The sequence below is a fragment of the Lactococcus cremoris subsp. cremoris KW2 genome (assembly GCF_000468955.1).
In the GTDB taxonomy this organism is placed as follows: Bacteria; Bacillota; Bacilli; order Lactobacillales; family Streptococcaceae; genus Lactococcus; species Lactococcus cremoris.
Map to the genome: position 1 here is coordinate 1,960,825 of NC_022369.1, position 57,671 is coordinate 2,018,495.

Annotated in this window: 59 protein-coding genes and 1 other annotated feature (2 of these 60 only partly in view); of the genes, 11 read left to right on the forward strand and 48 right to left on the reverse strand. The window is 36.3% G+C overall.

What is annotated here, in order from left to right; all coding sequences use genetic code 11:
* The 3 genes from KW2_RS09330 to KW2_RS09340 all read right to left on the reverse strand — a co-directional run.
* Positions 1-166, reverse strand: the start of a protein-coding gene (locus KW2_RS09330; RefSeq protein ID WP_021037786.1) for a uracil-DNA glycosylase family protein. The gene continues 416 nt to the left of window position 1, outside the view; only the first 166 of its 582 coding nucleotides appear in the window; it begins with the start codon at positions 164-166; its stop codon lies off the left edge, out of view.
* A gap of 81 nt (positions 167-247) precedes the next feature.
* Positions 248-3,079 (reverse strand): excinuclease ABC subunit UvrA, encoded by a 2,832-nt coding sequence (gene uvrA / locus KW2_RS09335; RefSeq protein WP_021037787.1) that lies wholly within the window; start codon positions 3,077-3,079, stop codon positions 248-250.
* A gap of 146 nt (positions 3,080-3,225) precedes the next feature.
* Positions 3,226-3,864 (reverse strand): hypothetical protein, encoded by a 639-nt coding sequence (locus tag KW2_RS09340; protein ID WP_021037788.1) that lies wholly within the window; start codon positions 3,862-3,864, stop codon positions 3,226-3,228.
* 68 nt (positions 3,865-3,932) lie between these two features.
* On the opposite strand from KW2_RS09340, the gene KW2_RS09345 reads away from it, so the two are divergent.
* Both KW2_RS09345 and KW2_RS09350 read left to right on the forward strand, forming a co-directional pair.
* A complete protein-coding gene (locus tag KW2_RS09345; RefSeq protein ID WP_021037789.1) occupies positions 3,933-4,457 on the forward strand; it encodes a histidine phosphatase family protein in 525 nt (174 codons plus the stop codon).
* Positions 4,454-4,750, forward strand: coding sequence for a GIY-YIG nuclease family protein (locus KW2_RS09350; RefSeq protein ID WP_021037790.1), 297 nt, complete (start codon positions 4,454-4,456; stop codon positions 4,748-4,750). The genes KW2_RS09345 and KW2_RS09350 overlap by 4 nt, the downstream gene beginning before the upstream one ends.
* Positions 4,751-4,782: 32 nt before the next feature.
* Here KW2_RS09350 and KW2_RS09355 read toward each other — a convergent pair whose 3' ends face one another.
* The 5 genes from KW2_RS09355 to KW2_RS09375 all read right to left on the reverse strand — a co-directional run bounded on the left by KW2_RS09355 (position 4,783) and on the right by KW2_RS09375 (position 8,939).
* Positions 4,783-6,132: an amino acid permease gene (locus KW2_RS09355; RefSeq protein WP_021037791.1), complete on the reverse strand. Its 1,350-nt coding sequence runs from the start codon at positions 6,130-6,132 to the stop codon at positions 4,783-4,785.
* A 399-nt stretch (positions 6,133-6,531) separates the two neighbouring features.
* Positions 6,532-7,449 (reverse strand): Gfo/Idh/MocA family protein, encoded by a 918-nt coding sequence (locus tag KW2_RS09360; RefSeq protein WP_021037792.1) that lies wholly within the window; start codon positions 7,447-7,449, stop codon positions 6,532-6,534.
* A 29-nt stretch (positions 7,450-7,478) separates the two neighbouring features.
* Positions 7,479-8,114 (reverse strand): thiamine diphosphokinase, encoded by a 636-nt coding sequence (locus KW2_RS09365; protein WP_011835740.1) that lies wholly within the window; start codon positions 8,112-8,114, stop codon positions 7,479-7,481.
* The gene (locus tag KW2_RS09370) at positions 8,111-8,458 is read right to left on the reverse strand and encodes a nucleoside triphosphate pyrophosphohydrolase family protein (protein WP_021037793.1); all 348 of its coding nucleotides are present in this window, start codon (positions 8,456-8,458) and stop codon (positions 8,111-8,113) included. Before KW2_RS09370 ends, KW2_RS09365 begins: the two co-directional genes overlap by 4 nt.
* A gap of 31 nt (positions 8,459-8,489) precedes the next feature.
* Positions 8,490-8,939: a hypothetical protein gene (locus tag KW2_RS09375; protein WP_041168656.1), complete on the reverse strand. Its 450-nt coding sequence runs from the start codon at positions 8,937-8,939 to the stop codon at positions 8,490-8,492.
* 193 nt (positions 8,940-9,132) lie between these two features.
* Here KW2_RS09375 and KW2_RS09380 point away from each other — a divergent pair, with 193 nt between their 5' ends.
* Positions 9,133-9,651, forward strand: a complete 519-nt coding sequence (locus tag KW2_RS09380) for a hypothetical protein (protein WP_021037795.1) — start codon at positions 9,133-9,135, stop codon at positions 9,649-9,651.
* Between the two features lie 47 nt (positions 9,652-9,698).
* Here the strand turns inward: KW2_RS09380 and asnS are convergent, their stop codons facing one another.
* The 5 genes from asnS to KW2_RS09405 all read right to left on the reverse strand — a co-directional run bounded on the left by asnS (position 9,699) and on the right by KW2_RS09405 (position 15,526).
* Positions 9,699-11,042: an asparagine--tRNA ligase gene (gene asnS / locus KW2_RS09385; RefSeq protein ID WP_014572126.1), complete on the reverse strand. Its 1,344-nt coding sequence runs from the start codon at positions 11,040-11,042 to the stop codon at positions 9,699-9,701.
* Positions 11,043-11,089: 47 nt separating this feature from the next.
* Positions 11,090-11,401, reverse strand: a complete 312-nt coding sequence (locus KW2_RS09390) for a GIY-YIG nuclease family protein (protein WP_021037796.1) — start codon at positions 11,399-11,401, stop codon at positions 11,090-11,092.
* Positions 11,394-12,575 carry a pyridoxal phosphate-dependent aminotransferase gene (locus tag KW2_RS09395; RefSeq protein ID WP_021037797.1) on the reverse strand — a complete coding sequence of 394 codons (1,182 nt, stop codon included), beginning with the start codon at positions 12,573-12,575 and terminating at the stop codon, positions 11,394-11,396. The genes KW2_RS09390 and KW2_RS09395 overlap by 8 nt, the downstream gene beginning before the upstream one ends.
* A complete protein-coding gene (locus KW2_RS09400) occupies positions 12,572-13,015 on the reverse strand; it encodes a cell wall elongation regulator TseB-like domain-containing protein (RefSeq protein WP_011676846.1) in 444 nt (147 codons plus the stop codon). Before KW2_RS09400 ends, KW2_RS09395 begins: the two co-directional genes overlap by 4 nt.
* A gap of 135 nt (positions 13,016-13,150) precedes the next feature.
* Entirely contained in the window at positions 13,151-15,526 is a 2,376-nt protein-coding gene (locus KW2_RS09405; protein ID WP_021037798.1) for a helicase C-terminal domain-containing protein, read from the reverse strand.
* Positions 15,527-15,772: 246 nt separating this feature from the next.
* Here KW2_RS09405 and KW2_RS09410 point away from each other — a divergent pair, with 246 nt between their 5' ends.
* A complete protein-coding gene (locus tag KW2_RS09410) occupies positions 15,773-16,210 on the forward strand; it encodes a universal stress protein (RefSeq protein WP_010906159.1) in 438 nt (145 codons plus the stop codon).
* Positions 16,211-16,381: 171 nt separating this feature from the next.
* On the opposite strand, the gene KW2_RS09415 is transcribed toward KW2_RS09410, so the two are convergent.
* The 8 genes from KW2_RS09415 to infC form a co-directional block, all read right to left on the reverse strand.
* Positions 16,382-18,184, reverse strand: coding sequence for an oligopeptide ABC transporter substrate-binding protein (locus KW2_RS09415; RefSeq protein WP_021037799.1), 1,803 nt, complete (start codon positions 18,182-18,184; stop codon positions 16,382-16,384).
* 112 nt (positions 18,185-18,296) lie between these two features.
* Positions 18,297-19,181: an ABC transporter permease gene (locus KW2_RS09420; protein WP_021037800.1), complete on the reverse strand. Its 885-nt coding sequence runs from the start codon at positions 19,179-19,181 to the stop codon at positions 18,297-18,299.
* Between the two features lie 9 nt (positions 19,182-19,190).
* A complete protein-coding gene (oppB, locus tag KW2_RS09425) occupies positions 19,191-20,150 on the reverse strand; it encodes a murein tripeptide/oligopeptide ABC transporter permease OppB (protein WP_011835749.1) in 960 nt (319 codons plus the stop codon).
* Positions 20,131-21,090: an ATP-binding cassette domain-containing protein gene (locus KW2_RS09430; protein ID WP_011676851.1), complete on the reverse strand. Its 960-nt coding sequence runs from the start codon at positions 21,088-21,090 to the stop codon at positions 20,131-20,133. Before KW2_RS09430 ends, oppB begins: the two co-directional genes overlap by 20 nt.
* Positions 21,087-22,103, reverse strand: coding sequence for an ABC transporter ATP-binding protein (locus KW2_RS09435; protein ID WP_021037801.1), 1,017 nt, complete (start codon positions 22,101-22,103; stop codon positions 21,087-21,089). The genes KW2_RS09430 and KW2_RS09435 overlap by 4 nt, the downstream gene beginning before the upstream one ends.
* A gap of 214 nt (positions 22,104-22,317) precedes the next feature.
* Complete coding sequence (gene rplT, locus KW2_RS09440) at positions 22,318-22,677, reverse strand: 50S ribosomal protein L20 (RefSeq protein ID WP_011835750.1); 360 nt, start codon at positions 22,675-22,677, stop codon at positions 22,318-22,320.
* 254 nt (positions 22,678-22,931) lie between these two features.
* Entirely contained in the window at positions 22,932-23,132 is a 201-nt protein-coding gene (gene rpmI, locus KW2_RS09445; RefSeq protein ID WP_011676854.1) for a 50S ribosomal protein L35, read from the reverse strand.
* Between the two features lie 127 nt (positions 23,133-23,259).
* Positions 23,260-23,754: a translation initiation factor IF-3 gene (gene infC, locus KW2_RS09450; RefSeq protein WP_021165690.1), complete on the reverse strand. Its 495-nt coding sequence runs from the start codon at positions 23,752-23,754 to the stop codon at positions 23,260-23,262.
* 87 nt (positions 23,755-23,841) lie between these two features.
* Positions 23,842-23,967: a sequence feature (ribosomal protein L20 leader region), on the reverse strand.
* Positions 23,968-24,216: 249 nt separating this feature from the next.
* Here infC and KW2_RS12340 point away from each other — a divergent pair.
* Positions 24,217-24,345: a hypothetical protein gene (locus tag KW2_RS12340; protein WP_011835752.1), complete on the forward strand. Its 129-nt coding sequence runs from the start codon at positions 24,217-24,219 to the stop codon at positions 24,343-24,345.
* A 30-nt stretch (positions 24,346-24,375) separates the two neighbouring features.
* Positions 24,376-24,924 carry a hypothetical protein gene (locus tag KW2_RS09455; RefSeq protein ID WP_021037802.1) on the forward strand — a complete coding sequence of 183 codons (549 nt, stop codon included), beginning with the start codon at positions 24,376-24,378 and terminating at the stop codon, positions 24,922-24,924.
* Between the two features lie 27 nt (positions 24,925-24,951).
* Here KW2_RS09455 and KW2_RS09460 read toward each other — a convergent pair whose 3' ends face one another.
* The 11 genes from KW2_RS09460 to KW2_RS09510 all read right to left on the reverse strand — a co-directional run bounded on the left by KW2_RS09460 (position 24,952) and on the right by KW2_RS09510 (position 37,076).
* Positions 24,952-25,638 carry an HAD family hydrolase gene (locus tag KW2_RS09460; RefSeq protein WP_021037803.1) on the reverse strand — a complete coding sequence of 229 codons (687 nt, stop codon included), beginning with the start codon at positions 25,636-25,638 and terminating at the stop codon, positions 24,952-24,954.
* 168 nt (positions 25,639-25,806) lie between these two features.
* Positions 25,807-27,684 carry a tRNA uridine-5-carboxymethylaminomethyl(34) synthesis enzyme MnmG gene (mnmG, locus tag KW2_RS09465; RefSeq protein ID WP_021037804.1) on the reverse strand — a complete coding sequence of 626 codons (1,878 nt, stop codon included), beginning with the start codon at positions 27,682-27,684 and terminating at the stop codon, positions 25,807-25,809.
* Between the two features lie 384 nt (positions 27,685-28,068).
* Positions 28,069-28,632, reverse strand: a complete 564-nt coding sequence (locus tag KW2_RS09470; protein ID WP_011676860.1) for a hypothetical protein — start codon at positions 28,630-28,632, stop codon at positions 28,069-28,071.
* A gap of 132 nt (positions 28,633-28,764) precedes the next feature.
* On the reverse strand, positions 28,765-29,133 hold the full coding sequence (locus KW2_RS09475; protein ID WP_041168657.1) for a DUF1033 family protein: 369 nt from the start codon (positions 29,131-29,133) through the stop codon (positions 28,765-28,767).
* Positions 29,134-29,246: 113 nt separating this feature from the next.
* The gene (locus KW2_RS09480; RefSeq protein WP_014735129.1) at positions 29,247-29,648 is read right to left on the reverse strand and encodes a Mini-ribonuclease 3; all 402 of its coding nucleotides are present in this window, start codon (positions 29,646-29,648) and stop codon (positions 29,247-29,249) included.
* Complete coding sequence (gene cysS / locus KW2_RS09485; RefSeq protein WP_021037806.1) at positions 29,641-30,987, reverse strand: cysteine--tRNA ligase; 1,347 nt, start codon at positions 30,985-30,987, stop codon at positions 29,641-29,643. Before cysS ends, KW2_RS09480 begins: the two co-directional genes overlap by 8 nt.
* A gap of 12 nt (positions 30,988-30,999) precedes the next feature.
* A complete protein-coding gene (locus KW2_RS09490; protein WP_021037807.1) occupies positions 31,000-31,593 on the reverse strand; it encodes a TMEM175 family protein in 594 nt (197 codons plus the stop codon).
* Between the two features lie 13 nt (positions 31,594-31,606).
* On the reverse strand, positions 31,607-32,206 hold the full coding sequence (cysE, locus tag KW2_RS09495) for a serine O-acetyltransferase (RefSeq protein WP_011835759.1): 600 nt from the start codon (positions 32,204-32,206) through the stop codon (positions 31,607-31,609).
* 105 nt (positions 32,207-32,311) lie between these two features.
* Entirely contained in the window at positions 32,312-33,082 is a 771-nt protein-coding gene (locus tag KW2_RS09500) for a hypothetical protein (protein ID WP_021037808.1), read from the reverse strand.
* 267 nt (positions 33,083-33,349) lie between these two features.
* Positions 33,350-35,650 (reverse strand): polyribonucleotide nucleotidyltransferase, encoded by a 2,301-nt coding sequence (gene pnp, locus KW2_RS09505; protein ID WP_021037809.1) that lies wholly within the window; start codon positions 35,648-35,650, stop codon positions 33,350-33,352.
* 280 nt (positions 35,651-35,930) lie between these two features.
* A complete protein-coding gene (locus KW2_RS09510; protein ID WP_021037810.1) occupies positions 35,931-37,076 on the reverse strand; it encodes a hypothetical protein in 1,146 nt (381 codons plus the stop codon).
* 364 nt (positions 37,077-37,440) lie between these two features.
* Here KW2_RS09510 and KW2_RS09515 point away from each other — a divergent pair, with 364 nt between their 5' ends.
* A complete protein-coding gene (locus KW2_RS09515) occupies positions 37,441-38,406 on the forward strand; it encodes a ribose-phosphate diphosphokinase (protein WP_021037811.1) in 966 nt (321 codons plus the stop codon).
* A 104-nt stretch (positions 38,407-38,510) separates the two neighbouring features.
* Here KW2_RS09515 and KW2_RS09520 read toward each other — a convergent pair whose 3' ends face one another.
* Positions 38,511-38,942, reverse strand: coding sequence for a universal stress protein (locus KW2_RS09520; RefSeq protein WP_021037812.1), 432 nt, complete (start codon positions 38,940-38,942; stop codon positions 38,511-38,513).
* A 300-nt stretch (positions 38,943-39,242) separates the two neighbouring features.
* On the opposite strand from KW2_RS09520, the gene KW2_RS09525 reads away from it, so the two are divergent.
* Both KW2_RS09525 and KW2_RS09530 read left to right on the forward strand, forming a co-directional pair.
* Positions 39,243-40,367, forward strand: a complete 1,125-nt coding sequence (locus tag KW2_RS09525; protein WP_041168658.1) for a cysteine desulfurase family protein — start codon at positions 39,243-39,245, stop codon at positions 40,365-40,367.
* 25 nt (positions 40,368-40,392) lie between these two features.
* A complete protein-coding gene (locus tag KW2_RS09530; protein ID WP_011835765.1) occupies positions 40,393-40,737 on the forward strand; it encodes a DUF1831 domain-containing protein in 345 nt (114 codons plus the stop codon).
* Positions 40,738-40,826: 89 nt separating this feature from the next.
* Here the strand turns inward: KW2_RS09530 and tuf are convergent, their stop codons facing one another.
* Positions 40,827-42,014, reverse strand: coding sequence for an elongation factor Tu (tuf, locus tag KW2_RS09535; RefSeq protein WP_003132374.1), 1,188 nt, complete (start codon positions 42,012-42,014; stop codon positions 40,827-40,829).
* Between the two features lie 243 nt (positions 42,015-42,257).
* Between tuf and KW2_RS09540 the strand changes: the two genes are divergently transcribed.
* Positions 42,258-42,440, forward strand: a complete 183-nt coding sequence (locus KW2_RS09540; RefSeq protein ID WP_011676873.1) for an SPJ_0845 family protein — start codon at positions 42,258-42,260, stop codon at positions 42,438-42,440.
* Between the two features lie 58 nt (positions 42,441-42,498).
* Positions 42,499-42,615, forward strand: coding sequence for a DUF4044 domain-containing protein (locus KW2_RS11975; protein WP_014570713.1), 117 nt, complete (start codon positions 42,499-42,501; stop codon positions 42,613-42,615).
* 59 nt (positions 42,616-42,674) lie between these two features.
* Here the strand turns inward: KW2_RS11975 and ileS are convergent, their stop codons facing one another.
* From ileS to KW2_RS09610, 14 genes are all read right to left on the reverse strand, one after another.
* Positions 42,675-45,473: an isoleucine--tRNA ligase gene (gene ileS, locus KW2_RS09545; RefSeq protein ID WP_021037814.1), complete on the reverse strand. Its 2,799-nt coding sequence runs from the start codon at positions 45,471-45,473 to the stop codon at positions 42,675-42,677.
* A gap of 449 nt (positions 45,474-45,922) precedes the next feature.
* A complete protein-coding gene (locus tag KW2_RS09550; protein ID WP_021037815.1) occupies positions 45,923-46,858 on the reverse strand; it encodes a DivIVA domain-containing protein in 936 nt (311 codons plus the stop codon).
* Positions 46,859-46,914: 56 nt separating this feature from the next.
* Positions 46,915-47,706 carry a YlmH family RNA-binding protein gene (locus tag KW2_RS09555; RefSeq protein WP_021037816.1) on the reverse strand — a complete coding sequence of 264 codons (792 nt, stop codon included), beginning with the start codon at positions 47,704-47,706 and terminating at the stop codon, positions 46,915-46,917.
* Positions 47,703-47,978 (reverse strand): YggT family protein, encoded by a 276-nt coding sequence (locus KW2_RS09560; protein WP_021037817.1) that lies wholly within the window; start codon positions 47,976-47,978, stop codon positions 47,703-47,705. The genes KW2_RS09555 and KW2_RS09560 overlap by 4 nt, the downstream gene beginning before the upstream one ends.
* A complete protein-coding gene (sepF, locus tag KW2_RS09565; RefSeq protein ID WP_014572100.1) occupies positions 47,978-48,568 on the reverse strand; it encodes a cell division protein SepF in 591 nt (196 codons plus the stop codon). Before sepF ends, KW2_RS09560 begins: the two co-directional genes overlap by 1 nt.
* Positions 48,569-48,601: 33 nt before the next feature.
* Entirely contained in the window at positions 48,602-49,279 is a 678-nt protein-coding gene (locus KW2_RS09570) for a YggS family pyridoxal phosphate-dependent enzyme (RefSeq protein WP_011676879.1), read from the reverse strand.
* A gap of 3 nt (positions 49,280-49,282) precedes the next feature.
* Positions 49,283-50,536, reverse strand: coding sequence for a cell division protein FtsZ (gene ftsZ / locus KW2_RS09575; protein ID WP_011676880.1), 1,254 nt, complete (start codon positions 50,534-50,536; stop codon positions 49,283-49,285).
* Between the two features lie 29 nt (positions 50,537-50,565).
* Positions 50,566-51,936, reverse strand: coding sequence for a cell division protein FtsA (gene ftsA / locus KW2_RS09580; protein ID WP_011835775.1), 1,371 nt, complete (start codon positions 51,934-51,936; stop codon positions 50,566-50,568).
* 162 nt (positions 51,937-52,098) lie between these two features.
* Positions 52,099-52,968: a DegV family protein gene (locus KW2_RS09585; RefSeq protein ID WP_021037818.1), complete on the reverse strand. Its 870-nt coding sequence runs from the start codon at positions 52,966-52,968 to the stop codon at positions 52,099-52,101.
* Between the two features lie 116 nt (positions 52,969-53,084).
* Positions 53,085-53,813: a 23S rRNA (guanosine(2251)-2'-O)-methyltransferase RlmB gene (gene rlmB / locus KW2_RS09590; protein ID WP_021037819.1), complete on the reverse strand. Its 729-nt coding sequence runs from the start codon at positions 53,811-53,813 to the stop codon at positions 53,085-53,087.
* 163 nt (positions 53,814-53,976) lie between these two features.
* A complete protein-coding gene (locus KW2_RS09595; RefSeq protein ID WP_021037820.1) occupies positions 53,977-55,077 on the reverse strand; it encodes an NAD(P)/FAD-dependent oxidoreductase in 1,101 nt (366 codons plus the stop codon).
* 137 nt (positions 55,078-55,214) lie between these two features.
* On the reverse strand, positions 55,215-56,060 hold the full coding sequence (locus tag KW2_RS09600) for an aldo/keto reductase (protein ID WP_021037821.1): 846 nt from the start codon (positions 56,058-56,060) through the stop codon (positions 55,215-55,217).
* An 11-nt stretch (positions 56,061-56,071) separates the two neighbouring features.
* A complete protein-coding gene (locus tag KW2_RS09605) occupies positions 56,072-57,397 on the reverse strand; it encodes an MFS transporter (protein ID WP_021037822.1) in 1,326 nt (441 codons plus the stop codon).
* A gap of 114 nt (positions 57,398-57,511) precedes the next feature.
* On the reverse strand, positions 57,512-57,671 hold the 3' end of the coding sequence (locus KW2_RS09610; protein ID WP_011835781.1) for a LysR family transcriptional regulator. It continues 719 nt past the right edge of the window; only the last 160 of its 879 coding nucleotides appear in the window; its start codon lies beyond the right edge, outside the window; its stop codon occupies positions 57,512-57,514.

The following is a 57,671-nucleotide window of genomic DNA, read 5'->3' on the forward strand; positions in this document are numbered from 1 at the left end:
TCCAAAAGAGGCGTGATTCCTGCGCTCTAATGCCCGGTGCTTGTCCTATGATACAAATTTTGGCTTCTTTATGAACAGAATAAAGTGGTTCAATTCCTTCCTTTGTGTAATTTATATTTTGCGGATCTGCTTTGATGGCTTCAAAAATTTCTTTTAATTTATCCATTTTCTTTCCTTAAAAGCGTAATCTAAATTTATAGATTACGCTTGTTTGATTATATTTACTGACAAAAATTTCTTAGTATTCTCATCCTTTTGCTTTTTCTAATTTTGCTTTAAGATACTGACCAGTATAGCTGTCAGTAACTTTGGCTACTTCCTCAGGCGTACCCTTGGCAAGAATTGTTCCGCCGCCAGCTCCACCTTCTGGTCCTAAATCAATGATATAATCTGCCGTTTTAATGACGTCCAAATTGTGCTCAATGACCACAATCGTATTTCCCTGTTCAACCAGACGGTCTAAAACCTGAATCAATGTCGCAATATCTTCGCTGTGCAAACCAGTTGTTGGCTCATCCAAAATATAAAAAGCTTTACCATTAGAGCGTTTTTGCAATTCAGAAGCCAATTTCATCCGTTGTGCTTCTCCACCTGACAAGGTCGTTGCTGGTTGACCAAGCGTCACATAGCCCAAACCAACGTCGACAATGGTTTGCAATTTCCGCTCGATTTTTGGAATATGACGGAAGAATTCGAGTCCGTCAGACACGCGCATATCAAGCACTTCCGAAATATTTTTCCCTTTATAATGAACTTCCAAAGTTTCCGAATTATAACGTCTACCATGGCAAACTTCACAAGGCACATAAACATCTGGTAAAAAGTGCATTTCAATCTTGATAATTCCATCGCCAGAACAGGCTTCACAACGTCCACCTTTGACATTGAATGAAAAACGTCCTTTTTTATATCCACGAATTTTTGCCTCATTGGTATTGGCAAATAAATCACGAATATCATCAAAAACACTGGTATATGTTGCTGGATTTGAGCGCGGTGTACGACCAATTGGACTTTGGTCAATATCAATCAAACGCTCAATTCCTTCATAACCTGTAATTTTTTTATGTTTACCCGGTTTTTCTGAATTATGATTCAATTTTTGAGCCAATGATTTTTTCAAAATACTGTTGACCAAAGTTGATTTACCCGAACCAGAAACACCAGTCACAGCAGTCATGACGCCCATTGGGAACTCAGCATCAAGATTTTGCAAATTATTTTCACTTGCACCTGTAATCTTGACCATCTTTTTCTTATCAATGGTCCGACGTTTTTCAGGAACTGGAATGGCTCTTGTTCCTGATAAATATTGTCCTGTCAGTGATTTTTTATTTTTCATGACTTGTTTTGGTGTGCCAGAAGCAATAATCTCACCACCCAAATCGCCTGCACCAGGCCCAACATCAATCAACCAATCCGCTGCCATCATCGTATCTTCATCATGTTCAACAACAATCAAAGTATTCCCTAAATCTCGCATTTTTTGCAAAGATTCAATCAAACGATCATTATCTCTTTGGTGCAAACCGATTGATGGCTCATCCAAAATATACAAAACACCTGACAAATTAGAACCAATCTGTGTTGCTAAGCGAATTCGTTGGGATTCTCCACCTGACAAAGTCCCACTCGAACGAGACAAAGTCAAATAGTCCAAGCCAACATTTTTCAAGAAAGCCAAGCGGTCTTTAATTTCTTTCAAAATAGGTTTGGCAATCATCTCGTTGTTTGAGCTTAAAGCAAGACTTTCCACATAGTCAAGCGTATCGCCAATTGACAGAATTGAAAATTCGGCAATATTTTTTTCGCCGACTTTTACAGATAAAGCCTGGTCATTCAAACGATAACCATGACAAGTCGTACAAGTCAATTCCGTCATGTACGAACGTGCCATTTCTCTGGCAGATTCACTCATTCCCGAGCGATAACGGCGCCAAAGATTAGGAATGACCCCAACAAAAGTCATATCTTGGTCACGTAATCCAAAATCCCCTTCGTGGAGAAAATGAAAAAGTTTATCGCCATTTCCATAAAGGACGATTTGCTGCTCTTTTTCTGATAATTTTTCCCAAGGCGTATCTAAATCAATGCCAAATTGCTCCATAGCTTGTTCTAAAAGTGCTGGGTAGTAAGTTGAGGCTTTTCCATACCAGTAGATAATCGCCCCTTCACGCAGTGTTTTACTGGTGTCAGGAATTAGTAAATCGACGTCTGGTTCCAATTTGACTCCTAGTCCATCACAATCTGGACATGAACCAAAAGGTGCATTAAATGAAAAAAGTCGTGGTTCTAATTCTGGAACGGTAAATCCACAAACAGGACAAGCGTAAAATTCACTAAAAAGCAGCTCAGAGCCATCCATTTTATCAACAATAACATAACCTTCGGCCTGATGAAGCGCGGCTTCTACCGAGTCAAAAAGACGTGAGCGAATACCTTCTTTCACGACAATCCGGTCAATGACAATTTCAATGGTATGTTTTTTATTTTTATCAAGCTCTGGAACTTCTGAAATATCGTAAACTTCACCATCAACGCGGACGCGCACATAACCATCTTTTTGGATACGTTCAAACATCTTAACGTGCGTTCCCTTTTTAGTCCGCACGACAGGAGCAAGGATTTGCAAACGTGTTTTTTCTGGGAGTTCAAGAATTTGTTCAACAATCTCTTCGACAGATTGTGCCGAAATTTTACCATGACCATTCACACAGTAAGGCGTTCCAACACGCGCATAGAGCAAACGCAAATAATCATTAATTTCTGTGACTGTTCCGACCGTTGAACGCGGATTTTTTGAGGTTGTTTTTTGGTCAATGGAAATCGCTGGTGACAAACCATCTATTGAGTCAACATCTGGTTTATCCATATTTCCTAAAAACTGTCTGGCATAAGCTGACAGGGATTCAACATAACGGCGTTGCCCTTCCGCATATAAAGTTTCAAAGGCCAGTGAGGATTTACCAGAACCTGAAACACCTGTGACTACAACTAATTTATCTCTTGGAATCTCAACATCAATATTTTTTAAATTGTGCTCACGCGCACCATGTATTACTATTTTATCTTGTGGCATATTACTTCCTTTTTATTTTGTTTTTACTCTACAGGTTAGCACGTTTCTTTTATTGCAGATGTCCATTCTCACTAAGAGAGAGAGTTCACTAGTCCTGTCTAGCACGCACCATGTATTACTATTTGTCTTGTACATTCCTGTTTTCTTTATTTTTTAAAATAATGTTCTACTTCATCTTCTAGTGACTGAATATCATGTTTGACTTGTTCACCCATTTCATGATTAGATTTTTCGATAATTTCCATCGTATTTCTAGCCAAATTGCGAGCTTCATTCATAATAGAACGACAGCCTGCATCATCAGTTTCTTTCATTTTTTCATCATATTCTACATGAATTTTTCTTGTAAACTCATTGATGTCATGCATCAATGTTTCAAAATTCGAACGAATTTTTATTTGAGTATTCTCAAAATAAGGCTTACGGTCATCAATCACCAGATTTAAAAGCATCATCTGATAATTTAAATCCGCAGCATTTCGATCTCTTGACATTGTATTCTCATTAATACGAATAATGCGGCGTTGATTACTTGAATCATTTGTATTCTCAAAATGACGTTGTTCCAAGCGGTCCATGTTAAGTTGAATTGTTACTCGCATCAATACTTGCGAAATATGGAGATAATCATAAAACCATTTAATAAAATCATCTTTTTGCTTATGAAGCATTTCGATAGACAGAGTGGTTGAATGACGTCTTCTTCCAGCTTGATATTCTGCAAAAGCAATAACTGCGGTTACAATTATTGCAAGACTTGAAAGAATCGTAAGTGAAGTAATCATACTATTATTATACCACGAATGGCAAGCTAGCTCTTAACTTTGACTACGTTAAATGGTATAATCTGACTATGAAATTATATTTAGTCAGACATGGTGAAACGCGAAATATTCAGCAAAATTTGCTGATGGGTTGGTCAAACAGTCCTCTTACTGACACGGGAGTTCAACAGTCCAAAATTTTAGCTGACAAACTTTCGCCAGTAAAATTTGACTTGATTTTATCATCAGATTTACAAAGAACTAAGGAAACTGCAATGATAATTTCTAATAAAATAGGAGCCTTACTACTCTTTGAGCCTTTATTACGTGAACGAGGCCTTGGAAAATTAGAAAATCAAACAAAAGAAAATCGAGATTGGGCACAACTTAATATAGAAAATAAAGAAAATCTTGCTTTAGGTATTGAACCTCTTGCTTCTGTTCATGAACGTGCTAAAATGTTTTTAGAAAAACTTCCTCAACTTTTTCCTTCTGCTCAGAATGTTCTCATTGTTTCTCACAATGGAATGATTAATCAATTTCAAAAGATTTGGGACCCTACTCACGAATTCACTCCTTTTGAATTTCTCACTATTTTAGAAAAAAACTTATGAACCAATATTTTACTTACGTTTTACAATGCTCAGATAAGACCCTCTACTGTGGCTACACCACTGATTTAGAAAAAAGACTCGCCACTCACAACTCCGGAAAAGGAGCTAAATACACAAAAACGAGGCTTCCAGTTAAGTTGCTTGCTTCTGTCAATTTTGATAATAAAAATGATGCCATGTCTTGTGAATGGTGGTTTAAACATAAACTTGTTCGCAAGCAAAAATTGTCTCTTATCAAAAATAATTTGATTAAAGAAAAATTTTTAGAGTATCTTTTAGCCAAGCAAAAATAAAAACATTCATTATAAAATGAATGTTTTTTCTATTATGCTTTTTTCTTGCGGTAACTAAAGTAAGACAAAAGGCAAATAACCAAGGCAAAGACGGACAATGTCCAAGGATTTGTGATAATTTGCATGATAAACACGAGGCTTAAAGCGATAAGTACTACAAGTGTTGCCAATTTAACAAACCAATTTGTGACTTCTTTATGTTTAAAATACAAAACTAAAGCAGCAACTAATAAGAGAATCCACACGATTGAAATGGTAAATGAGATTGAACCAGCGACAAATTGCCAGAAACCATCACCCAAAACAGCTGATAAAAGAACTCCGATAAATAGAACAAATGAAGAAACTAAAATCGCATTCGTTGGCACCTGATTTTTTGATAATTTACCTAATTTTTTACCCACATAAGTGCTAGAACCTTGAATTCGAGAATAAAGTGAACGTGAAGTAGCATAAATTGCCGAATTCACGGCTGAGAAAATAGCAATAACAATAATTACAAGTACAATTTTATCTGCGTGAGGAATTCCAACTCGAGCAAAAATTGTCGCAAATGGACTAGCGGCGTCTGGATTTGACACTTCGCTCCATGGCAATAAATGCAAGAATAAAAAGATTGGAATAACATAAAAACTAATAATCCGAATTAAAACGCCTCGAATAGCTCTCGGAATAGCCACTTTTGGATTTTCTGTTTCAGCAACTGTAATGGCCGCCAATTCAGAACCACCAAATGAGAAAATAACGACTAATAGTGAAGTTAAAAATCCTGAAAAACCATTTGGAGCAAAACTTGGTGCTGTACTTTTCGTAGTTACTTTTTGAGCACTATCGGCAACAAAACCAAGATGAGCATCATTGATAACCAATAAATAAATACCCAAAGCAATCAAAAGTAGGATAACAGCGACCTTGATAAAGGCCAACCAATATTCCGTTTCGGCAAAAGCTTTGACTGACCAGAGATTAATTGCCGTTCCAAGAACCGCAACAACCAAAGCAAAAACCCAAAGTGGGACGCCAGGAATCAGCATAGCAAGGAAAGTTGAAACTCCTGCTTCTTCTGCGATGAGGACCGCCATCCAAGTTGCCCAGTAAACCCAGTCTGCAAAATGCGCCCAATGATCTCCAATAAAAGGAGCAACAACTCCAGCCATCCCAGCTTTATGGTCATCTTGATGAATGACCATTTTTCCAACACCATACATGACGACATAAAGGGTCAGCCCAGCTAAGACGTAGGAGAGCAGCACACTTGGCCCTGCTTGTGCGATGACTTTACCAGAACCTAAAAATAGTCCTGATCCAATCGCTCCCCCAAGTGAGAGCATAACAATGTGGCGAGTCTTTAAAGAAGACTTCAAGCCTGTAGAATTTTCCATAAAATTCCTCTTTTCTAATGTGTGAAAGCAAAGCTTTCTTTTATAAGTTACCTTCCAGTCACCTAGCAAAACCCTGCTTGGAGTCGGTCTTTACGATTAATTTTACTTTAGAGTTGAAAGAAAGGTTAAAAAAATTAAAAAAGAAAGACCAGATAGTTTTTACTATCCGGTCTTCTTTGAATCCCGGCGCAGAAACTTGAGTATACTCAAAAGTTGTATCTACGCCAATTGCATAAACACAAACTATCTGCGCCAAAAATAAAAGACTGTTGATTGTTGTGTTTTCATGCGGACTCCTTTTCTTAATTTTTTTATAATTATACTTTTTTATTGACAATAATGCAAGGGGCAATCAAAAAACATACTGACAAAAATTTTTGAAATTCTGTCAGTATTTTCTCAGCTCAACATTTGGGCAATGATTTCATGCGATTTTAAAATATTTTTTTGTTTAAGTTCTGTCAGTAACTCTTCTCGATTTTGACCATCAAATTTTTCAACTGCCTGAGTCATTGCTGAAATTATTTCATCAAATCCTCGATTATAAGTGGCACTTTGCCATCCACTAATTCCGAATTTTTGGCGGTCAATTCCTGTCATTTTTTCAAGTTCTGTCAGCTCTGATAAACGGAGAGTTGCATTGGGACTTTCCACTATAAATTCTTCTGTAAAAGCCCCTGCTTCTAAATTCATCGTTGCAATCCCGCTAGTCGTCGCGGTTTCTAACATAACAATCGCTCGTGTTAAGAGCCCCTGTTTATTCTTTTTAAGTGAATAATTCACTTCTAAAATTTCATCATCTAGCAAATAAATCAAGGTGTCAAGCGGATGAATAAAAATATCATACATCGAAAAAGTGATTTTGTCACTCGCAGAATTCGCTAAATTTTTGCTTACTCTCACCATATTTTTTTCTGGTAAGTCTTTTAATTTAGCAGTTTGTGGTGCAAATCTACGATTAAAGGCGACAACAAATAAAATATTTTTTTGCCTTGCTAACTTTTGTAATTCTTTTACCTCAGCAAAATTTTCGGAAATCGGTTTATCCATTAATACCGGAACCCCTGCTGTCAGATATCTTTTGGCCAATTCAAAATGTTGGCTTGTTGCAGCATGGATAATAACTAAATCAACCGTTTCAAGCGCTGATAAATCTTCTGTTGCGTATTCAAATTTATACTGCTTACGAACTTTTTCGGCTTTATCCCACTGACGAGAATATAAAATAAAACGGTGTTCTTCCTGCATTTTTGCATAAACAGGTAAATAAGCTTTGCTTGCGATATTTGATGTTGCCCCAATGACTCCAATAATCATACTTTTTTTCTCCTTAAATCTGATGATACTTATTTTTTCCGCAAATCTCCTGAATAAATCACAATGACCACGCCACTATCAAATGAAACTTGCATCTGCTCACTTATAAACTCATTACTTGCATAGATTAAACTAAAATTATCTTCGGCTTTCAAAGGATACTTGGCTCCCACAATAGCCAGACTATCTTTTGTATCGACCTGTACAAAACCAATATATTTGTAAGTTGGTATTCTTTTGAGTAAATGCTGACCTGGTAGTAAATAGGTCACCAAATTTTGTTGGTCAACTAAATGCATTTTGGGAGCAAGACTTTGATATTTTGGCCGTGTTGCTAGGTAGGCATTGGTCAGTAAGTGATCCAAACGTCCGCCTAAAGCACCAGCTATTGTCAGCTCAGCATCTGGAAAATCTTTTAATATAAAATCTAAAGCTGCTTCTAAATCTGTCAAATCTTTTTCAGCCGGTAATTTAATCAACTTGTCAGTACTGACAGAAATTTTATCAAGTTCAGTTTTACTGACAGAATCAAAATCACCAATCGCAAGCGTTAACTGAATCCCTTTTTCCACTAAAAAAAGCGAGCCACGATCCACTCCAATATATTTATCAAAAGTTTCGTCGGGAATAAAATCAGGCAAGCCTGCTACAATTAATATTTTCATCTTTCATCACCTGATCCTGAAATTTTTCCACGATTTAAACGACTTTCTAATTTTTCAATATTTTCGCTTGCAACTTGTTCTAAGGATATTCCTAAATAACGTGCACTTGTCGCCAGATACCACAATAAGTCGCCTAGCTCGTAAGAAATTGCCTTTTTATCATTTACTGACAGCTTTCCCTCTTGGTCCCGAATCACTTTTTTTACTTTGTCAGCAACTTCTCCTGCCTCGCCAGACAGCCCTAAAATTTTGTCCAAAAAAGCAAAATCAATTTTATCCTGAAACTCAATATTTTTATTTAAATCAAATTTGACAATTGCTTTTTGATAAGCATCTAAGTCCATTTTCTCCCCCTTAAATTTTACAAACCCTATTTCAAAGCTTTTTTCGCAATTTTACTTCCATAAAAATATCCGCTAAAATTGCTAAAACCATTTCTTGATAGTCTACTTCATCGACTAAAGCATTTCGCAAGCAACCTTGTTCATAATAAAGGTCACAAAGTTGGCGAAAAAGCCGATGGTATTGTCCCACTTCATCTGGCAATCCTCGCATATTTTCATAAGCCATATTCACAAATAAAAGCAAAATGGCCTCTTCATCAAGATTTTCAGGTTTAATCAAATAGGAAGCATAGCCGCTGATAACAAATTCAGCAATAAAATCCGCCACAAACTGCGAATCAAGATAATTATAATCATACAGTTCATGAGTAATCAATGCCCGCTTGGCCATCCGTTCAGCCAATTGTCTTGTTGCTAAGTCAACCATCGCTTCATATTCATCTTCTGACCAACTCATTCGCTGCTCTTCTTTACTTTTCATAAGTCTAATTATATCACAGTCTTGCAAAGGCTATCATTATCAAAATTTAATGAAAAAATTTTCATTTGCTTCCGATATACTGACTTAAAAGTAAAAGATATCGTAAATTATAAAACAAAAATGTATTTTTTGAAATCAAAATTACATTTTTCGCTTGCTTAAATGAAACTAAACATGTTATACTCCTAGTATTATGAAAAAAATTTTAATTACTACGACTCTTGCACTTGCTCTTCTCTCGTTAGGAGCTTGCTCTAAAAAATCAGACAGTAAAGCCAAAGCCAGTTCATCTGTTTCATCAACGGCTATCTCCTCTTCAAGTTCAACATCTTCTTCAAAAAAAGTTGAAAATACTCAAGAAAATATTAGCTCTAGCTTTCAAATGACTGTAGAAGCTACACAAAAAAATATGGAAACAACGAAAGCTTCTTTCAAAGATACCTACTCAGATATCAAAGTTACTGCAGAAGCCCCTGAAACAATTGTTTATACCTATATTTATAAAAATAAAGTAACCCCTACAGTTTCTAAAGAGGAAATGATTAATCAATTGGCTTTGGGAACAGCGGCTGAGTTCAACAGATTCACCTCCATTTATCCCAATTTCAAAGAACGTTACATCTACTTGAATCCAGATAATTCAGAGATCTTTAATCTCTTAATCACACAAAATGATATTGATGCTGCAAGCTCATCCTCAGCTTCTGAATAATGAATAATAAGTAATAAAAAAGCCTCTAATTTAGAGGCTTTTATTTTTTAAGGTTGGATACGGTTAATCATACGTGGGAATGGAATGGCTTCACGAATGTGTTCTGTTCCAGCCACAAAAGTGACCATACGTTCAAGACCAAGTCCGAAACCAGCATGAGGAACTGAACCAAATTTGCGAAGTTCTAAATACCAATCATAATCTTTAGGATCTAAACCGAAATCAGCAATTTTCTTAAGTAACAAATCATAATCTGTTTCACGTTCTGAACCACCAATAATTTCACCATAACCTTCTGGTGCCAACAAATCAGCACACAAGACACGTTCTGGATTACCAGGAACTGGTTTCATGTAGAAAGCTTTGAAACTTGCAGGATAGTTGACGATAAAGGTTGGAACACCATAGTAATTTGAAATCCATGTTTCATGTGGTGAGCCAAAGTCATCACCATGTTCTACGTGTTCATAGTCTGTGTCATCATCATTTTCATGGGCTTGCAACAAGTCAATCGCATCATCATAAGACACACGTTTGAAAGGCGTATCAATGTATTTTTGCAACATGCTTGTATCACGTTCAAGTGTTTCAAGCGCATAAGCCGCATTATCCAAAACGCCTTGAATCAAAGCTTTTACATAAGCTTCTTGAATATCCAAAGATTCATCATGAGTAACAAATGGATATTCTGCATCCATCATCCAAAATTCTGTCAAATGACGACGAGTTTTTGATTTTTCAGCACGGAATACTGGTCCAAAGTCGAAAACACGTCCAAGAGCCATTGCTCCAGCTTCAAGATAAAGTTGTCCTGATTGTGACAAGAAAGCAGAGTTGCCAAAATAATCTGTTTCAAAAAGTTCTGTTGTGTTTTCTGCAGCATTTCCTGAAAGAATTGGGCTATCAAACTTAATAAAGCCATTTTTCGCAAAGAAATCATAGCTTGCATAGATAATTGCATTACGCACTTGCATCATTGCCATTTGACGTTTTGAGCGCAACCATAAATGACGGTTATCAAGGAGGAATTCAACTCCATGTTCTTTTGGTGTAATTGGATAATCGTGTGAGTGACCAATCACTTCCAACTCTGTCACATCAAGTTCATAACCAAATTTTGAACGTGAATCTTCTTTGACCACACCAGTCACATAAACTGAAGTTTCTTGTGATAAATGTTTGATTTCATCGAATTTAGCTGTTCCTTCTTCTTCACCAAATTTTTCAATCATATTTGGTTTGAAAACAACAGCTTGGAAAAATGCTGTTCCATCGCGAAGTTGAAGAAATTGAAGTTTCCCTTTACCTGATTTGTCAGCGACCCAAGCGCCGATTTTTACTGTTTCACCAACGTGGTCTTTGACATCGATGATTGATATTAAGTCTTTCATAAATAAATCCTTCTAAATTTTTATTTTATATTTTTTAAATCATACTTTTATGACTTTTCAAGCCAGAGTTCTTTTAAGGTTTTTAAATCTTCTTTGAATTCTTTCGTCGTTTGAAGTTCATCTTTTTCTAGCTCTTCAAGAACTTCCAATTCAAAATCAGCCGTTTTTGCTGCTTTTTCAATGGCATAAGGCAAACCAATCCCAGTCTTTTTAGCAAATTCAAAACGATTTTTTACACCTGCTAAGTCTGGTGCTATATCAATATAGCGTTCATTTGTTTCTAAATTTTTATAAGCAACAACTGCCCCTATTTTTTTAGAGAGTTTATAAGCTGATTTTACTTCTTTTTTATCAATCATTCATCCAATCCTTTAATCTTGTTACTGCAGCTTCCAGAGTTTCAAGACTTGTTGCATAACTCAAACGAACATTTTCTGGAGAACCAAAACCTGCTCCTGTAACTAGAGCTACCCCAGCTTCTTCAAGAATGGCTGTCGTAAAATCAGTCACATCTGTATAGCCTTTCATCGCCATAGCCTTGGTCACTTTCGGGAACAAATAGAAAGCACCATTTGGTTTCACAAGTTCAAAACCAGGAACTTCTGAAAGTTGAAGATAAATTTTATTTAAGCGTTCTTCAAATGCAGCATGCATTTTCTCAAAACTTTTATCATTTTCTTCAAATGCCTCTATGGCAGCATATTGAGCAACAGCGGTCGGATTTGAAGTGGTTTGACTGGCAATTTTAGTCATTGCAGCAATAATTTCTGGATCACCTACGGCTAAACCAATTCGCCAACCAGTCATTGCAAATGTTTTAGAAACACCATTAATCACTGTTGTTCTGTTTCTGATTTCATCAGACAGGCTTGAAATTGCTGTAAATTCTGCTCCATTATAAACCAAACGATGATAGATATCATCGGCCAAAATCAATAAATCATGAGCAACTGCCCACTCGCCAATGGCAGTTAATTCTTCTTTAGAATAAATCATTCCTGTTGGATTTGAAGGCGAATTTAGTAATAAAATCTTAGTTTTGCTTGTTCTTGCTTTTTCTAATTGCTCAACCGTAACTTTAAAGTTATTTTCTTGCTTGGCTTCTACAATTACTGGATTTCCACCAGCCATTTTTACTTGGTCGACATAAGAAACCCAATAAGGTGCTGGTATGATTACCTCATCTAAAGGATCAACAGTTGCCATAAAGTAAGCGTAGAGGGCAAACTTTGCCCCAGCCGTAATTAATATTTCGTTTGTTTGAATTTCATAAGCATAAAAACGTGTCCAATACTGTTGAACGGCTTTTTTAAGTTCTGGAAGTCCACCAGCTTGTGTATAAAAACTAGCTTGTCCATTATTTATCGCTTCGATGGCCGCTTGACCAATTTTTTTAGGAGTTGGAAAGTCTGGTTGACCAAGGGTCAAGTCGATAATATCTCGTCCTTGTGCTTTTAATGCTTTGGCACGATTGGCCGCCGCAAGGGTCACAGACTCATCCATTTTTAATACAAAATCAGAACATTTTTTCATATCAACTCTTTTCCTGACTCAAAGTCATAAACTTTAAATCCATTGCTATTATTTACTTCCCAGGCTGGTTTCCCTTTGTAAAGCGCTAAAACAACTGATTTGGTATCTTTAGTCGTTAAGCTTGCAGGTGAAACACCCTCAGATAATTGTACCTCTTTGATTTTACCAGATTTTTTTGGAATTAAAATTCCAACTTCTTGGTTCGCTTTATTGAGCCCGACAATTGAATAAGTCACAGTATCTGTAGACGCAATATCAAATCCCGTCGCTTTGACTAAATCTGTTTTGTCTTTAGCAATATTTATCGCTTGCGCTCGCACAGAATGATAGGGATTCAGACTTTTCCAAAAGAAAAGGCCGATAGACAAATAAATGGCTAAAATTATCACTAAAATTCCGATTATAATTTGCGAATGTCGAGTCATTTTCCGCTTTTTCATTTTTTTCTTCTTTCAAAATTTGAGCAAATCTTTTTCAAAGATATTTCAAGCTATTTATTAGTAAAACTCTCTTATGATTGGTCAAAAATAATTTGTCCAATCTCCCATTTTAAGTTTTTGCTTAAACATGTTTTATTATATCAAAAAATTCTTGATTTCGCTGATTGTGTCAAGTAAATTCAGCATTTTTACAGGTAAAGCTTCTGAGAGATTTTTCCGCATTCTTTTGGCATAGGATTTTCCACCAAGACGTTTATCTAATACAACAATACTTGAGTACTGATTTTTTCGCCGATTCACTCGACCAATTGCTTGACGCATTTTTAAAGTCGCCATGGGAACGTTGAAGTCATAAAAAGGATTTTCAAATTTTTTAGCATATTTTTTAGTTAAAATATCATCAGGTGTCGCAAATGGCAATCTTGGTATAACCAGAATCACTTGGTTTTGCTTATCAAAATCAACACCCTCCCAAAAAGAGCCGAGTCCTAATAAAATTTTTCCTTCACCCTTATCAAATTTTTTCTTGATTTGAGCTGGACTTCCATTAATATCTTGTGCTAAAATATCAAATCCTTCAGCGGATAATTTTTCAGCAACAAAAGTTAATGACATTTTTGAAGTAAATAAAACAACAATTGGGAGATTCAACTTGGCAAGTTCTGCAATGGTATCAGCTGTATAGTCTGCGTAATCAATCAAACTTACATTTTTGATATTAGGAGCATCTGCCACTGTCAATAATTCTTGATTAGTGGCTTGACTACCTTCAATTTTGAAAAATCGATAATCTTTAAAACCAAGTAATTCTGGAAAAGAGGGTTTATCTTTAGATAGAGAAAGTGTCGCTCCCAACATGAACAATTTAGTTTCTTTGGGAATCAGACGCTCAAAATTATAAAAATCTTGGTTGCTACTATAAAGTATGCCATTTTCACGCCAAACTATCTGATTATCAGCTTCCAAAAGTGCCGAAAGTTCTGTCAGCCCGAGTTCATCAGCGTCTATTTTTATTTTACTTAAGTCAAGTTCTTTTTTATTGAGCTGAAAAACAAGACTTTCTTGAAGACGTTTAGTCAGTTGCGGATTTTCACTTGATTCAGAGTCAATTTTTAAGAGTTCATCCGTAATTTTTATACTTTTCTGACCAGCATTTTCCATGATTGGAAATAGTTGTTGAGCCTCATCGACGACAAGCACCCGATTTCCCAAAAAAGTTTCTGGATAATCTGCTAAACGTTCAATCAGATAAGCATGATTCACTACTTTAATTTCAGCTTGTTCAGCTTCTTTTTGAGCTTTCAACCAAAAATCTTGTTCATAATGAAAATGTTTAGTGTTGACATAGCCATCGTGGCGAATGCCATCAAAATAATCATCATTTGTCATGACTTTTGAAACTTCATCCAATTCGCCCGTTTTTGTTTCTGTCAGCCAAATTAAAATCTTCATCTTGAAAATTTCAAAATTTTTGCCATCCGTATTATTTAATAAGAGTTCAGAAAATTTTCTCAAGGAAATGTAGTTTTTGGTTCCTACAATTTTGGCCATTTTAAGACCAAATGTTTCTGCAAGTTTTGGAGCAACATCATTCACCAATTGCTTTTGGAGAACTTTTGTTGCTGTTGAAACAACAATTCGTTGACCTGCTGCTACTAAGGGTAGTAAGTAACCATAAGTTTTCCCAAGTCCTGTCGGAGCCTCAATAAAACTTGCTTGTAAATGTGTAAGCTCTGTTTCCATTAAATGAGCTAATTTTTCTTGCTTTGAGCGAGAAGCTAAGCCCAATCTACTGATGTTTTCTGAAAAATTTGCTGACAAGTCTGTCAGTGGACTTTTTTTACTGACAGAAGATTTAAACTTACGAGTCGCAATATTATGAACCACTTTAAAAGCAGCTGGTCGAATTTTTGTTTTATCTAACTGTTCTTGTAAGAAGCTTTTGCTTTCAAAAAGCAAATTATCTGAATGTCTGAGCAATTCTTCTAAAACACTTCTTGGTAGTTTTTGGATTTTTTCTTCTATTCTTATTAATAATTCTGCCGTTGCATAAGCATCAGAAACCGCAGCATGCGGATGGTCATGAGCTAAGTCTAATTTTTCGCTTAGCGCTTCTAACCCATATTTTTCAAAAGTTGGATAGAAAACACGCGCCAAATCAACCGTGTCAACGCGTAACATTTCATTAAATTCTAAACCAGCATTAAGAAAACTTTTTTCTAAAAGTCCATAATCAAACCGAGCATTATGAGCAACAAAAACACTATCCGTCAGCAGTTTTCTCACCTCTGAGGCAACTTCTGAAAAATCGGGGGCACTTTTTAATTGCTTATCTGACAAACCAGTTAACTCACTAATCCTTGGAAGCAAAGGTTCATGCGGATTTACTTCTGTGGAATAAGTTTCAACGATTTTTCCACCTTCAACAAGCGCAATCCCAATCTGTATAATTTTATTTTCACTACTATGAGCATCGGTCGCTTCCAGATCCACCACAGCATATCGAGTCATATTTTTCACCTATTTCTTACAGTTTTCTTCAATAACCACTCACAAATTTTACTGACAGAAACTCCAGATTGACTTAAGTCCATTTAGAGATAATTTTGAATCTTTGTCAGTAATTTTTGAACATTGTTTTGAAGAAATTCACTTTATCAATTATACCATAAACCTTTTTTAACAGTTTTCTTTTTACAAATTGACAAAATAAGAGTAAAATTAAAATATAGATAAAAACTTATGAAGGAGTCGCCTATGTTAGATAACTATAAGAAAATCCTTGTTGGTATTGATGGTTCGGTAGAAGCTACTAAAGCCTTTGACAAAGCAGTCGCAACAGCACTTCGTAACGATGCTGAACTCGTTATCGCTAACGTCATTGACCTTCGTGCCTTCCAATCTATCTCAGCTTATGATTCAGTTGTTGCTGATGATACACACAAAGGTGCTGAAAATCTCATTAATGACTTTGCTGATGAAGCAAAAAAAGCTGGTGTCAAAAAGGTTAAAACTCGTGTTGAGTTTGGTTCTCCAAAAGTAATGCTCGGACAAACCCTTCCTAAAGAAGAAGAAATTAGTCTAATCGTTCTTGGAGCTACTGGTCTTTCTTACATTGAGCGTATCTTTATCGGCTCCGTGGCGGACTATATTATCAAGAATGCGCCTTGTGACGTACTCGTTGTCCGCCAATAAAAAATTTACACCTTCAACAAATAAAATCACTGACAAAATTTTGTCAGTGATTTTTTTATTTTTATAAAACAAAAGAAATTCAAATCATAGACTTGAATTTCTTTGACTTTAGATTGCGAACTAAAGTGAGGGTATTTTTACAAAAAAACTTGTAAACATAGTTAATTAAAATTATTTGGTAGCCATCTTATTAGAAGAGACTCCAATTTCTGACCAAAGGTTCATATCCCCATAGTCAAGTGTCATTCCGACCACACGTTTGTTAACTGGTGTGTAATTTAATGAAAAGTTGGTTGGAACAACATAAGCTTTTTTATTCATATCATTTTGATATTTAACAAAAGCGGCTTTACGATAAGTTGCACTTTCTGACTTAGTTGAATCAATATCATTCAAATCATTCGTAATTTGTGGGTCGTTAAAGTGACCAATATTATAAGGGGCTGCTGCTGAGAATAAATCTTGTTGAGATGGTTCTGACGAAAGTGACCAAGCCCCATCGGTAATATCCCAATCATTTGCTCCTGGAGGAGTCGTCATATGATCAACCCAAGAATTAAATTCCATCAATTTACCATTGTAAAGACTCACTTTTACACCAATCTTCTTCCATTGTTGGATATAGTTTTGAGCGATGGTTTCTTGATTAGCATCTCCTTGACGCGCTGCATAGACAAGCGATAATTCTTTTCCATCTTTTTCACGGTAGCCTGTAGACTTATTGAGTTTCCAACCATCTGCATCCAAAAGTTTATTTGCCTTGTCAAGATTTTGTTTTTCATAACCTTTGACTGATGAACTTGTAAACTGTTTAAAGATAGGTGGAATTAAACCATTTGCAGGGGTTGCAAGTCCGTTAGAGAACTTATTGTCAACCTCTGCAACATTACGAGCATAAGCAACAGCCTGACGAACACTTTGGTCTTGCAATGGTGTCTTACGGTCTTGAACATTTATTGATTTACTTGTGTCATAATGTCCAAGATTGTAGTACATCAGTGAGATATAGAGTGCTTGTTGACCAAGAACTTTATAGCCCTTCAAGTTCTTCACTTGTTTGTACTGACTAGCGACCATAGAATTGATGAAGTCATATTTACCAGATGAGAGAGCAGCAACTGATTTATTTGTTGAAACTGTTTCATAGGTGATAGAGTTTAATTTTGGTTTTTCGCCCCAATAATATGGATTTGGTACATATTTGATTGATTCGCCAGCGACAACATTTGCTGGTTTGAAAGGACCTGTGACTAATGGTTTGGTTGTCGTTTTTGGACTTGAAGCCAAGTCTTTAGGCGCCACGTCTTTCAAGTATTGATAAGGAGTCACTGTTTCAAGGAAATAGCCATTCCCTGATTGAGTCATTCCTGGTGTCATTTCTTTAAATTGAATCTTGATAACCTTACCATTTTCACCATCTGGGAAAGTAATGCCTGAGATTGTTTTTGCTTTACCTGTATGATAATCACTCAAACCAACGATATTGGCTAAAGAATCGGTCCAACGGTCAGAGCCATAAGCAGGATTAGCAATTGTTTCATAAGTAAATTCATAGTCTTTAGCCGTAACTTGCGAGCCATCAGACCACTTCAAATCTTTACGCAAGGTAATTGTTGCTGTTTTTGCAGAATCATCAAGGCTGATATTCGCAGGACCACCATTGATAAATTTAAAAGCACTATTTGTAAAGAAAATTCCATCTAATCCACCTGCTGGACTAGCCATCGCAGCAAAAGTAGCATCATTCTCAAGTCCAGCCAGCCATTCGGCTTTCATTGGGGAGTCACTTTGATAGGCGACTTTTAGGTCCCCACCTTTGATAGCCTTGTTCGGATTTTTGTAAGCCACATCAAAACTTCCGGCTTTTAATTTTGTAGTGCTTGTACTTGAGCTTTGGTTGGAGCCACAAGCACTCAAGAGTGCAGTTGCTAAAACTGCAGTCGTTGCCAATAAAGTTATATTCAATTTTTTCATGTTAATTTTCTCCCGAAAAATTAAGTTTTATTTCTAGTTTAACTAGAATGTTTAGATTATATCACTAAATTTATTTTTGTCAAACTATTTTTTATATTCTGATATTTTTATTTTATCTTACTGCTTGTCTTTGGTCAGCAACGCGTCTTAGTGCATTACCGATGAAAATAATTGCAAGGACCACAATCAAGATGACTACCGTTGCTGGAACCCAAGTCCAAGGTTTGTCAGTCATCGTTTCTGGGTTCGTTGCCTCACTAATCATCGTCCCCAAAGAAGGAGTCCCTGCAGGAAGTCCGAATCCCAAGAAAGAAAGTCCTGTTTCTAGCCCAATATTTCCGGCAAAGACTAAAGTAGACTCAGCGATAACCAAAGTCGATAAGTTAGGCCAGATTTCTCGGAACATAATTTTTAAATTTGAAGTTCCCGAAGTCTTAGAAGCCCGAACGTAGTCTCGATTAACCTCTGTCAATGTTTTTGCCCGAATTAGACGTGTTGTTCCTATCCAACTAAAGATACTAATAATCCAAATCAAGGACCAAGCATTAAATCGCGGAATAATGGTTACAAAAACGATAATAATCATCAAGTTAGGTAAAATCATCCAAAAATCGGTGAAACGCATGAAGATTAAATCAAACCTTCCCCCGTAATACCCCGTGATCACCCCTAAAACATTCCCGACAACTAAGGTAATCAAAGTCACTGCAAAGGCGATATTAAAGGAATTTCGTGCACTAATCATTAGCATCATGATGATATCGCGTCCACCATTATCCGTTCCCAGCAAATGACCATTGGTCAAAGGCGCCAGATACTGGTCCATGATATTGACATCAACATAATTTGCTTGCTTGAGAAACATCGAGTAGATATAAACTGTCAAAAAGACAACTAAAAGGAAAATTGTTGAAATCAATGCCAATTTATCATGTTTGAGTTCTTCTTTGATTGAGTGAATCAATGATAGAGAATTTTTTTGTTTTTTTTCTGACATTTTCACTCCTTACTGAATCCGAATTCGAGGGTCAACAATTGCCATGATAATATCTGACAAAAGGGCCCCTAATAAGCCCAGAAAACCATTTAACAAAATCAGAGCCGTAATCATTGAATAATCTCGACCAGTGATTGAGGTAATAAAAAGTTGACCCAAACCAGGATATCCGAAAATCGTTTCTGCAAATATCGCCCCTCCTAAAAGTCCCGTAATTACAAAACCAAAGTTTGCCGCAATCGGTAGTGAAGCGTTTCTCAAGATATGTCGAGTGAAAATCACTCTTTCCTTCACTCCTTTGGCTCGCGCCGTTCGCACATAATCCTGCGTTTCTTCATCCAAAATCCCTGAACGGAAATAAGTGAATATCGCGACTGTTCCAAAAACTGCCAAGCTAAAAGCTGGAAGAATCATGTGATAGATTCGACTAAAAAAGACGGCGACAAAACCAACAGCATTTGGACTCACTGTTCCACCCGTTGGAAACCAGCCTAAACTATAACCAAAGATAAAAATCATGACCAAATAGAAAACATAAGGTGGAATACCAAAAGTAATCGAGTTATATGTCAACCATAAACGGTCTTGCCATTTTCCCTCATGACGGGCTGCAACGATAGACATGGGCACAGCAAATAAATAGGTCAAAATCACAGAAAGAAGCGACATCCAAAAAGTATTAACTGCTCGTTGACCAATGACAGTAGTGACAGGCTCTTTGAGATTATAAGACATCCCCAAATTTCCATGAATCGCATGTCCCAACCATCTGAGATATTGTTCCCACCAAGGGTCGTACAGGCCAGCTGCACGCCTTAAAGCTTCAATTTCGTGTGGATCTGTATGTGGCCCAATTAAACCAGAGAAAGGGTCCCCTGGCATCAATTTAGCAAAGAAGAAAACAAGAATACTCAGGATAAATAGTTGCGGAATCATCAATAAAACACGTCTAATAATTACTTTCCACATTTTCCCCTCCTTTTGGTAAAGCTGCCCAGTGTGTTTTACTTAATTCTTGTAAGGGCAGAGCGCGTCCCTCCTTATCATAAAAAATTGATTTTTTAGTTTCAAATTCTTGTTCCACTTCTAATCGTTTCGACCTATTTTCCCTTCTTCTTGAGACATCGATAGAAGGAATAGCGGATAATAAACGTTTTGTGTAAATATGCTCGGCCTGTTCAAAAATATCCTTTCGCGTTCCTTTTTCTACAATTCGTCCATTATGCATGACCGCAATATTATCCGTCATATGTCGCACAACTCCCAAATCATGAGAAATGAACAAAAAAGCGATTCCCAAATCTTTCTGAATGAGTTTCATAAAGTTTAGAACCTGAGCCTGAACAGACAAATCAAGAGCAGAGACAGGCTCATCGGCCACAATTAATTTAGGATTAGTCGCAACTGCCCGAGCTATTCCAATCCGTTGTTGTTGCCCTCCTGAAAATTGAAAGGGATATTGACTTAAAGTTTGTTTGGGTAAGCCCACAATATCCAATAGTTCAAGTATCCTTTTATTTTCTGAATTTGGATCCAATTTTTCAAAATTTCTAATCGGTTCAGCAATAATATCATAAATATTTTTACGAGGATTAAGACTAGAAAATGCATCCTGAAAAATCATTTGTACATCTTTGTTATACTTGAGCTGATTTCTTATTTTCTTCTTGCTGACATCTTGCCCCTTGTAAATCAATTTCCCTGAGGTCATTTGCTCTAGTCCGACGATTGTTTTTCCAATCGTTGTCTTTCCTGAACCAGACTCACCAACCAGTCCAACCGTCTCTCCCTCATGAATGGTCAAATCTACTCCATCAACTGCCGTTACATTATCTGTTACCCGATTAAAGAAACCTGAACGAATCGGGTAATAAACTTTTAAGTCTTTTAGACTAAGAATTTCGCTCACCTCTCACCTCCTTTAACGGTTTGATTTGGGAAATCAAAGTTTTCCCAAGCACTTCCTCGAACCAAATGATTTGGAGAAATTTCAGTCATCTCATTTGAAATTATCTTTTTAGCCTCTTCTTTCATCCAAGGTACGCGTGCAAGAAATAAATCTTTATCATATTCGATTTCAGATAACGAAGGAACATTTCCCGGTATCACATACAAGTCATCTGAAACAGTTTCGGCCGAAGGGTTTGAGCGTAAAAGTGACCTTGTGTAAGGGTGTTTAGGATTGTTGAAGAGTTCTTCGACAGATGCTTTTTCGACTAATTGTCCCGCATACATGACGGCCACTGTATCAGCGACTTCTGCCACTACTCCCAAATCATGAGTAATCAAAATAACTCCTGCATTTTTCTTCTTTTGTACATCTAATATCAAATCTAAAATTTGAGCTTGAATCGTAACATCTAAAGCTGTTGTTGGTTCATCAGCAATAATCAAATCTGGGTCATTGGCTATTGCTATCGCAATCATCACCCGCTGTCGCATTCCTCCTGATAGCTGATGTGGGAATTGATTGGCAACACGCTTAGAATTTGGAATTCCAACCTGTTCTAAGAGCTGGAAAGTTCTACTTTCATATTGGCTTTCTGGATAAACTTCATGAACTGCCAGCATTTCCATGACTTGTTGACCAATTTTCATCAACGGATTCAAAGCAGTTAAAGGATTTTGAAAAATCATCCCTACCTTAGTTCCTCGAAGTTTTGCCATTGAATCTCCAGTTTTGCCAACCACTTCTTCACCATCTAATAAAATGGACCCTTTGATTTGAGTTTGGTTGGGATTATGTAAACCCATGACTGCTGTTGCAAAAGTAGACTTCCCAGAGCCTGATTCCCCAACAATTGCCAAAACCTCGCCGTGTTTAACCGTTAAATCAATATCATAAATTGCTTTTTGCAATTTTCCAGCAATCCGAAAAGCAACGCTCACTTGTTTAGCCACTAAAATATTATTATTTTCCACAGTAACCTCCAAATCGTATCTTTTTTCGTACACTGCGTAATTTATTGCTATCACGTTACTTTTGTTTCAAAAAGATGATTTACGGTATTATAATCCTTTTTATTGAATTTTGCAATAATTTAGCATATTCCAAATAAAAAAACTATCTTCTCAGATAGAATTTGATATAAAATAAAAAAACTCTGCTAGAAAACTAGCAGAGTTTTTAAGTTAATTATTTAGCCAAAGCTTTTTTTGCTTCTTCAGCAAGTGCAGTAAATGCAGCAGCATCAGCGATTGCGATGTCAGCAAGCATTTTACGGTTCACTTCGATGTCAGCTAATTTCAAACCGTGCATCAATTTGCTGTATGAAAGACCATTCATACGAGCAGCTGCATTGATACGTGCAATCCATAATTTACGGAAGTCGCGTTTCTTTTGACGACGATCGCGGAATGCATAGTAGTATGAATTCATGACTTGCTCTTTAGCAGTCTTGAAGAGTCTATGTTTAGCTCCGTAGTAACCTTTAGCGAGCTTTAAAATACGTTTACGGCGTTTGCGAGTTGCAACGCTACCTTTAACACGTGCCATGTGTGTTCTCCTTTAATTCTTAGTAGATTTCATTTTTGTCTTTGAAGACAAGTTTATTTTTTTATTTGAGTTGGAACAAGAATTTTATAATCAACTGTTTAGAGAACTCTCTAAAATCAGATGAGTTATTCCATAGTCGCTTACGCTCCTATAGGGATTGCTCCAATGCAGCGAACCGTGTTCGCTTAACGCATTGTCCGCCTATCGAAGCAGTGCTTCGATGTACGGCGATTGCTCCTTGAAATAAGCTTTGCTTATTTCATAGTCGCAACCATGCGACGGATACGTTTGAAGTCACCTTTAGAAACCATAGAAGCTTTACGAAGTTGACGACGTTGTTTTACAGATTTACCGTGGAAACGGTGAGAAGTGTAAGCGCGGAAGCGTTTAAGTCCGCCGTTACCTGTACGTTTGAAACGTTTAGCAGATGCGCGGTGAGTTTTTTGTTTTGGCATTGTAATTCTCCTTAATTTATATCAGTTAGCAGAAGATGAATTCTGCTTTCTTTATTCTTAAAGCACTAGTCTAAAGAATAAAGACTTGAAAGGCTACCCTTTCGAGACGAGCTTATCTTGTACAGACCTATTTTTTTATAGGAGCAAGTTGCAAGAACATTTGACGCCCATCCATTTTGGCTCTTTGTTCAACGACAGCAACTTCTTTTGTTGCTTCCGCGAACTTGTCCATTACTTGACGACCCACATCTTGGTGAGTAATCATCCGACCTTTAAATCGGATTGAAACCTTAACTTTATCGCCTTTTTCAAGGAACTTGATGGCTTGGCGAAGCTTTGTATCAAAGTCGTTTTGGTCAATAACTGGTGACAAACGGACTTCTTTTACAGAAACAACTGCTTGTTTTTTCTTTGCTTCTTTTTGTTTTTTCTTTTGCTCAAACATGAATTTTGTATAATCCATAATTTTGGCAACAGGTGGTTCTTGATTTGAAATTAAAACCAAGTCCATGTTAAGATTTTCAGCTTGCATTAGCGCCTCAGACGTTGGTGTGACACCTAATTGTTCACCCTCAGCGCCAATGAGACGAACCTCACGAGCACGGATTGCACCGTTCATCATAGGTTTTCTATTGTCTTGTTTAGCTATGTTCGTTCTCCTTCTAATATGATGTGAAAGTTGGCTAAAATTTAGCTCAACTTCTTTTTTAAAGAAAAACAAAAGCGGAACGACAATCTCGCCCCGCTCATGAAAACATTCGTTTTTGAATAATTCCATTTGTTTGCCCAGGGCTATAACCTCTAAGGCGAGAAGCGGGTGCTTCTGCTTTTCAACTCTATTATTCTATCAATTATTTTAGAACTTGTCAAGCCCTAATTCTTTATCAACTTTTGACTGATTGTTTTAGATGACTTTTAAGATTAATTTTATTATTTAGATATATATATAATACAATTTTAGAATATTAGGCCAGCCCTTATTACTAGCATTTTATTATCTTCAAAATACATCATATCATTTAGCAAAATGATAATTAAATGATAAAATGATTATAATAAAATAAAAATACGAAAGGAGAATAAAATGGCAGATACGCAACTAATTACGATTTCTAATATCAGCAATACTACCACTACTCAACATCTCAAAACTTATCAAGTGATGCCTGATAATTCTCTACGCACACTCAGAGAATCCTCTTCATCAAATTGATTTCCATATAATATAGAAAGGAAGACTTCTATGGCTGCACTTGATTTAACTCATCTTACTGATAACATAAAAAAAACAAAGAATTGGTCTATTCATCGTAAAAGGATGTATGCAATGGGATTAATGCATGAACTTTATATCACTGATGGTTCTCTTGATGCTGAGCATTCCATTATTCCTGCAAGTGATCGATTATTAACTGCTCAACTGGTCAGTGAAGTTCTTGACCAACTTATCGAATATGATGAAATCACAATTTTTGAAGAAATGGTTGAAAAAAGTGAATCGATCAATGCTAAGCTTCAATTTTCCCATATCCTAACTTTTAATGATGAAGCCGGGATACAATATATTTTAAATTCCAATAGCTGGTTAAAGATTTTAAATGACTCAAAGGACTTAGCGCTTGTTATTACTGGAAATCTTGTAGGAGATTTTACATTTTTTATTGAGAAATCAAATGGAGTTTTTGAAAAGAAATGTATCACTTTCAGTAAGAATGGAATCTATAGATTAACCCATGCGCCAGTCGAGCAAATCTATTTGACTACTAATGCTTTAAAAATTGATAAAAATTAAAAAACGATTATTAATCGTTTTTTTATCTTATAATGAATTAAATAATTCTTGAATTGTTTCAAACTCATAGTCAGCAATGGTTCCTTTTTCTGCCCCAATATAGGCTGTTTGAAGTCCTAAATCTTTAGCTGGCTTTATATCATGTTCTAGTAAATCTCCAACCATTAAGGTTTCACTGGCTTTGAAATTCTCCTTGTTCAGTAAATTTGTAAAAGCACGCGCGTCTGGTTTTAAATAGCCTGTTTCTCCTGAAATATAAACTGGAAATAATTCTTCAACATTTGAACGCCGTAATTTCTCTCTTTGTTCAACACGTCCACCATTACTTAATAGTGCAAGTTGATATTTTTTTGAAAGATTTTTCAAATTTTGAATGAGTTGCTCATCAGGTTCTATCAACTCAAATAATCTGTTCAAAAATTTTTTGAAGAAAGCCCTAAGATAAATTTCATCAATTTCCAAGTCAAAATATTCGAGAGTCAAGCGTAATCTTTCTTCTCTTAACTCTTCAATGGTCATCTGTCTTTGATGAACTTGGGGCCAGAGCAATTCATCAAATTCGTGATATTTCTCCATAAAATGATTGAGTTCCTGATCAGTAAATGGGCCTAATTGTTCTGAAAAAAGTTGTCGGTGGGCTAATTCCCAATATTTTTCTTTAAAAGGGAAAAGTGTATTGTCCCAATCAAAAATAATGTTTTTTATTTCTGTCATCTATTTCCCTCATTCCATATTTAAGCCTATTTTATCAGCTTTTGATTTATTCTACAAGAAAAAAAGTTACTGATGAAAAGTTGAGTCTAGTCCTAAGTGCTAAAACACAAGGACTCTCCTCTAACTTTTCTATCAGTAACTTTTTGTCAGTAACTTTTTAATTCTAAATTATTTTCCTTCAAGATAAACCATGAGAATACTAATATCAGCTGGATTTACACCTGAAATTCGGCTGGCTTGTCCGAGTGTTTCTGGATTTATTTTTTTGAATTTTTGACGAGCCTCGGTAGCGATGGAATCTAACTTATCCCAATCCATATTTTTAGGAATTCGTTTTGCTTCCAAGCGATGCATTTTGTCCACTTGGTCCATTGCTTTTTTGATGTAACCTTCGTAAGTAATTTCAGTTTCAATCAATTCAATGACTGTGCGGTCAATTACTTCTGGTGCTTGTCCAATGAAATCAATCACTTCATCATAATGAACTTCTGGTCGTTTCAAAAATTCGGCACCTGTCAGTGCATCTTTGATTGGACCAAAGCCCAATTTTCCTAATTTTTCTTGAGTATCAGGCAAAGGTTTGAGTTTTTCCGAATTGAGTCGTTTCATTTCTCGGTCAAATTGAGCCATTTTAGCTTGGTAATGCTCCCATTGTGCATCTGAAACGAGACCAACTTGACGTCCGATTTCTGTCAAACGGCGGTCAGCATTATCATGACGGAGTATCAAACGGTACTCAGCCCGTGAAGTCAAGAGGCGATAGGGTTCTAAAGTCCCTTTGGTTACCAAATCATCAATCATTACACCGATATAAGCTTCACTGCGTTTAAGAATAAATTCTGGTTTTCCTTGAATCTTAAGAGCGGCATTTATTCCGGCAACCAAACCTTGCCCAGCCGCTTCTTCATAACCTGAAGTTCCATTTGTTTGTCCGGCTGTAAATAGACCTGAAATCAATTTCGTTTCAAGAGTAGGACGGAGTTGATGAGGCATCACCACATCATATTCTATGGCATAACCTGGACGCATCATCTTAGCATTTTCGAGTCCTGGAATTGATTTTACTAAATCAAATTGAACATCTTCAGGCATTGAAGTTGAAAGTCCACCGATATAAACTTCTTCTGTATTGCGTCCTTCTGGTTCAAGAAAGAGTTGATGACGAGGTTTGTCAGCAAAACGAGTAATTTTGTCTTCTATGGATGGGCAATAGCGAGGACCTACTCCTTTAACAATACCAGAAAAAAGTGGTGCACGGTGCAAATTATCACGCAAAATCGTATGACTATTTTCCGTAGTATAGGTCAACCAGCAAGGAATTTGGTCTTTTAGATAATCCTCGTCAGAGCTCATAAAACTAAAATGATTTGGCGCTTCATCTCCTGGTTGGATTTCTGTTTTATCGTAATCAATTGAACTTGCCAAAACTCGTGGTGGTGTTCCAGTTTTAAAACGACCAATTTCAAAACCAATTTCACGTAAATTATCTGCTAAACCAATTGATGAAAGAGAATTATTTGGTCCAGAAGAATACTTCAATTCACCGATGATAATTTCCCCACGTAAAGCTGTTCCAGTCGTGATGATGACAGCCTTGGCCCCGTATTGTGTTCCTGTTGATGTCCGAACACCAATAACTTTTTGCTTTTCTTCATCAAGGATGAGTTCTTCAACCATTCCCTGACGGAGTGTCAAATTTTCTTGGTCAGAAACGGTGTTTTTCATCGAAGCAGCATATTCATCTTTATCAGCTTGGGCACGGAGGGCACGAACTGCTGGACCTTTCCCTGTATTAAGCATCTTCATTTGAATATAGGTCTTGTCAATATTGCGTCCCATTTCCCCACCTAGGGCATCAATTTCTCTGACAACAATTCCTTTAGCTGAGCCACCAATTGATGGATTACATGGCATAAAGGCAACCATGTTAAGATTAATCGTCATCAGTAACGTTTTAGAACCCATGCGTGCAGCCGCAAGCGAAGCTTCAACACCCGCATGTCCTCCTCCGATGACGATGACATCATAATTTTCTTGAAAATTCATTTTTTACTACGAATTTTTTAAAATTCGCCTTTCTTTTTATTTTGATAAAAGTTCTTGCAAAACTGCTGACAGAACTGCCAAACTTACTGACAATTCTTTTATCTAACGATTTAATGCTCACTCTTTGTACACATTAAACATAAATATTTTGCAAATAAAAAAGCCAAAGCTGTGAAAAATATGTCAAAAAATCCTCTCATCAGTTACTGAAAGAAAATCAATAAATTGACCCTCCTGTCAGTAATTTTTAAAAGTTTTTTGTCATATTTTCCCGAGCTTTGACCATCGAGTTCTTATCTAAGATAATGATATTTTAACTCATTTTATCATTTTTTTCAAGACTATTTTCTTATCATTTTCAAAATCAAGTAAATCTATTACTATTTACAAAATTTCTTCCAATTCTCGATATAAAACTTGTCCAAGAATATCTTGTGCCGAGAGATAATCGTCAAAAAGAATAATTCGGTCTTTTTTCTTATCTGTAGGGTCATACTGCCCAGCATAGTCAATTCTACCATTAGCCAACCTGACAGGAATAGCACTTCCTTGCGGATAGACCCCTAAGAATTTACCAGAATCTTTTCCTTCACCAATTAGTTTTAGATAAGGGAGTTCGTTTTCTGGAGTTACCCCTTCTAAGACAAGTTCATACTGAATATCACCGAAAGTTGCTGATGGACCTGAAACAACGATACTTTTGCTTTGACGATTTTTCCACAGTCCTGACAAAGTCAAAAAATTACCTTTTTTAACCTCTTTAGTATTTATTTTTAGTCCAACTTTTTTTATTTCTTTTTTATTTTCAATCGAATTTTGCTGACTACCTGCAGTATTCGAAATTGAAGACTCTTTAGATTGTTCTTGAATATTGTGGAGCAAGGTCAATCCAAGAATCATAATAAGTAATATTAAAAATCCATCTAATATAATTAATGGTTTCTTCATAGCCTCTCCTAACATTAGATTTATATTATAAAATAATTATAATATAATTTCAAGTCTCTTACCACTAAAATGCTCACAGTCATTTTACAAAAGAAAAAGAAAGTTTTCCTAAAAAGTAAACTTTCTCATTTTTTAATTTTCGTTTTTTATTGAACAGAATCGCTCAGGAAGCTCCCCTGATTTTTTACTATAACCTGAACGTTTTTTTTCAAGAGGAATCGCATGCCAATCTTCAAGCAAAGCAATACTGTGATAACGTTGCAAATAGCCTACACAATCTTCACACCATTCTTCATCACCATTTTGCCAAAATGCGGTTTGTAATCCTGACTTACTAGTGAATTCTTTAAAATTCTCAGCCATCTCAAACCATTCTTTTTTGTACCATTTTAAAGCTTTATAAAAATCATCAAATTCGTCTACTGAAACTATATCTTCTTTCCAGCCTTCAAAGAACCACCATGGCTCATCGGTGCCGTACATTGTAACTACTCTATACATCTCTTCTTCTTTCCGCTGTTTTTTTCTTTGTATCTTTGCATACCTATTCTAGCGGATTTTTTTCTTTTTTTAAAATAATTTGCTTAATACTTTTTTCTGTCAGACAGTAATCTTTAGGCTGTATCTTTTTCGATTGTTTCGACACAAAAATTCCAAAATTCTTTAAGACGCTCATTTTCTTGCGTCAAGTGAAGAATCCCAACGACGGCTTCAAAACCAGTTGAAATCCGATAAGTGACAACATCGGTATTTTTGGCCGTAGTTTTAGAGTGAGCGTTACGTCCTCTTTTGAAATATGTGAGTTCATATTCCGTAAGAAAATCGACTTCTTCCATAGCTCTGATGATTTTTGCTTGCGCTTTAGCTGACACAAATTTTGTGGCATTTTTTTGAAGGAAAGCGGGTTTTGTCAGCCCTTTTTCTAACAAGTAATCGCGGACAAAAACTTCAAATATTGCATCCCCCACATAGGCAAGGGCAATTCCATTTAAAAGTTCTGCTTGTTGCTTATTCACGATGCCACCGTACCCCATCTTTTGTATCTTCAAGAACAATTCCTTGAGCCTTCAAAGCATCACGAATTTCATCTGATTTCGCAAAATCACGGACTTCTCGTGCCAATTGTCTCGCTTCAATCATCGCTTCGATTTCACTATCTAAACTTTGTTCAATTTCAAATTTTATGCCTAATATTTCTAAAATCTGATCAAAGAATGCTTTGACCTCAGCTCCCCCATTTCCTTTATTGACCCACGAAACAAAGTCATAAAAAACAGTCATTCCATTAGCAATGTTGAAATCTTCATCCATAGCAGCCACAAAATCATTTCTAAAAGTTGTCAAAGCCGATAGATTGGACTCAGCTTGGTCATCCAAATGTCGGTAAGCATTTTCTATTTTTTTAATATTATTTTCTGCTTCTGTCAGTGCATCATCAGTAAAATTAAGCGGTCTTCTGTAATGAGTTGTTGCCAAAAAGAAACGTAAAATTTGTGGGTCAACAACTTGAAGTAATTCATGGACAGTTGTGAAATTTCCTAATGATTTGGACATTTTTTCACCATCAACATTGACAAAACCATTGTGCATCCAATAGTTAACAAATTTTTGGCCTGTTTTTGCTTCAGATTGTGCAATTTCATTAGTATGGTGAGGAAATTCTAAATCTGCTCCCCCTCCATGAATATCAATCGTTTCACCCAATAACGAAGTTGACATAACAGAACATTCAATATGCCAACCCGGACGTCCTGCTCCCCAAGGGGCTTGCCACGAAACTTCATCAGCTTTTACAGATTTCCAAAGGGCGAAATCGGCTGGTGATTCTTTTAAATTAGTTTCCTCATCCGTACGTCCAGAAGCCCCTGCAAGTAAATCTGCAAGATTTTTATTTGCCAATTTAGCGTAATCTTTTGATTTAGCTACACGGAAATACACATCACCCTCAGAAATATAAGCGTAGTCCTTATCCAAAAGTTCTTGAATAAAATCAATCATCGCTTCGATAAATTCCGTTGCTTTTGGATTTTGGCTGGCTCTTTTGACATTCAATAAATCAGTGTCTTCATAGAATGCCGCAATATAGCGTTCTGAAAGTTCTTTTGTACTGATATTTTCACTGGCAGCTGCCTTAATAATTTTATCATCAACATCTGTGAAATTAGAGATATATTCAACTTCAAATCCCCGAAATTCCAAATATTTTCTGACTAAATCAAAAGCAACAACTGAGCGAGCATTTCCCACATGGATGTAATTATAAACGGTCGGTCCGCAGACATACATTTTAACTTTTCCAGGTTCAATCGGTTGAAAATCTTCTAGCTGTCGACTATAAGTGTTATATATTTTCATTCTATTTCCTTCTTAATCTTCATCATAAACAATTGAGGTTACAAGAGAACGTATTGGCAGATAGAGCAATGGTATTCCTGTATAAGCAGAATAACCAAGACTCGAAATCACAATAGCAATCACTGACATAGCTAACAAATCCCAAGGTTTGCGTGCCTGATGCCTACTGATTTTTACTTCGTTTAAACGATAAGCAGCTTTGATAATCAAAGAAGCAAACCGTGAGGTCACAATAATATATATAACATAGACTATTGTAAAATAAGCGGGATGACTACCATTATCAGTTTGAGTCATAAAGGGGAAAAGTGAAACAAGCATGAGAAAAATCGTATAGGCGAATATCTGCCAACCACTCATTTTCTTTATCCGTCCAAAAAACTTACTAAACTGAAAATAATATGAAACAACAACTAGAAAACTCACAAAGAAAATAATGAGTGAACTACTTGTTTCACGAAAATCATAATGATTAGTTCCAATAAATTTTGGCAAAGGAATCTCTAAAACCATAATCGTCGCAATAATAGACATTACCGCATCAGTAAACGATTTCAAAGTGCTAAGCATATGTCCTTCATAAACAGCTACTTTTCTCTTTTTCACTTCTCATTCCTCCTCACAAATGTGACGAATGATAGCTCGCTTCACGTTGCTCTTCAAGATTTGTAATCCGTTCCAAATCCTTTTTACCTTTAACTCGAACAACTTTTGCGGGAATGCCGACAACAGTAACCTCGGCTGGAACATCTGTTACCACAACAGCACTTGCTCCTACCTTTGCATTCATCCCAACTTCGATTGGGCCCAAAAGCTGTGAATGGGCCGAAATCAAGGCACCTTGTCTAATGGTTGGATGCCGTTTCCCCTTGTCTTTACCCGTTCCACCCAGGGTCACTCCGTGATAGAGTTTTACATCGGATTCTACAATCGCCGTTTCACCAATGACTAAACCTGAACCATGGTCGATAAAAACCCCATGAGCAATTTCAGCTCCTGGATGAATTTCAATTTGCGTCCAAAAGCGCCAAAATTGGGAATGCATCCGGGCTAAAAGTTTCAAATTATGGCGCCAAAGAAAATGTGAAATTCGGTGAGCCGCAAGTGCTTTTACTCCCGGATAGGTCAACAACACTTCTAATGCCGTTCGAGCGGCTGGGTCATTTTCCTTGGTCACCCGAATCGCTTCAGACCAAAAACCTTTCTTTTTTTCTTTCATTTTTTCCTACTTCGCTAAAAAATACTTACAGTAATTATACCATAAGCATTGTGGGCCTTGTTGTTAAAAAAATGCTGCCGAGACTTAATTACTCTGTTAATTCATTTAATCTCTTACCAATTCTTCCCAAGTAACCATTGAATTTTGAACTTCTTCTTGTGAAAAATCCAATGGATTTACAGTAATTCCAAGGCTTTTTCCTAAATCATTCATTGTTTCAGCATCTGATTTCAACAATTCATCAAGTTTCAAAAGTAATACTTGGCCATTGTTTTCTTTAAAGGCTTGACTAAAATAATCTTCATTATGCCATTTAGCCAAACTGTCTAAGTTATCAAAAACAGGAAGATATTCTTCATTTTCTTGATTGATTAAATTTGGAAAAGTTCTTTGATTCGTTGTAGTCACAAAAGCTGGTACGAAGTAATATTTTTCTCTTTGTTCAGCAGAAGTGTTTTCTGGACTGAAAACTTTATTCAAAATTTCCGTATAATGAATCAAAAATTGCATTAATTCCGGTGTTCCGAAATAAACCGTATTTCCTTTATCCTCATCTTGAGGCAATTTTGGATTGATTGCCAAAATATCAATATCAGTTTCCATTAACTGATCCAATATATCAATCAATGAGTGAAGTTCCCATTCTGTTTCAAAATCTGTCAGTTCTGACAGAAAAACTTCCAAGTCTTCTTCTGTTGTAAAGACAGGTAAAGCCTTATGGTCTTCAATCGGAACAAAAAAGACTGATTTTGGGGCGAGTACTGGAAATTGGTGAAAAGCATAGACCAAGGACAAATCTTCCATAAATGATCCTGGATTTGCTAATGAGACACGCAGACGTTCATCCAATTCTGGATTAAGGTTATAATTAGACATATTTTTTGCTGACAGACCTGTCAGTGATTACTTACAAGCTAAGTAAACAAATAATTTACTGACAAATTTAAGATTATTCCTCGCCTGTTTCTGTCATAACGTAACCTTCGGCGCTTTGCCTTTATTTCATTCGCTTGAGCGGATAGAAAAAGGGACAACACAGTACGAAATGCCTAGAGAACACTTAGGAATAGGCTAGTGTTTTCATCAGTAAATTTTTAGCTTTTTTAGGTCTATTTTTACAGCTTTTCCATTTTAAATTTCAGTTTATTCTGGCTTTTTAGTTGAAAGCTCTGGAAACTCATGGTCAACGTGTGATTTGCGTTCACGAAGTTCAAAACTATGATTTCCGCTATTGTTGTTATGGTTATTACGGTCGTTGTTGCGACGATCGAATCCATTTCCATTACGACGGTCCTTATTATCACGACGTTCACGTGGTTTACGCTCAGGTTCAACATAGCCTTCTGGTTTTTCAACCAAAGCACGCATTGACGCATCAACACGTCCTTTATCATCAATCTTCATGATTTTCACTTTAACTACATCGCCTAGTTTCATGACATCTTCAACTTTGGCCGTACGTGCCCAAGCCATTTCTGAAATGTGAACCATAGCATCTTGTTTGCCAAAGAGATTGACAAAGGCACCAAAACTTTCAATACGAACCACTTTTGCTTCATAAACTTCGCCAACTTTTGCTTCACGAACAAGTTCAGCAATAATTTCTTTAGCACGATCAATCGCTGATTGGTCAGAAGAGAAAATTGAACAAAGTCCTTCATCATCAATGTCAATTTTAACCCCAGTTTCTGCGATAATTTTATCGATTTGTTCGCCACCTTTACCGATGACCACTTTAATCTTATCTACAGGAATCGTAATTGTATCAATTTTAGGAGCAGAAGGCGCCAACTCTTCACGCGGTTGCGCAATTGTTGCTTCAATCACGTCTAAGATTTGGAAGCGAGCAGTTTTGGCTTGAGCAAGAGCTTCGGCAAGAATTTCTGGTGTAATTCCAGAAATCTTAATATCCATTTGGAGAGCAGTAATTCCTTCACGAGTTCCCGCAACCTTAAAGTCCATATCACCAAAATGGTCTTCAAGTCCTTGAATGTCGGTCAAAACAGTATAGTTCGTTCCATCCGAAATCAAGCCCATCGCAATTCCAGCAACTGGCGCTTTAATTGGCACACCCCCAGCCATCAGTGCAAGTGTTCCCGCACAAATTGAAGCTTGTGATGAAGAACCATTTGATTCCAATACCTCAGCAACTAACCGGATAGCATAAGGGAATTCTTCCAAAGAAGGAAGGACTTGTTCTAAAGCCCGTTCTCCGAGTGCTCCGTGACCAATTTCACGTCGACCTGGTGCCCCGTAACGTCCAGTTTCACCAACAGAGTACTGTGGGAAATTGTAGTGGTGCATAAAACGTTTTTTATATTCATCATTTAAGCCATCAATAATTTGCGCTTCATTCATTGGTGCTAAAGTCAAGGTTGACAGGGCTTGAGTTTGACCGCGAGTAAATAAACCAGTTCCGTGTGTAATACTACGTGGAGTAAAGTCAATTTCCGCATCCAATGGACGAATTTCATCAATTTTACGTCCATCAGGACGGATTTTATCTTCGGTAATCAGACGACGAACTTCTGCATGTTCCATTCCTTCAAGAATTTCAGCAAGATCACGCAAAATGATTGATAGATTTTCATCATTTTCATATTTTGCACTGTAAACAGAAATTATTGCCTCTTTAACTGCTTTTGTTGCTGCTTCACGCGCTAGTTTTTCTTCAACTTGAACGGCTTTTTGTAAATCTGAATTGTAAGCTGCAATAACTTCGGCTTTCAAATCTTCATCAACATGCAAAAGTTCAACTTCAGCTTTTTCTTTTCCAACTTTCGCAACAATTTCATTTTGAAATTCGATTAATTCTTTAACAGCATTATGTCCAGCCAAAAGTGCACCAAGCATCACTTCTTCTGACAATTCCTTTGCCCCAGACTCAACCATGTTAATGGCATTAATGTTTCCAGCAACAGAAAGTTCCAAACTTGAAGCCGCTTTTTCTGCAACAGTTGGATTGATGATATATTTTCCGTCAATATAAGCAACTTCAACACCAGCAATTGGACCATCAAATGGAATATCAGAAATTGCCAGAGCAAGAGATGAACCAAACATAGCTGCCACACGACCAGACGCATTTTCATCATAAGAAAGGACAGTATTGATTACTTGCACTTCATTACGAAAACCTTCGGCAAACATTGGACGAATTGGACGGTCAATCAAACGAGCTGTCAAAGTCGCATCTGTTGAAGGACGCGCTTCACGTTTGTTAAAACCTCCTGGAAATTTTCCTGCAGCATACATTTTTTCTTCATAATTCACTTGTAGTGGGAAGAAATCACCTGTAGCCATTTTACCCATTGTAGCAGCTGTCAAAACTGTTGTATCTCCATAACGTACAACTACAGCTCCATTTGCTTGTTTTGCAACTTGACCTGTTTCAACAGTTAAAGTTCGTCCTGCAAATTCGATTGAAAATGTTTCTTTTGCCAATGTTATTCTCCTTGACTTGAAATGCTTAGAATTTTTTCTAACAGTCCAGTCTCCTGCTTTTGCATTATTTTTAGTCTACGTGTTTCTAAACAAAAATCAAATTGTCATCACTGATTATTTTGTCAGTAAATTTTTTTCTGATGAGAGATTTTCTTTTCTGTCAGTAAACATTTTGCTGACAAATTCATTTTTGTATAGAACTACACGTATGTCCCATTATACTATATTTTGAGAAAGAAAAAAAGGCTCATAGAGAGCCTTTTAGACAATTTTTAGTTCATTAGTTAGCGGCTTTTACAGCAACTTCACCTGATACTTTGAATTGATTTGCAGCTGGAAGAGCTTTGTAAGTGTCAAGTTGTTCTTGAGTTGCAAAGTAAAGATTTCCAGTGATTTCAGATTGGATTGATTTACCATCAGTTCCTTTCATGTCGCGAGCTTCAATTGAAGCATCTTTACCGACATAAACGTCACCTTTAATATTACCACCTTCAAGGTCAAAGGCTGGTGAGTTAACAATCAAACGTCCAACAGTCAATGTATAAGATTTAGTTACTTGGTGTTGATCATTTTGGCTAATCATCGCAAGTGTACGTTGAACAGCCGCTTTTTCATTGAGGAAAGTTCCATCAATTGTAAGGTCTTTTCCTGAAGCATCAACGTCAGCATTAGTAGCTACAAGCCAAGCACCATTTTTACCAAGTGCTTTTTTCAATACTGAAACATCAGCAGTTCCAGTTGTTGCACCAGTTTTTGTATCTGTACCATTTCCTTCAAATGAATAAGTTACATTACCATGAGCACCGGCAGTAATTCCACCAGGTTTGAATGAAACAACATCACCTTTAACAACTGAAGTTGTACCAGTTACTTTAACTTTTTGAGCATCTGGTAATTTATTGTAAGCGTCAAGGAGGTCTTGGCTAGCAAAAGTCAAGTTACCATCAATTGTTGCTTGTCCTTCAACACCTGTACCAGTTTGTCCGTGGAAGCCAGTTGCAAATACATCAACATTTCCTTTAACAGTACCATTTGAAATATAGAAACCAGGAGATTTCACTTCAATTTTATCAACTGTCAAAGTATAACGAGCAGTAATTTTATGGCTGCTATCTTGATTGTAGATTGCCAATTTACGAGCAACTTGTCCGTCACCCAAGAAAAGTCCTTCAACAGTCAAAGTTTTGCCTGAAGCGTTCATATCACCTTTAGTTGCATTCAACCAAGCGCCATTTTTAGCAAAACCTTTTTGCAAATCAGAGAAGTTACTTGTTCCTTGAGTTGCACCAGCAAAAACTTCTGCTTTAGATGATTGTTCTGTTTTTTTATCAGAGCTACTTGATGAGTTATTACTTCCACAAGCGGCAAGTAAAGAAACTGAGAGCACTGAGACAGCAAGAAGTGAAATCACTTTTGTTTTTTTCATTTTTAATTCCCCTAAAAATAAATAATTTGTTCGTAACACTTAGCTTTCACGAACCTTACAGAACCATTGTAACACTTCACTTATGTAAACGCAAGACTTTGCCGCAACTTTCACAAACTTTACTTTTCCCATTTTTTGAAAATGTTTTCAAAAGCGTATTCTTAAACGTTTAAAGCGCTTTTTTAAATTATTAGAATTTTAAGTTTGTGAATTTATTTTTCACTTATAAAATTTTTTCTAAATACTCTTAACTTTTATTTTCATATTAATTCACAAAGATATTTATCGATATAGACTATGAAAATCATCATATTTTTGCTAAAATAGAACTATATTATTTCATAAAAGAAAATGGAGAGAAATCGTGGTTTACTCTGATTCACACTTAAAGCTTTTTGCCTTAAACTCAAACCCTGGTCTTGCTGAGAAAATTAGCCAATTTACAGGAGTTCCTCTAGGAAAACTTTCTTCAAAACAGTTTTCTGACGGTGAAATTATGATTAACATGGAAGAAAGTGTCCGTAGTCAAGACATTTTCATCGTTCAATCAACCAGCTGCCCTGTTAATGATCACCTTTGGGAATTGCTTATCATGATTGATGCATGTAAACGTGCTTCTGCTCGTACGATTAACATCGTAATTCCTTACTTTGGCTATGCTCGTCAAGACCGTACTGCGACTTCTCGTGAACCAATCACAGCAAAATTAGTTGCTGATATGATTGTTAAAGCTGGAGCTGACCGCGTACTCACTCTTGATATTCATGCTGTTCAGGTTCAAGGATTCTTCGATATTCCTGTAGATAATCTTTTCACTGTTCCACTTTTTGCTGATTACTATCGTAAAAATGGTTTATTTGGTGACGATGTTATCGTTGTTGCTCCTAAAAATTCTGGTATCAAACGTGCACGTTCACTTGCTGAATACTTAGAATCAGCAATTGCCATTGTTGACTATGAAGATGATGATAAAAATCGTGAAAATGGTTATGTGATCGGTAATGTTGCTGGTAAAAAAGTAATTCTAATTGATGATATCTTAAATACAGGGGTGACTTTTGCTAACGCTGCGAATGTCGTTCGCGAAGCTGGAGCCAGCGAAATCTATGCTGTTGCCAGTCACGGATTATTCACAACAAACGCTGCTGATGTTCTTGAAAAAGCAGACATCAAAGAAATCTTGGTAACAGACTCTGTAGTTACTGAGCACCGTAAGCCTTTGAACGTGAAATATTTAAGTGCCGCTGAATACTTAGCTAGTGCAATTCTTCGTATTCATGAAGGACGTCCGGTTTCTCCACTTTTTGAACATGAAAAACCTCAAGATTAAAAGAATTTTCTAATTTAAAACAATAAAAATACCAAGCTAGATTTGGTATTTTTATAATCCTTTTAGAAAAATAAAAAGTCATCTAATGACAACTTTTCTCTTTTTTATTTAACAACCATCACGTTGCAAGAGGCATGATTAACAATGTACTGTGTTGTTGAACCGATAATAAAACGGTCAATGGCATCAAGACCTGTAGAACCTAGAACGATTAAATCAATATTATTTTCTTTTGAATAATTAATAATTTCTCTTTTGGGGCTTCCTGTTAAACGGACAATTTCAAAATTAACTTCTGTATCTTTAAGATATCCTTGAACTTGATCCACCACATAATCGGAATGCTCTTGTACACTTTTATAAAGTGTCATTGTATCCAAATGTACCGGAATATTTGCCAGTTTATCATTTAAAACATACAATATTTTCAACTGTGAATCATTCGCTTGAGCGGTTTCGATTGCTTCCCGAAGTGCATCATAGGATTGTTCTGAACCATCTACTGCGACTAAAATATTTTTATATTGTTCAACCATAATAAAACCCTCCCTAAGAATATTATATAATTAAATAGAGAAATATACCATCAATAGATGACGTTTAATCGTTCAATTTGATATTTCAATCTAGCAAATAAACTTATCAAGATTCAGATAAAAAAGATAAAAAAATGTTAAAATAGAGCTTATCAGATAAGGAAACGATTTAATACTGATAGAAAAATTATAATCTTTCTATCAGTAAAGTATGCAAAGATAAAACACTAACTTTTACAAAAAAATATTAAATCCTTATAAAAATATCCACTAATTACTACGAAAGGTAGGAAAAATAAAATTATATATTTAGATAACGCAGCTACTACTCCACTTCTTCCTGAGGTCATCACCGCAATATCAGAAAGTTTATCAACTAATTTTGGAAATCCCTCAAGTATCCACACTCTCGGACGTGCTGCTAGTCAGATTGTTCGCAAATCCCGTGAAACGGTCGCCACTGCTCTTGAAGTTCCAAGTCGAAATATCATTTTTACCTCTGGCGCTAGCGAAGCCAATAATCAAGCTTTAATTGGTTATGCCTTGGCAAATAGAGATAAAGGAAATCATATTATCACTACAGCTATTGAACATCCATCTGTTTTAAATACTGTTCAATACCTTCATGACCGTTATAAATTTGATGTGACTTTTGTAAAACCAAATGCTGATGGAACTTTTCCAGCGGCACTCATTGAAAAAAACTTGCGTCCAGACACAATTTTAGTCAGCATGATGTGGGCTAATAATGAAACAGGACAACTGCTTCCAGTAAAGGAAGTCGGAGAACTTTTGAGTCAACATCAAGCCGTTTTCCATGTTGATGCAACACAAGTTATAGGAAAAATTCCAGTTCACCCTCTTGAAATTGGCGCCGATTTCTTATCTGCTTCTGCTCATAAATTTCATGGACCAAAAGGTGTCGGCTTCTTATACTATAATGAACTTCTTCACTTTGATGCTCTGATTCATGGTGGTGAACAAGAAGAAAAAAGACGGGCTGGTACAGAAAATCTTCACTCACTGGTTGGTCTAGCTAAGGCCTTAGAAGTCGCACTTGAAGATATTGAATCTAATTATCAAGCAGTCGAAGAACTCAATTACCACTTGCTCAGTAAATTAAAAGAACAAGAAATTCCTTTTTATAAAAACAATTTTGGTCCAAGTATGCCTCATGTTCTTAATCTTGCTTTCCCAAATGAGAATCATGACTTATTACTGACAAAACTGGATTTAGCTGGTTTTGCAATTTCAACAGGTTCTGCTTGCACTGCTGGAACAATTGAACCTTCTCACGTTCTTGAGGCAGTTTACGGAAAAAATTCTGGTAAACTCAAAGAAAATATTCGTATTTCATTTTCAGAATTAAACACACTTGATGAAGTTAATCTCTTTGTTGAAAAGCTTAGTTCTATTTTAAAATAAATTAATATTTAGTCAGGAGAATGCAATGGCATTTATCACAGAAAAACATTTAGAGGGAAGCAAGTATGTTTATCAACTTGCGCCTACCGTTAAAAAATTCACTCTAAAAGATACAACTTTTATCCAAACTAAAATTGGTAATTTTGAATTTAAGAGACTTCTTGAAGAAGTTCCAAATTCAAATGAAGGATTTTTATTAAAAATTATCGTTAATCCTGATTTATCTGGTTTTAAGCTTTCAGTTACTGACAAATCAGGATTACGCAATGTTGATATTTTCAAAAATGCGAATGAAATGATTCAAAATAAGTTTTATTTCCAAATGGATGCACTTGTTGACCGCGGTGTATTTACAAAATCAGAAATTTAAAAAACTCCCTATGGGAGTTTTTATTTTACTAAAATTTTATATAAAAAAAACTGTCATAAATGACAGTTTTTATTTGCTTAGTTTTATAATTAAGCTTTGATTTCAGCAACGATACCTGAACCAACAGTACGTCCACCTTCACGGATAGAGAAAGTAGTACCTTGTTCGATCGCAACTGGGTGGATCAATTCAACGTCGATATGTACGTTGTCACCAGGCATTACCATTTCAGTTCCTTCAGGAAGTTTAACTGAACCAGTAACGTCAGTTGTGTGGAAGTAGAATTGAGGACGGTAGTTGTCGAAGAATGGAGTGTGACGTCCGCCTTCTTCTTTGCTCAATACGTAAACTTCACCTTCGAAAAGTTTGTGTGGAGTGATTGAACCTGGTTTAGCAATAACTTGACCACGTTCGATTTCGTCACGTTGGATACCACGGAGAAGTGCACCGACGTTATCACCAGCAAGACCTTCAGTAAGTGTTTTACGGAACATTTCGATACCAGTAACAACAGCTTTCTTAGTTTCTTCTTTGATACCAACGATTTCAACTTCGTCACCAACTTTAACAGTACCACGTTCGATACGTCCTGAAGCAACAGTACCACGACCAGTGATAGAGAATACGTCTTCGACTGGAAGAAGGAGTGGTTTGTCAGTGTCGCGTTCTGGAGTTGGGATGTATTCATCAACGATGTCCATCAATTCTTCAACTTTAGCAACCCATTGTGGTTCACCGTTCAAAGCACCAAGTGCTGAACCAGCGATTACAGGAATATCGTCACCTGGGAAGTCGTATTCGCTCAAGAGGTCACGAACTTCCATTTCAACGAGTTCCATCAATTCTTCATCATCAACAAGGTCTGCTTTGTTAAGGAAGACGATAAGGTATTTAACACCAACTTGACGTGAAAGCAAGATGTGTTCACGAGTTTGTGGCATTGGTCCGTCAGTTGCAGCAACAACGAGGATTGCACCGTCCATTTGGGCAGCACCAGTGATCATATTTTTAACGTAGTCCGCGTGACCTGGAGCGTCGATGTGGGCATAGTGACGTTTTTCAGTTTCGTACTCGATGTGAGCAGTGTTGATAGTGATACCACGTTCGCGTTCTTCTGGAGCAGCATCGATAGATGCAAAGTCAGTCGCTTTAGAGTAACCTTTGTCAGACAATACTTTAGAGATTGCAGCTGAGAGGGTAGTTTTACCATGGTCAACGTGTCCGATAGTACCAATATTAACGTGTGGTTTGCTACGGTCGTATACTTCTTTAGCCATTTTAAAAATGTCTCCTTTGGGGAATTTGTTTTATTATAGGTAGTCTGCATAATTGCAATCTACCGTTCCTTATCATTATACTTAAAATCGTTTTGAAATGCAAGTCTTATCAGCCTTTAATCGCATTTTTTCAATAAGTTTTTTCATATATCTAGCTTTTTTATCTCTTAAGTAGTAAAATGGTTCTAGTGTTGCTCTTCTCTTTTCGAGCACTGTAAATTATTTAATTCCAAGGAGAATATAATGGGACTAACTTTTAGAAAACGTGATGATTTTGACAAAATGATGGATGATTTAGGTGTCTCAACTGTTGACTTAGTGACTGATGATGATAAGAAGACAGTTCCTTCTCCTGAAAAAAAAGAAGACCCTTTCGCTAAATTCTTAGCTCCAAAAGAAACGAATAATGAAAAAGACCCAAACTAATTGAAAAGTCTTCTTTTTCTTGTTACAATTAATTAAAAATATTCTTATTGAGGAACTTATGGCATATAAAAAACCACAAAAAAGTACTTTCCAAAAAGTCACGATGGTCGTTGTGATTATCATGGTCGTTCTAACGCTTTTCAGCGTTCTTGCATCAATGCTCGCTGTATTGTAATTATTAAATTTTAAAATAAAAAAGTTACTGACAAATCTGTCAGTAACTTTTTTTATATATTAATCTTCAAAGCCTTCTACAAGGACTTCTGGAAATTCTTTTTCAACGATATGTGCACAATGTTCACAAAGCATTTTGAGATTTTCATTGGCGTTATGTCCAACTGTTTCATCAGTTCTGCGACAACGGTCACAAACATCACCAGCGGCATGTTCCACAAGAACAGCAAGGTCATCAAATTTCATAGCTGCTTCTGGTGCATCACTTACAGTTCCGTTCGCTACTACAAAGTTTGATACAATCAAAAGTTGCGCAACATTTTCGTCAATTGCTGTCAGTAAAGTACGTACAACTTCATTTGGATAAATTGTCACTGTTGCTTCCAATGATTTACCAATAAGTTTCGCTTCACGAGCACTTTCCAAAGCTTTCAAAATCTTATCACGGAAGTCAAGGAATTCTTGCCAATTTCCTAATAGTTCTTCACTACCTGGAATTTCCGCTGCTTCTGGCATTTCTGCAAGATAAGCAAAATTTTCTGGTTCATGCTCTAAGTAAGTCCATGTTTCTTCTGCTGTATGAGGCAAAATTGGAACAAGAACTTTTACCAAATCTTTCAAAATAACATACATAACTGTTTGCATTGAACGTCGTTCTGGTGAATTTGCGGCTTCAATATAAACCACATCTTTTGCAAAATCAAGATAGAACGATGACAAATCATTAGTGATGAAATTAATGATTGATTTGTATACACTCATAAAACTGTAATTATCATAAGCTTTACGGATTTGTTTTACAAGTTCATTAAATTTCACAAGCATATATTTATCTACTGGACGAAGTTCAGCAAAGTCAATTCCATCTTCTTTAGGATTAAAATCAGATGTATTTGCGATTAAGAAACGCAAAGTGTTACGGATTTTACGGTAAACTTCAGAGACTTGACTGAGAATATCCATAGATACACGAACATCTGATTCGGTATCAATTGAGGCCACCCAAAGACGGAGAATATCGGCACCAAATTTCTTAGTGACATCTTTTGGCACAATTGTATTTCCAATTGATTTAGACATTTTGCGACCTTTACCATCCAAAACGAATCCTTGTGAAAGAACTGCTTTATATGGTGCTACACCATTTACCGCCACTGAGGTTGTAATAGATGAGTTGAACCAACCGCGGTATTGGTCTGATCCTTCAAGATAAAGATCCGCTGGGAAGCTAAGATAGTCACGTTCGTTAAGGACACCATTCCAAGAAGAACCTGAATCAAACCAAACGTCCATGATGTCTTTTTCTTTTGTAAATTCACCATTTGGTGAAGCTGGATGAGTAAATCCTTCTGGTAGAAGGTCTTTTGCTTCACGTTCAAACCAAACTTTTGAGCCAAATTCAGCAAAAAGTTTAGCTACGTGCTCAGTTGTTTCTGGTGTGATAATTGGTTCTCCATTTTCACCGTAGAAAATTGGCAATGGTACTCCCCAAGCACGTTGACGTGAAATGACCCAATCCCCACGGTCGCGAACCATGTTGAATAAACGAGTTTTCCCCCATGGAATAACCCAATCTACTTTTTCAACTTCATCCAAAATATTTTGACGGAAGTCATCAATTGAAGCAAACCATTGCGGTGTGGCACGGAAAATGACTGGTTTTTTAGTGCGCCAATCATGCGGATAACTGTGAGTGAAGAATTCAAGTTTCAATAAAGCATCTTTTTCTTCAAGCCATTTACTGACGATTTTATTTCCATCATCATAAAAGACGCCTTCAAGACCAGGAGCTTCGTCAGTATAATAACCACGATTATCGATTGGTGACAAGACTGGCAATTTGTATTTACGACTAGCAAAATAGTCATCTTCACCATGACCAGGAGCAACGTGGACAAGTCCAGTACCAGAATCAAGTGTGACGTAATCTGCATTCATGATTAGTGTTTCACGGTCATAAAATGGGTGCTTAGCAACCATGTATTCTAAATCAGAACCTTTCAGGGTTTGAAGAACTTCTAGATTTTCCCATTCAAGTTTTTCAGCAACGGCCTCAAGCATTTCAGAAGCAATCACAAATTTGCGATTATTAACCGCCACAACTGAATAATCATAGTCAGGATGAGCAAAAATTCCCAAGTTTGATGGAATGGTCCATGGCGTTGTTGTCCAGATAACAAATTCAACATCTTCTGGCAATTTTCCTTTGGTATCTTTAGCTTTAAAGGCTACAAAAATTGAGGCTGAACGAACATCTTGATATTCAATTTCAGCTTCAGCAAGTGAACTTTCAGATGAAGGTGACCAATAAATTGGTTTTTGTCCTTTATAGATGTATCCTTTTTCAGCCATTTTCCCAAAAACGCGAATTTGAGCCGCTTCGTATTCTGGCAATAAAGTCAGATATGGACGATCCCAATCGGCCAAAACACCGAGTGATTTGAAGTCTGAACGTTGCATGTCTACTTGTTTCATCGCATATTTGCGACATTCTTCAAGATAGTCAAGCAAATCCATCTCTTTACGTTTCATACCTGCTTTAGCAAGTTGTTGCTCAATTGGCAAACCATGAGTGTCCCAACCAGGAACATAAGGAGCACGGAATCCTGCCATTGATTTATAACGAACAATAATATCTTTTGAAATTTTGTTTAAAGAATGTCCAAGGTGAATATTCCCGTTTGCATAGGGAGGTCCATCATGGAGCATAAATGAAGGTTTTCCCTCATTTAATTCTTGACGTTTCTCATAAAGCGTAGCGTCTGACCAATCTTTTTGCCAGTTGGGCTCTTTATTTGGCAAGCCTGCGCGCATTGGAAAAGCTGTTTTCCCCAAGTTCAAAGTATCTTTGATTTTCATATTTTCTTCTTTCTATTTTTTAATCTTTGTTTTTTAATCTTTGTTTTTTTGTGGATAATCTAATAAAATAATTTATCCAATGTAAAAGAAAACTATCTTATTTCTCACCCATGAAAAGCAATCTTTTATTTGAGCTATAAACCCAAGACTTCCTTTAAAGTTCTGAACTAAACAAAAAAACGGCCTTTCGTAAAGGACGAAAAACCGTGGTACCACCTTCATTTTTTCTGTCAGTAAAACTTACTGACAGAAACTCTAATCGCGTAACGTGCGATACGCTTAAACTTACTTTGAGTTCAGTTCAAGATTTCTCTAATTTAATTCGAGATAAGAAAATCTGTCAGTAAAATTAGAAATTCAATCAGCTGATAATAAGAAAAATAGGGAATACGAGTCTTCCATCATCACTCGCTTGCTTTAATTATATTTTTTCTCATCTTGGTCTGATTTTAATTTTTTAATTCGCTTAAATCAATTGTTTCTTGATTATCTTTTTCAACAAGCTCAGTTGTTTCAGCTGGTGCTTTCGCTTCTAATTCTGGAAAAATTTCTGAATCATCAGCTTTAGGTGTATCAATTTCTGAATGCTCAGGACTTTCATCAGCAACTGTTTCAGTCACTTCAGCAACTTCTTCTTTTGCTTCAGTAGGAACTTCAGTTTCTTCAATATTTTCAGAAGACTCAATCGGCTCAGCTTCTACTTCTGGCTCTTCAGCGTTTTCGTTTGCTTGTGCAATTTCTTCATCTGTTAAAGGTTGAATTGCTTGGGTTTTTACTAAAGTTGATTCAGCGTTTTCCAAATGTTCTTCAATAATCATTTGCAATTTTTCTTCAGGATTAATTGAATAATCTTGTGTTGGTCTGAAAATTTCAGCCCAATCATCTGATTGAATAGAAGCAAGTTGATTTTCAATAATCGAAGTCATACGTTGATGATAGAGACGCATTTTGCGTTTTAAATCATCAGTATCACGTACTAACTTACGAGCATCATCAGAAGCAGCATTTAAAATATTACCAGCTTCTTTTTTAGCCGCTTCAATTATTAACGAACTCTTTTGTCCAGCATTTGCAATAATTTCTGCAGATTCTTTTTCAGAATTAATTTTTAATGTGTCAGCTTCACTTTTCGCTTGTTCACGAAGATTATCAGCAGCATCTTGGGCAACGACAATTGATTTATTCAATGAATCTTTCATGTCATCAAAATATTTCACGCGTTCACGTAATGCTTTTAATTCACGTTCTTGATCTTTTATTGTTTGAGCAAATTCATCATAATCTCGAACAACGATATCCAAAAATTCATCAACTTCATGTTTACTGAACCCACGAAATTGTGGATTAAAGGTTTTGTTTTGAACATCTAAACTATTTAATGCCATCAATCACTCCTCTTTATCCTTAGAAAATCTCATCAAAGCGATTTTCGTCTTAGAAACTATTTTTTTTGATTTCTAATAAGTTCTATTTCAACTCTCTGTTTTCCCTTTTTAGTCAGGCCTAAGAGGCTCAAAATTTTGATGCGTCCAAACCCTCGGACACTAATCAAATCACCAGCTCCAACAGAGAAATCTTTTTTATCAATTTCTTGGTAATTAATCTTAACCTTCTTTGATTCTAACATATTTGTAGCAATATTGCGAGAGATTTTGAAAGCGATAGCAATCATTTTATCTATCCGCAAACCATCAAGAAGTACAACTTCCTGAATAGCTCGCTCAGTATCTTGAGCTAAATCTGTCAGTGAAATTTCATCAATCTTAACTGCTGCTCGTCCAATTTTATCAATCGATTTAAAACTTTCGACAAGATGTTTACTGACAAAAATCTGAATTTTGCTGTCAGTAACAATGATGTCACCTAATTCTTGGCGTTTAACACCTGCTTGTCCTAAGAAAGTCCCTAAGACTTGTGCATGTGAAATTTGAACAAATTTGATTGCATAAGATATTTCCAGTAAAGCAATATCGAAATCATCTTTGTCAAGCACATAAAAATTTGGAGCCAAAATTATTTTGACTAATTCTGTTTGTGCTAACTCCGCGCTAGAAAAAACTTGGACTTCTCTTTTATTTGCTAATGTTTTCAAAATCTCTACTTCACGAGGATTAAGAAAAAATGTACTTATTACCGAATAAGTCTCTTCAACTTGACTTATCCAATCTAAACAACGATCAATAAAATGACGTTCATTTGCTTGAAAGTGTTGATAAACATTTTCGGTAATCAATGGAATACACCATTAAATACAATAATAATGAACCGTTGAACAAATTGTAAAACAATGAGAGCAACCAAGATTGTGAAATCTAGTCCCCAAATTTGTAATGGTAGATTTTCAAATAAACTCAAATAGGGGCGAGAAACCTTAACAATTAACCGTCCAAACCAAGTTTCATAAAGAGTTGGAATCCAACTCATCAAGGCATAAATTATTAAAATAATTGAATAAAAATCCAATAAACGTAAAAGCCAGTTTATTATTGTAATTATAATAGGCATTAGTAAATATCATAACTTTCAAAATTTTGACCAGCTAAGATAGACATTTCTTTTGCTGCATCAACTGTAATATTCGCTGGAGTCATCAAGAAAATTTGACCACCCACATTTTGAATATCACCATCAAGGGTAAAGACCACCCCAGTCATGAAGTCAATTGAACGACGCGCTTGAGCGTCACCCATAAATTTAAAATTGACAAGTACACATTCGCCATTTTTGACGATGCGTGCTGATTCCATGATGTCTGCATAGGCACGTGGTTCTTTAATTGCAATAGTAGAGACCGTTGCAGCTAATGATTGAGCTTGCGAAACGGTTTGTTGTTGTACGATTTTTTCAGGCATAGGTTTTGAGAAAGTTGAAGCAGAGCGTTTTGGCGCTGCTGTTTGTGCTTGCGGTTTTGGAGTTGATTGTGCTGGGCGACGACTTTGATAGTCTGCTTGCACTTTCCGCTCTTCAACCTTTGGTTTTGGCGTAGATGCCACCGTTGGCCTAGATTCTTGCACAGGACGTGTAGGTTCGTTGAACTCTTCATCATCCTCTACAAAATAATCTCGTAGATTATTCATCCAATCTTTAAATGCCATATTTTCCTCCGTTGTTTACGTTAATCTTTAAGCTTATAAATCTTTAAAAAATTCTGTGCCGATTCGAACAAAAGTTGCTCCATTTTTAATGGCAATTTCATAATCCCGACTCATTCCCATGCTTAATTCTGTGCAGGGGATTTTTGGAAGATTCATTTCAGAAATTTCAACTTGTAATTCTTTCATTCGTCCGAAAATGTCATTACATTCGCTTTCAGTCGCATCAAACGGAGCCATTGTCATCAATCCAACAATTTCAATATTTTCTAACTCAGAGAAATCAGCTAAAGTTTCCTTAAGCTCATCCACAGAAAAACCATGTTTACTTTCTTCACCAGAAATATTAACTTCGATAAAACACTTAATGAGATGCTCAGCTCGCTTACTTATTTCCTGCGCTAATTTCAAAGAATCTAATGCATGAAAATAATCAACATAATTAATAACTTTTTTAACTTTACGTCTTTGTAAATTACCAATTAGATGCCAAGTAATCTCACAATCTTTTAGAGCTTCATATTTTTCTAGAAAAAGTTCTGTCCGATTTTCTGCCAAATGTGAAATTCCATTTTCAAATACTTCGCGTGCAAGATTAGCTTCAACAGATTTTGTTACAGCAACGACTGAAACTGACTGATTAGAATAAGAAGACGCAGCTTTTGCTGCATCCACATTATTCAGTATTCTTTTAACATTCTCTTTAATCGTCATAGATTAATTTTTACGGAAGAATGGTGGTGTATCAAGGTCTTCATCTGTAGTTGGTACTCCACCAAAACTTGTTACTGAAGAAGTATCGCGTGTGTTACTTACGTTTTGACGTGTTGAAGTTTCACGGCGAATATCCCAATCTCCAAATGCTGAAGATTGATTTTGTCCTTGTTGAGTCGCTTGCGGTTGTTGTTGACTTTGCATTGGACGACTTGTTTGAGCATGTTGCATATTAGAATTATGTGTCAAATTAGGTTGACGACGTGATTCTGGTTGCAATCCCAAAGCTTCATCTGCATCTTCTTTAGCAACACCAGTTGCAACAACTGTTACACGGATTTCATCTTTAAGGTTAGGATCAATTGCTGTACCTAACATAATATTAACATCATTACCAGCTGCTTGGATAACAATTTCTGAAGCATCTTGTGCTTCAATCAAACTCATATCCATTCCACCTGTCACATTCAAAAGAACATTTTCAGCTCCTTCAATTGTAGTTTCAAGAAGTGGTGAGTAGATTGCTTTGCGAGTTGCTTCGATAACTCGTTCTTCACCAGTCGCAACTCCGATACCCATAAGAGCATCACCTTTATTTTCCATGACTGTTTTAACATCGGCAAAGTCAAGGTTAATCATTCCTGGGTTAGTAATCAAATCAGTAACCCCTTGAACACCTTGGCGCAAAACATTATCAGCTTCACGTAATGCCTCAGTCAATGGAGTTTTCTTATCAACAATTTCAAGCAAGTTGTTGTTTGAAATGATAAGAAGCGTATCAACATTTGCACGAAGAGCTTCAATTCCTTCTGTTGCAAAATATGAACGTTTTGAGCCTTCGAAACCGAAAGGACGAGTAACAACACCAACAGTCAAAGCACCAAGTTCTTTAGCGATTTGAGCAATAACTGGTGCAGCACCTGTACCAGTTCCACCACCCATACCAGCAGTGATGAAAATCATATCTGATCCTTCAAGGGCTTGTGAAACAGTTTCAGCTGATTCTTCAGCTGCACGTTTACCCACTTCAGGTTGTGCACCAGCACCCAAACCACGAGTCAATTTTGGGCCAAGTTGAATTACTGTATCTGCTTTTGAACTACGCAAAGCTTGTACATCAGTGTTTGCAGCGATAAATTCAACGCCAGAAACACCTTCTTCAATCATACGGTTGATGGCATTACCACCACCACCACCAACACCGATAACTTTAATTACAGCACCAGAAGTTAAGTCTGTATCAAATGAAAATTCCATGTTTTTATTTCTCCGTTTTTACTTTCAGATTAGTCAAAGAGGTTGCCAAAGAAACTTTTGGCACGGTCAACAAGACCTTCTTTTTCTTCTTCGGGCTCAGTTACTTTTTGAGTTGCAACTGGACGCGATTGAGGTTCAGTGTAGAAATCATTTTCTACGTCAGCTACTGTTGTCACTTGTGGTGCGATTGTTTGAACAGGAGCAACGTAAGTTTCTTCAGCTGCCGTATAGGCATAATCGCCAGAAAAAGCTTGTGATACTAAAACATCAATATCACTTCGACTTCCGATATAATTAACTACACTAATGACTTGAGCGAACGCAGGATTGCGCAAGCCCATTTCTCCAGGAACGTAAAGACGAGCATTCATTCCCAAGATTTTTGTTGCTAAATCAACAACACCTGGCATAGCAGCTGTCCCACCGACTAAAATCAGTCCTCCAGGAGTTTCTGATGTGTGTCCGTGTTCCAAATCTTGACGTACGCGATTAAAGACTTGAGTCATTCGCGCTTCAATGATTTGTGAGAGGTAGTATTCTGTGATTTGTTCTGGTTCATCTTTACCAACAACATCAACAAGGAAATACTCATCTTGACTTGCACGTTCAGTACTTGCTTCACCATAGTTGACTTTCAAGTCTTCCGCTGCCGAAACAGAGGTATTTAAGACAGTTGAAATATCTTTAGTCACATAGTCGCCACCTTCAGGGCTTGTATGTGTAAATTTCAAAGATTGATCTTTTACAATGCTAACTGTTGTTTGTCCAGCACCTAAATCAACCATGATTGTTCCAAATTCGCGTTCGCCTTCTGTGAGCACATATTGTGCCATTGCAAGAGGAGCAATAACAATATTGTCAACAAGCAATCCAGCACGTTCAACAACTTTACGAACATTATGAACAAGAGTTTTAGGGCCAGTGTAAACAACCCCACGAATTTCAAGTCGAACACCAAACATTCCACGTGGATCTGATATGCCTGTAAAGCCATCCACTGTAAACTCTTTTGTTTCTACAGCAATAATTTCTCTTTCAGGAACAATCCCACGCATTAAAGCGTTTTGAACGACTTGAATCACATCGTTATCTGTAATTTCTTTTGTATCACTAACAATTGGGACCATACCTTGGCATGGTTCCATTTCGAGGGAATTTGCTGGAATGCTCACGTTAATTCGATCAATCGTGATTCCGGCACGTTCTTCAGCAGCATTTACAGCTTTTCGTAATGCTTGTGCTACCTTCTCAATATCTACAATAATTCCATTTTTAAGGCCATCGGATTTTGCGTTTCCGACACCAATTATATTCATTTCACCTGAGACGTATTCAGCAACAAGCACCTTTATTGTGTTTGTCCCGATATCTACGCCTGTATAAAGTCCACTTTTGGCCATAAAAGCGACTCCTTTCCCTCACACATCACGATTCATATTTTTTTTTAATAAATTAGGTAAGTGTACAGATAATTTTATATACAATTACACTCATTAATTATTTTAACATAAAATCACAGTAAAACAAGAGTTTAGCTGTGATTTTTTCAGTTTTTTATTAAATTATTCTCTACTTTGTCTACTTATTGAAAAAATTGCTATCGTCCCGTCTCCTGTATGGGTTACAATTGTTGGACTGAGTGGGCGAACATCGACATCGCTAATTCCATTTTTTTGCATAGCTTGTTTCTTGATTTCTTGAGCTACTTCATCTGTGCCCGAATAAGAAATAACCAAGCGTGGATAAGCCGTATCCATTTCCTCAAGCGTTTTTTCAAGCATTTGATTTATCGCTTTTTTCTTCCCACGAACTTTGGTCACTTGTCGTAACTTACCTGCAGGATCAACATCAAGTAAGGGTTTGATATTCGCCATGGTTCCAACCAAGGCTACAGCCTTTGGTATTCGGCCTCCTCTTGCAAGATGGTTTAAATCGTCAACCATGAAACGACTCTGTAAACGTGGGATGATATCTGCCAAGACTTTCAGAGTTTCTGTCAGTGATTTCCCCGCATCTCTAAGTTTGACAGCTTCTTCAACGATGAATCCTTCTCCTGATGCTGCCGCAAGTGTATCAATAACTGTTATTTTTGCCTTAGGAAATTCTTCTAAAATCATATTTTGTGCAATAAGGGCAGACTGATAAGTTCCAGAAAGCCCAGATGAAAAAGCAAGATAAAGAAGTTCTTCCTCAGCCAAGGCATATTTTTTAAACACTTCTAAAAATTGTCCCGAATTGATTTGGGAAGTGTGAACCGTCGCTCCTTTTTTGATTGCTGTAAGGAGTGTACTGTTGTCTAGCGCCTCTTCTCCAATGGTTTCATAGGTCTGATTACCAACTGTTACGGTCATTCCTAATATTTCAATATGGTTTTTTTTAAGATAATATTGACTCAAGTCTGATGTTGAGTCGGTCATGATTTGAAAAGTCATAAAAATCCTTTCTTTTTATTACAAATGACAGCAATGGTGCTTCATTGACAGCTTGTTTAAAGAACACTCATTGCCTATTTGTGATTAGAAACAAGCTTTAATTTCATCAGTAAATATTAAAGACGATTTCTGAAAACTTCGTACATCAAAATACTTGCTGCTACTGACGCATTAAGACTTTGCACATGTCCTACCATCGGAATTGTAATCATTTCATCAACTTGCTTTTTGAGGTTCTGACCAATACCGTGTCCCTCATTACCAATAATTAAAGCAATTTTTCCTTTAGTATTCCATTTGTTATAAACCGTACCATCCATATCTGTTCCAAAAATCCAAAATCCAGCACTTTTTAGTTTATCTAAAGTTTGTGACAGATTAGTTACTCGAACTACGGGCACATGTTGTAAGGCACCTGTTGATGCTTTAACTGCTGTCGGTGTAATACCAACTGCTCGATGTTTTGGAATAATAATTGCATCCACACCAGTTGCATCAGCTGTACGTGCAATAGAACCCAAATTGTGAGGGTCTGTCAACTCATCTAAAATTAAAATTGTAGCATCTGCTTTTTCCGCTAATTCTGGAAGCAATGTTGCTAAATCAGCGTAAGCAAATTCAGAAACCCTTGCCATAAATCCTTGATGGACTCCATTTTCTGTCAGCTTATTTAATTCTGTTTTGGGAGTCCATGAAATATTAACTTTCTTAATTCGTGCGAGTTCTTTTATTTTTTCAACATTTTTTCCGCGCAAATCTTCTTGAACGTAAAGCTTGTTGACAAGGTCTCCGTTTAGTGCTTCCGTGACCGCATGCAATCCGTAAATCAAATCTGTATTTTCCATGAAATCATTATATCATTTTTAAAGAAAAAAACCTGTCTCAATTCGTCATTTTATTTGATTATGTAGCCTATAAAAAAATTATGTAAATCAACAAAAGCATCTGTTTTTGACTTTTACATAATTTTTTCAAACAATTTTTTAGTCTTTTTTCTTCTTATTTCTACTATTTTAGATAAGTATTTATATCTTTTTGATAAATTGAATAATCCCATTTTGTTTCCGGATGATTAAAATACTGAGCAAGCAAATAGGCAATGTAGGGACCCGTTGTTAAACCAGATGAGCCTAATGCACTTGCAAAAGCTAGACTGGAAAAAGCTGGATGCGGACCAAAGAAAGGAGAAAAATCTGCCGAATAAGCTCGCGTTCCTACGCGATAGTGATAAGGAAACTCTATTAACTTACTTTCTGAAAAATAAGGTTTAATCCCTTCTGTCAAATCAAAAAAAGCAGCTTCACTTTCTGATAAATCCCAACCTTTTTCATTTTCATGAGTTGCGCCTATGAGAATTTCTCCTTCTTGAAAGGGAATAATATCTGCTGCTCCTTCTAAAAATAAAACCGGCCAATCTTTAGTATCAAAATCGGTTTTAAATGAGAGCAATTGTCCTTTTTGAGGTCGAACATCAACATCAATCCCTATTTCGGAAAGGAGTTCTTTTAATGCCGGACCTGGGCAAAGTACTAAATCATCTACAACATCACTTTCTCCTTGATGAACAATCTCCCATTTTTCGTCTGCTTTTAGAATAGTTGCATGCTCCGCAAAAAATTTCACTCCTCTTGCTTGTGCTCGCTTTTTCAAATGTGCTAAATAAGCTTTTCCATCTAATCGTGCTCCTCCCGATAGATATAAACTTTCAATTGGCTTTAGTAATGGAAATAAGCTGACGGTTTCCTCTTTTGAGAGCACCTTAATCTCGCCCATCTCTGGTGCGTTTTTTCTTCTTTCTAAAGCTAACTTCTCTAACTCTTCTAAGTCTGAATTTTTTCGTAAAAATAAGGTCCCACATTTTTCATATACTTCATCAGTTAATTCAAAATCAGTTTTTAATTTTTCAAAAAATGCTGCACCATCTTTAGCTAGTTGATACCATTTTTGATTTCTTCTTTTAGAAAGCCATGGTGAAATAATTCCAGCACTCGCTTTAGTGGCTTGATTTTTTTCATCATCAAAAAGACTTATCTCGAATTTATCAGTGTCCAGATAATTCGCTAAGGTCATCCCAATTATTCCACCACCAATGATTGCAATTTTTTTCATCATGACTCCTTTTCTTTTTTAAATAAATAAAAATCAAGACGTATTATGCTTGATTTTGATTTTCTTTTAAATGTTCTAACTCTTTAAAGTATATCATTTTTAAAACTGTCAGTAACTTTCTTTGTTTTAATCTAATATCAATCTTTCAATTTCCATGACAAAAAATTTTGGACTTGTTCATCATAAGTCATTGTAAAATAAGGTTGCTTTTTATCTAACTTACGAATTTCTTTGATTTCAGTACAGGATAATTCAAAATCAAAAATATTGATATTTTCGGCTAAATGTTCGACTCGAGTTGAACGTGGAAAAACTATGATTCCTTCTTGAATATGCCAGCGTAAGATAATCTGAGCCACTGTCTTATTATATTTTTGGGCTATTTTTTTTAAACGACTTTCATCAAGTAGTCTTTGATCGCCATGTCCAAGAGGATACCAACTTTCAATTTTAGTCCCATAAGGTTTGAGAAATTCTTGGAGTTCTTTTTGTTGATGGTAAGGATGTGTTTCTACTTGAAGAACACTTGGTTTAATGTCAGCAAAGTTAAATAAATCAACCAATCTCTCCCCATCAAAATTTGAAATTCCAATTGATTTTACTTTTCCTGATTTGACAGCATTTTCCAAAGCAATCCAAGCTTTACGATAATTTCCAACCTGCTGATGAAGTAAAAGCAGGTCAATTTGCTTAAGATTTAATCGTTCAAGCATTCGCTCAATGGCTTGTGAAGCATCATCATAATCAGAAGGCCAGAGTTTACTAGTTATCCAAATTTCAGAAATTGGAATTTCAGAAGAATGGATGGCTCGACCAACAGAGCGTTCGTTTTGATAAGCATGGGCGGTATCTATGTGACGATACCCCAATCTCAGCGCTTCTTTGACTGCATTTTCAGTTGCTTCTCCTTCAGGAATTTGATAAACTCCCAAGCCAAATTGAGGAATGATATTTCCATCATTAAGTACGATTTGTGTTTGCATTTTTTCTCCTTTTATTTTTCATTAACTGGGTTCGTGAAAATTAAAACTAAAAATCCTATCAGTAAAAATACTGTGATGAAAGCCATTATCAAATGATAATAAGCACTTAAATCAATGACAGATGAACTAAATAGAACAACGATTGATAAACCTACCGGTCCTCCAAGTTGATGCATCATATTTGTTAAGCCTGACGCAGCACCTGATAATTCCGGGGGAACTCCTGCCACACCTGCCGCTGTAAGTGGGGCAAGTAGCCAGCCTTGCCCAAGACCAATAATCATCATTTGAAAAGCCATTGCATAAAAATATCCCCATTCTGGTTGTGATATAAATGACAAAAACATTCCTGTCAGTAAAATCACTTGTCCTAAAATCATGACTTTACTATTTCCCAAAGCTTTTGTTAATTTAGGCAAAAATAGAGCAGCAATAAAATTAACAAGTGTTAAAGGCAGAAAAGCAAGCCCTGACTCTAATGGTGAAAAGTGATACATTTTTTGCATAATTTGTGGAAGAATAAACCAGTAAGTCAACATGGCCATCATAAAAGTAAAACGAGCAATGTAAGAACCTGTTCGATTTCGATTCTTAAATAACTCTAAAGGTATGAGAGCATAAGTAATTCTTTTTTCCCATAAAAGAAAAACCAAAATCAAAATTAAAGAAGCAACTATAATTAATAAATTACTTATGGTAATTCCGTAAACAAATAGAACTGAAATAATGACCGATAATAAACTTCCAAGAAAATCAATTTTACTTGGCTTGATTTCATTTTGTTGAACTTTCGCAAGCGTTAAAACAATTAGTAATAAACTAAAAGGGACATTCAATAAAAAGCCGACACGCCATGAAATTGCTGAGGTAAGCCAACCGCCTAGAATTAAGCCAAAACTTGAACCAATACCCGCGGTTGCTCCATAGTAAGAGATGGCCTTCATTCGCAAATTTCCCTGATAGCTATCCATCAGTAAAGCCAAGCTCGTTGGCGCAATGATAGCTGAGCCAATTCCTTGAACTGCTCTTGCTATAATCATCATTTCTGTTGACGTAGATAAACCAACCGCTAAACTTGATAGTCCAAAAATAAAAAGGCCAGAGACAAAAATTATTTTTCGACCCATTAAATCTCCTAAACGCCCTGCCAACAAAAGAAAACCTCCAAATGTAATGGTATAGGCATTTGAAACCCAAGAAAGGCTTGCTTCGTTCATATTTAAATCCTGAGATATTTTTACAGTACTTGTGAAAATTATCGAATTATCCATCAAAATTAAAAAATAGGAAAATAAGATAATAAAGAGGACTAAGCCAAAAGTTTTTTTATTTTTCATGAATTTATTTTAAAACAAAAATCAACTGATGAAAAATGCTTATTTTAGTATTAATTATGCTTATAAAGCATATTAAAAAATAAAAAATTTACTGACAGATTGGTCAGTAAATTTTTAATCATTTTCTTGTAAGTATTGTTTGATAAATGCTCTAGTGACTGGTGTCAATGGAATATTTTTCTTCCAAGCAAGAACGCTATATGTCTTCACTTCTGGACTTAAGGGAATCGCTTTTAAATCTGGATAATTTCTAATGAGTGCACCTTCTGTAACG

Bases quoted from the DNA above. Each gene is read 5' to 3' on its own strand.
- uvrA (WP_021037787.1), bottom strand. From the start codon at position 3,079: ATGCCACAAGATAAAATAGTAATACATGGTGCGCGTGAGCACAATTTA.
- KW2_RS09340 (WP_021037788.1), bottom strand. From the start codon at position 3,864: ATGATTACTTCACTTACGATTCTTTCAAGTCTTGCAATAATTGTAACC.
- KW2_RS09345 (WP_021037789.1), top strand. From the start codon at position 3,933: ATGAAATTATATTTAGTCAGACATGGTGAAACGCGAAATATTCAGCAA.
- KW2_RS09350 (WP_021037790.1), top strand. From the start codon at position 4,454: ATGAACCAATATTTTACTTACGTTTTACAATGCTCAGATAAGACCCTC.
- KW2_RS09355 (WP_021037791.1), bottom strand. From the start codon at position 6,132: ATGGAAAATTCTACAGGCTTGAAGTCTTCTTTAAAGACTCGCCACATT.
- KW2_RS09360 (WP_021037792.1), bottom strand. From the start codon at position 7,449: ATGATTATTGGAGTCATTGGGGCAACATCAAATATCGCAAGCAAAGCT.
- KW2_RS09365 (WP_011835740.1), bottom strand. From the start codon at position 8,114: ATGAAAATATTAATTGTAGCAGGCTTGCCTGATTTTATTCCCGACGAA.
- KW2_RS09370 (WP_021037793.1), bottom strand. From the start codon at position 8,458: ATGGACTTAGATGCTTATCAAAAAGCAATTGTCAAATTTGATTTAAAT.
- KW2_RS09375 (WP_041168656.1), bottom strand. From the start codon at position 8,939: ATGAAAAGTAAAGAAGAGCAGCGAATGAGTTGGTCAGAAGATGAATAT.
- KW2_RS09380 (WP_021037795.1), top strand. From the start codon at position 9,133: ATGAAAAAAATTTTAATTACTACGACTCTTGCACTTGCTCTTCTCTCG.
- asnS (WP_014572126.1), bottom strand. From the start codon at position 11,042: ATGAAAGACTTAATATCAATCATCGATGTCAAAGACCACGTTGGTGAA.
- KW2_RS09390 (WP_021037796.1), bottom strand. From the start codon at position 11,401: ATGATTGATAAAAAAGAAGTAAAATCAGCTTATAAACTCTCTAAAAAA.
- KW2_RS09395 (WP_021037797.1), bottom strand. From the start codon at position 12,575: ATGAAAAAATGTTCTGATTTTGTATTAAAAATGGATGAGTCTGTGACC.
- KW2_RS09400 (WP_011676846.1), bottom strand. From the start codon at position 13,015: ATGAAAAAGCGGAAAATGACTCGACATTCGCAAATTATAATCGGAATT.
- KW2_RS09405 (WP_021037798.1), bottom strand. From the start codon at position 15,526: ATGACTCGATATGCTGTGGTGGATCTGGAAGCGACCGATGCTCATAGT.
- KW2_RS09410 (WP_010906159.1), top strand. From the start codon at position 15,773: ATGTTAGATAACTATAAGAAAATCCTTGTTGGTATTGATGGTTCGGTA.
- KW2_RS09415 (WP_021037799.1), bottom strand. From the start codon at position 18,184: ATGAAAAAATTGAATATAACTTTATTGGCAACGACTGCAGTTTTAGCA.
- KW2_RS09420 (WP_021037800.1), bottom strand. From the start codon at position 19,181: ATGTCAGAAAAAAAACAAAAAAATTCTCTATCATTGATTCACTCAATC.
- oppB (WP_011835749.1), bottom strand. From the start codon at position 20,150: ATGTGGAAAGTAATTATTAGACGTGTTTTATTGATGATTCCGCAACTA.
- rplT (WP_011835750.1), bottom strand. From the start codon at position 22,677: ATGGCACGTGTTAAAGGTAGCGTTGCAACTCGCAAACGCCGTAAACGT.
- rpmI (WP_011676854.1), bottom strand. From the start codon at position 23,132: ATGCCAAAACAAAAAACTCACCGCGCATCTGCTAAACGTTTCAAACGT.
- infC (WP_021165690.1), bottom strand. From the start codon at position 23,754: ATGATGAACGGTGCAATCCGTGCTCGTGAGGTTCGTCTCATTGGCGCT.
- KW2_RS12340 (WP_011835752.1), top strand. From the start codon at position 24,217: ATGGCAGATACGCAACTAATTACGATTTCTAATATCAGCAATACTACC.
- KW2_RS09455 (WP_021037802.1), top strand. From the start codon at position 24,376: ATGGCTGCACTTGATTTAACTCATCTTACTGATAACATAAAAAAAACA.
- KW2_RS09460 (WP_021037803.1), bottom strand. From the start codon at position 25,638: ATGACAGAAATAAAAAACATTATTTTTGATTGGGACAATACACTTTTC.
- mnmG (WP_021037804.1), bottom strand. From the start codon at position 27,684: ATGAATTTTCAAGAAAATTATGATGTCATCGTCATCGGAGGAGGACAT.
- KW2_RS09470 (WP_011676860.1), bottom strand. From the start codon at position 28,632: ATGAAGAAACCATTAATTATATTAGATGGATTTTTAATATTACTTATT.
- KW2_RS09475 (WP_041168657.1), bottom strand. From the start codon at position 29,133: ATGTATAGAGTAGTTACAATGTACGGCACCGATGAGCCATGGTGGTTC.
- cysS (WP_021037806.1), bottom strand. From the start codon at position 30,987: ATGAAAATATATAACACTTATAGTCGACAGCTAGAAGATTTTCAACCG.
- cysE (WP_011835759.1), bottom strand. From the start codon at position 32,206: ATGAAAGAAAAAAAGAAAGGTTTTTGGTCTGAAGCGATTCGGGTGACC.
- KW2_RS09500 (WP_021037808.1), bottom strand. From the start codon at position 33,082: ATGTCTAATTATAACCTTAATCCAGAATTGGATGAACGTCTGCGTGTC.
- KW2_RS09510 (WP_021037810.1), bottom strand. From the start codon at position 37,076: ATGAAAAAAACAAAAGTGATTTCACTTCTTGCTGTCTCAGTGCTCTCA.
- KW2_RS09520 (WP_021037812.1), bottom strand. From the start codon at position 38,942: ATGGTTGAACAATATAAAAATATTTTAGTCGCAGTAGATGGTTCAGAA.
- KW2_RS09530 (WP_011835765.1), top strand. From the start codon at position 40,393: ATGGCATTTATCACAGAAAAACATTTAGAGGGAAGCAAGTATGTTTAT.
- tuf (WP_003132374.1), bottom strand. From the start codon at position 42,014: ATGGCTAAAGAAGTATACGACCGTAGCAAACCACACGTTAATATTGGT.
- KW2_RS09540 (WP_011676873.1), top strand. From the start codon at position 42,258: ATGGGACTAACTTTTAGAAAACGTGATGATTTTGACAAAATGATGGAT.
- KW2_RS11975 (WP_014570713.1), top strand. From the start codon at position 42,499: ATGGCATATAAAAAACCACAAAAAAGTACTTTCCAAAAAGTCACGATG.
- ileS (WP_021037814.1), bottom strand. From the start codon at position 45,473: ATGAAAATCAAAGATACTTTGAACTTGGGGAAAACAGCTTTTCCAATG.
- KW2_RS09550 (WP_021037815.1), bottom strand. From the start codon at position 46,858: ATGGCATTAAATAGTTTAGATGTTCAAAACAAAACCTTTAATCCACAA.
- KW2_RS09560 (WP_021037817.1), bottom strand. From the start codon at position 47,978: ATGCCTATTATAATTACAATAATAAACTGGCTTTTACGTTTATTGGAT.
- sepF (WP_014572100.1), bottom strand. From the start codon at position 48,568: ATGGCATTTAAAGATTGGATGAATAATCTACGAGATTATTTTGTAGAG.
- KW2_RS09570 (WP_011676879.1), bottom strand. From the start codon at position 49,279: ATGACGATTAAAGAGAATGTTAAAAGAATACTGAATAATGTGGATGCA.
- ftsZ (WP_011676880.1), bottom strand. From the start codon at position 50,536: ATGGAATTTTCATTTGATACAGACTTAACTTCTGGTGCTGTAATTAAA.
- ftsA (WP_011835775.1), bottom strand. From the start codon at position 51,936: ATGGCCAAAAGTGGACTTTATACAGGCGTAGATATCGGGACAAACACA.
- KW2_RS09585 (WP_021037818.1), bottom strand. From the start codon at position 52,968: ATGACTTTTCAAATCATGACCGACTCAACATCAGACTTGAGTCAATAT.
- rlmB (WP_021037819.1), bottom strand. From the start codon at position 53,813: ATGGAAAATACAGATTTGATTTACGGATTGCATGCGGTCACGGAAGCA.
- KW2_RS09595 (WP_021037820.1), bottom strand. From the start codon at position 55,077: ATGAAAAAAATTGCAATCATTGGTGGTGGAATAATTGGGATGACCTTA.
- KW2_RS09600 (WP_021037821.1), bottom strand. From the start codon at position 56,060: ATGCAAACACAAATCGTACTTAATGATGGAAATATCATTCCTCAATTT.
- KW2_RS09605 (WP_021037822.1), bottom strand. From the start codon at position 57,397: ATGAAAAATAAAAAAACTTTTGGCTTAGTCCTCTTTATTATCTTATTT.